The organism is Priestia veravalensis (assembly GCF_001457055.1).
Lineage (GTDB): Bacteria > Bacillota > Bacilli > Bacillales > Bacillaceae_H > Priestia > Priestia flexa.
In genome coordinates, this window is the sequence record NZ_KQ758645.1 from 1 (window position 1) to 57,145 (window position 57,145).

Annotated in this window: 53 protein-coding genes and 2 other annotated features; of the genes, 14 read left to right on the top strand and 39 right to left on the bottom strand. The window is 37.8% G+C overall.

The features are described from left to right. Nucleotides 1-69: 69 nt before the first annotated feature. The gene (locus AS180_RS22490) at nt 70-231 is read left to right on the top strand and encodes a hypothetical protein (RefSeq protein ID WP_156413469.1); all 162 of its coding nucleotides are present in this window, start codon (nt 70-72) and stop codon (nt 229-231) included. 48 nt (nt 232-279) lie between these two features. On the opposite strand, the gene AS180_RS09610 is transcribed toward AS180_RS22490, so the two are convergent. From AS180_RS09610 to AS180_RS09625, 4 genes are all read right to left on the bottom strand, one after another. Continuing rightward, nucleotides 280-1,875, bottom strand: a complete 1,596-nt coding sequence (locus AS180_RS09610; RefSeq protein WP_025909461.1) for an amidohydrolase — start codon at nt 1,873-1,875, stop codon at nt 280-282. Nucleotides 1,876-2,010: 135 nt separating this feature from the next. Then, nucleotides 2,011-2,205 carry an alpha/beta-type small acid-soluble spore protein gene (locus AS180_RS09615; protein ID WP_025909462.1) on the bottom strand — a complete coding sequence of 65 codons (195 nt, stop codon included), beginning with the start codon at nt 2,203-2,205 and terminating at the stop codon, nt 2,011-2,013. 95 nt (nt 2,206-2,300) lie between these two features. Next, nucleotides 2,301-3,512, bottom strand: coding sequence for a tRNA uracil 4-sulfurtransferase ThiI (thiI, locus tag AS180_RS09620; protein WP_025909463.1), 1,212 nt, complete (start codon nt 3,510-3,512; stop codon nt 2,301-2,303). A gap of 6 nt (nt 3,513-3,518) precedes the next feature. Continuing rightward, complete coding sequence (locus tag AS180_RS09625) at nt 3,519-4,661, bottom strand: cysteine desulfurase family protein (RefSeq protein ID WP_062686747.1); 1,143 nt, start codon at nt 4,659-4,661, stop codon at nt 3,519-3,521. A gap of 265 nt (nt 4,662-4,926) precedes the next feature. Here AS180_RS09625 and brnQ point away from each other — a divergent pair, with 265 nt between their 5' ends. Beyond that, the gene (gene brnQ, locus AS180_RS09630) at nt 4,927-6,288 is read left to right on the top strand and encodes a branched-chain amino acid transport system II carrier protein (RefSeq protein ID WP_062686748.1); all 1,362 of its coding nucleotides are present in this window, start codon (nt 4,927-4,929) and stop codon (nt 6,286-6,288) included. A 53-nt stretch (nt 6,289-6,341) separates the two neighbouring features. Here the strand turns inward: brnQ and ezrA are convergent, their stop codons facing one another. Then, nucleotides 6,342-8,033: a septation ring formation regulator EzrA gene (ezrA, locus tag AS180_RS09635; RefSeq protein ID WP_025909466.1), complete on the bottom strand. Its 1,692-nt coding sequence runs from the start codon at nt 8,031-8,033 to the stop codon at nt 6,342-6,344. A 314-nt stretch (nt 8,034-8,347) separates the two neighbouring features. Here ezrA and hisJ point away from each other — a divergent pair, with 314 nt between their 5' ends. Next, entirely contained in the window at nt 8,348-9,142 is a 795-nt protein-coding gene (gene hisJ / locus AS180_RS09640) for a histidinol-phosphatase HisJ (RefSeq protein ID WP_025909467.1), read from the top strand. On the opposite strand, the gene refZ is transcribed toward hisJ, so the two are convergent. Further along, nucleotides 9,128-9,781, bottom strand: a complete 654-nt coding sequence (gene refZ, locus AS180_RS09645; protein WP_025909468.1) for a forespore capture DNA-binding protein RefZ — start codon at nt 9,779-9,781, stop codon at nt 9,128-9,130. The genes hisJ and refZ overlap by 15 nt on opposite strands. Nucleotides 9,782-10,026: 245 nt before the next feature. Here refZ and AS180_RS09650 point away from each other — a divergent pair, with 245 nt between their 5' ends. Further along, a complete protein-coding gene (locus tag AS180_RS09650; RefSeq protein ID WP_025909469.1) occupies nt 10,027-10,506 on the top strand; it encodes a GAF domain-containing protein in 480 nt (159 codons plus the stop codon). 35 nt (nt 10,507-10,541) lie between these two features. Here AS180_RS09650 and AS180_RS09655 read toward each other — a convergent pair whose 3' ends face one another. Beyond that, a complete protein-coding gene (locus AS180_RS09655; protein ID WP_025909470.1) occupies nt 10,542-12,374 on the bottom strand; it encodes a sensor domain-containing diguanylate cyclase in 1,833 nt (610 codons plus the stop codon). Nucleotides 12,375-12,698: 324 nt separating this feature from the next. Here AS180_RS09655 and rpsD point away from each other — a divergent pair, with 324 nt between their 5' ends. After that, nucleotides 12,699-13,301 (top strand): 30S ribosomal protein S4, encoded by a 603-nt coding sequence (gene rpsD, locus AS180_RS09660; RefSeq protein ID WP_062686749.1) that lies wholly within the window; start codon nt 12,699-12,701, stop codon nt 13,299-13,301. A gap of 81 nt (nt 13,302-13,382) precedes the next feature. On the opposite strand, the gene tyrS is transcribed toward rpsD, so the two are convergent. The 3 genes from tyrS to acsA form a co-directional block, all read right to left on the bottom strand. Continuing rightward, complete coding sequence (gene tyrS, locus AS180_RS09665) at nt 13,383-14,639, bottom strand: tyrosine--tRNA ligase (RefSeq protein WP_025909472.1); 1,257 nt, start codon at nt 14,637-14,639, stop codon at nt 13,383-13,385. Nucleotides 14,640-14,698: 59 nt separating this feature from the next. After that, nucleotides 14,699-14,914, bottom strand: a binding site (T-box leader). A gap of 141 nt (nt 14,915-15,055) precedes the next feature. Beyond that, nucleotides 15,056-15,199 carry a hypothetical protein gene (locus tag AS180_RS22495; protein ID WP_156413470.1) on the bottom strand — a complete coding sequence of 48 codons (144 nt, stop codon included), beginning with the start codon at nt 15,197-15,199 and terminating at the stop codon, nt 15,056-15,058. Nucleotides 15,200-15,318: 119 nt separating this feature from the next. Then, on the bottom strand, nt 15,319-17,034 hold the full coding sequence (acsA, locus tag AS180_RS09670; RefSeq protein WP_025909473.1) for an acetate--CoA ligase: 1,716 nt from the start codon (nt 17,032-17,034) through the stop codon (nt 15,319-15,321). A 222-nt stretch (nt 17,035-17,256) separates the two neighbouring features. Between acsA and AS180_RS09675 the strand changes: the two genes are divergently transcribed. From AS180_RS09675 to AS180_RS09685, 3 genes are read left to right on the top strand one after another with little or no spacing between them, the layout of a single operon-like run. Further along, nucleotides 17,257-17,889, top strand: coding sequence for a GNAT family N-acetyltransferase (locus AS180_RS09675; protein ID WP_025909474.1), 633 nt, complete (start codon nt 17,257-17,259; stop codon nt 17,887-17,889). 16 nt (nt 17,890-17,905) lie between these two features. Beyond that, nucleotides 17,906-18,550 (top strand): acetoin utilization AcuB family protein, encoded by a 645-nt coding sequence (locus AS180_RS09680; RefSeq protein WP_025909475.1) that lies wholly within the window; start codon nt 17,906-17,908, stop codon nt 18,548-18,550. Next, complete coding sequence (locus tag AS180_RS09685) at nt 18,547-19,725, top strand: acetoin utilization protein AcuC (RefSeq protein WP_025909476.1); 1,179 nt, start codon at nt 18,547-18,549, stop codon at nt 19,723-19,725. Before AS180_RS09680 ends, AS180_RS09685 begins: the two co-directional genes overlap by 4 nt. A 49-nt stretch (nt 19,726-19,774) precedes the next feature. Here AS180_RS09685 and motS read toward each other — a convergent pair whose 3' ends face one another. The 7 genes from motS to AS180_RS09720 form a co-directional block, all read right to left on the bottom strand. After that, nucleotides 19,775-20,443, bottom strand: a complete 669-nt coding sequence (motS, locus tag AS180_RS09690) for a flagellar motor protein MotS (RefSeq protein ID WP_035320529.1) — start codon at nt 20,441-20,443, stop codon at nt 19,775-19,777. Between the two features lie 37 nt (nt 20,444-20,480). Then, a complete protein-coding gene (motP, locus tag AS180_RS09695; protein ID WP_025909478.1) occupies nt 20,481-21,290 on the bottom strand; it encodes a flagellar motor protein MotP in 810 nt (269 codons plus the stop codon). A 78-nt stretch (nt 21,291-21,368) separates the two neighbouring features. Then, nucleotides 21,369-22,367 carry a catabolite control protein A gene (gene ccpA / locus AS180_RS09700; RefSeq protein WP_025909479.1) on the bottom strand — a complete coding sequence of 333 codons (999 nt, stop codon included), beginning with the start codon at nt 22,365-22,367 and terminating at the stop codon, nt 21,369-21,371. 464 nt (nt 22,368-22,831) lie between these two features. Then, the gene (locus AS180_RS09705) at nt 22,832-23,908 is read right to left on the bottom strand and encodes a bifunctional 3-deoxy-7-phosphoheptulonate synthase/chorismate mutase (protein WP_025909480.1); all 1,077 of its coding nucleotides are present in this window, start codon (nt 23,906-23,908) and stop codon (nt 22,832-22,834) included. A 221-nt stretch (nt 23,909-24,129) separates the two neighbouring features. Further along, complete coding sequence (gene ytxJ, locus AS180_RS09710; protein ID WP_025909481.1) at nt 24,130-24,453, bottom strand: bacillithiol system redox-active protein YtxJ; 324 nt, start codon at nt 24,451-24,453, stop codon at nt 24,130-24,132. 122 nt (nt 24,454-24,575) lie between these two features. Then, a complete protein-coding gene (locus tag AS180_RS09715; RefSeq protein WP_025909482.1) occupies nt 24,576-25,016 on the bottom strand; it encodes a YtxH domain-containing protein in 441 nt (146 codons plus the stop codon). Between the two features lie 22 nt (nt 25,017-25,038). After that, nucleotides 25,039-25,530, bottom strand: coding sequence for a DUF948 domain-containing protein (locus AS180_RS09720; protein ID WP_025909483.1), 492 nt, complete (start codon nt 25,528-25,530; stop codon nt 25,039-25,041). Nucleotides 25,531-25,784: 254 nt separating this feature from the next. Here AS180_RS09720 and AS180_RS09725 point away from each other — a divergent pair, with 254 nt between their 5' ends. Further along, nucleotides 25,785-26,900, top strand: a complete 1,116-nt coding sequence (locus tag AS180_RS09725) for an aminopeptidase (RefSeq protein ID WP_062686750.1) — start codon at nt 25,785-25,787, stop codon at nt 26,898-26,900. Nucleotides 26,901-26,953: 53 nt separating this feature from the next. On the opposite strand, the gene murC is transcribed toward AS180_RS09725, so the two are convergent. The 8 genes from murC to AS180_RS09765 form a co-directional block, all read right to left on the bottom strand. Further along, a complete protein-coding gene (murC, locus tag AS180_RS09730) occupies nt 26,954-28,252 on the bottom strand; it encodes a UDP-N-acetylmuramate--L-alanine ligase (protein WP_062686751.1) in 1,299 nt (432 codons plus the stop codon). A 169-nt stretch (nt 28,253-28,421) separates the two neighbouring features. After that, entirely contained in the window at nt 28,422-29,084 is a 663-nt protein-coding gene (locus AS180_RS09735) for a hypothetical protein (RefSeq protein ID WP_025909486.1), read from the bottom strand. Between the two features lie 255 nt (nt 29,085-29,339). After that, nucleotides 29,340-32,024, bottom strand: coding sequence for a DNA translocase FtsK (locus AS180_RS09740; RefSeq protein WP_025909487.1), 2,685 nt, complete (start codon nt 32,022-32,024; stop codon nt 29,340-29,342). A 297-nt stretch (nt 32,025-32,321) separates the two neighbouring features. Beyond that, entirely contained in the window at nt 32,322-32,927 is a 606-nt protein-coding gene (ytpR, locus tag AS180_RS09745) for a YtpR family tRNA-binding protein (protein WP_025909488.1), read from the bottom strand. Between the two features lie 3 nt (nt 32,928-32,930). Beyond that, complete coding sequence (locus tag AS180_RS09750) at nt 32,931-33,734, bottom strand: DUF1444 domain-containing protein (protein WP_025909489.1); 804 nt, start codon at nt 33,732-33,734, stop codon at nt 32,931-32,933. Nucleotides 33,735-33,814: 80 nt separating this feature from the next. Further along, nucleotides 33,815-34,132: a thioredoxin family protein gene (locus tag AS180_RS09755; protein WP_062686752.1), complete on the bottom strand. Its 318-nt coding sequence runs from the start codon at nt 34,130-34,132 to the stop codon at nt 33,815-33,817. Nucleotides 34,133-34,306: 174 nt separating this feature from the next. Beyond that, nucleotides 34,307-34,819 (bottom strand): DUF84 family protein, encoded by a 513-nt coding sequence (locus AS180_RS09760; RefSeq protein ID WP_025909491.1) that lies wholly within the window; start codon nt 34,817-34,819, stop codon nt 34,307-34,309. Between the two features lie 71 nt (nt 34,820-34,890). Further along, on the bottom strand, nt 34,891-35,964 hold the full coding sequence (locus AS180_RS09765) for a M42 family metallopeptidase (RefSeq protein WP_062686753.1): 1,074 nt from the start codon (nt 35,962-35,964) through the stop codon (nt 34,891-34,893). A 167-nt stretch (nt 35,965-36,131) separates the two neighbouring features. Here AS180_RS09765 and AS180_RS09770 point away from each other — a divergent pair, with 167 nt between their 5' ends. Further along, on the top strand, nt 36,132-36,437 hold the full coding sequence (locus AS180_RS09770; protein WP_025909493.1) for a PepSY domain-containing protein: 306 nt from the start codon (nt 36,132-36,134) through the stop codon (nt 36,435-36,437). On the opposite strand, the gene AS180_RS09775 is transcribed toward AS180_RS09770, so the two are convergent. Together AS180_RS09775 and trmB are read right to left on the bottom strand one after the other, a co-directional pair. Then, a complete protein-coding gene (locus AS180_RS09775) occupies nt 36,412-37,269 on the bottom strand; it encodes a YtnP family quorum-quenching lactonase (protein WP_025909494.1) in 858 nt (285 codons plus the stop codon). The genes AS180_RS09770 and AS180_RS09775 overlap by 26 nt on opposite strands. Nucleotides 37,270-37,564: 295 nt before the next feature. Next, nucleotides 37,565-38,212: a tRNA (guanosine(46)-N7)-methyltransferase TrmB gene (trmB, locus tag AS180_RS09780; protein ID WP_025909495.1), complete on the bottom strand. Its 648-nt coding sequence runs from the start codon at nt 38,210-38,212 to the stop codon at nt 37,565-37,567. A gap of 146 nt (nt 38,213-38,358) precedes the next feature. Here trmB and AS180_RS09785 point away from each other — a divergent pair, with 146 nt between their 5' ends. Further along, entirely contained in the window at nt 38,359-38,637 is a 279-nt protein-coding gene (locus AS180_RS09785) for a YtzH-like family protein (RefSeq protein ID WP_025909496.1), read from the top strand. A gap of 14 nt (nt 38,638-38,651) precedes the next feature. Here AS180_RS09785 and AS180_RS09790 read toward each other — a convergent pair whose 3' ends face one another. The 3 genes from AS180_RS09790 to AS180_RS09800 form a co-directional block, all read right to left on the bottom strand. Further along, the gene (locus tag AS180_RS09790) at nt 38,652-39,458 is read right to left on the bottom strand and encodes a phosphotransferase (RefSeq protein WP_374699989.1); all 807 of its coding nucleotides are present in this window, start codon (nt 39,456-39,458) and stop codon (nt 38,652-38,654) included. A 171-nt stretch (nt 39,459-39,629) separates the two neighbouring features. Continuing rightward, entirely contained in the window at nt 39,630-41,774 is a 2,145-nt protein-coding gene (gene pulA / locus AS180_RS09795; RefSeq protein WP_025909498.1) for a type I pullulanase, read from the bottom strand. Nucleotides 41,775-41,872: 98 nt separating this feature from the next. Continuing rightward, nucleotides 41,873-42,820, bottom strand: coding sequence for an NERD domain-containing protein (locus tag AS180_RS09800; RefSeq protein ID WP_025909499.1), 948 nt, complete (start codon nt 42,818-42,820; stop codon nt 41,873-41,875). A gap of 262 nt (nt 42,821-43,082) precedes the next feature. Between AS180_RS09800 and cysK the strand changes: the two genes are divergently transcribed. Further along, a complete protein-coding gene (gene cysK, locus AS180_RS09805; RefSeq protein ID WP_025909500.1) occupies nt 43,083-44,018 on the top strand; it encodes a cysteine synthase A in 936 nt (311 codons plus the stop codon). 42 nt (nt 44,019-44,060) lie between these two features. Here cysK and pepV read toward each other — a convergent pair whose 3' ends face one another. Next, nucleotides 44,061-45,464, bottom strand: coding sequence for a dipeptidase PepV (gene pepV / locus AS180_RS09810; RefSeq protein ID WP_025909501.1), 1,404 nt, complete (start codon nt 45,462-45,464; stop codon nt 44,061-44,063). A gap of 389 nt (nt 45,465-45,853) precedes the next feature. On the opposite strand from pepV, the gene AS180_RS09815 reads away from it, so the two are divergent. Then, complete coding sequence (locus AS180_RS09815) at nt 45,854-46,075, top strand: DeoR family transcriptional regulator (protein ID WP_025909502.1); 222 nt, start codon at nt 45,854-45,856, stop codon at nt 46,073-46,075. Nucleotides 46,076-46,257: 182 nt separating this feature from the next. Here the strand turns inward: AS180_RS09815 and AS180_RS09820 are convergent, their stop codons facing one another. Together AS180_RS09820 and AS180_RS09825 are read right to left on the bottom strand one after the other, a co-directional pair. Beyond that, nucleotides 46,258-46,974, bottom strand: coding sequence for a pseudouridine synthase (locus AS180_RS09820; RefSeq protein WP_025909503.1), 717 nt, complete (start codon nt 46,972-46,974; stop codon nt 46,258-46,260). Nucleotides 46,975-47,034: 60 nt separating this feature from the next. Further along, complete coding sequence (locus tag AS180_RS09825; RefSeq protein WP_025909504.1) at nt 47,035-48,681, bottom strand: putative polysaccharide biosynthesis protein; 1,647 nt, start codon at nt 48,679-48,681, stop codon at nt 47,035-47,037. A 206-nt stretch (nt 48,682-48,887) separates the two neighbouring features. Here AS180_RS09825 and AS180_RS09830 point away from each other — a divergent pair, with 206 nt between their 5' ends. Next, nucleotides 48,888-50,162, top strand: coding sequence for a BaiN/RdsA family NAD(P)/FAD-dependent oxidoreductase (locus tag AS180_RS09830; RefSeq protein WP_025909505.1), 1,275 nt, complete (start codon nt 48,888-48,890; stop codon nt 50,160-50,162). A gap of 4 nt (nt 50,163-50,166) precedes the next feature. On the opposite strand, the gene AS180_RS09835 is transcribed toward AS180_RS09830, so the two are convergent. The 6 genes from AS180_RS09835 to AS180_RS22500 all read right to left on the bottom strand — a co-directional run bounded on the left by AS180_RS09835 (nt 50,167) and on the right by AS180_RS22500 (nt 57,068). Next, a complete protein-coding gene (locus AS180_RS09835) occupies nt 50,167-50,346 on the bottom strand; it encodes a sporulation protein Cse60 (RefSeq protein WP_025909506.1) in 180 nt (59 codons plus the stop codon). 350 nt (nt 50,347-50,696) lie between these two features. Then, nucleotides 50,697-51,008 (bottom strand): rhodanese-like domain-containing protein, encoded by a 312-nt coding sequence (locus AS180_RS09840; protein ID WP_025909507.1) that lies wholly within the window; start codon nt 51,006-51,008, stop codon nt 50,697-50,699. A 115-nt stretch (nt 51,009-51,123) separates the two neighbouring features. Further along, entirely contained in the window at nt 51,124-53,538 is a 2,415-nt protein-coding gene (leuS, locus tag AS180_RS09845) for a leucine--tRNA ligase (protein WP_062686754.1), read from the bottom strand. Between the two features lie 64 nt (nt 53,539-53,602). After that, nucleotides 53,603-53,824 (bottom strand) — a binding site (T-box leader). 191 nt (nt 53,825-54,015) lie between these two features. Then, the gene (locus tag AS180_RS09850) at nt 54,016-55,338 is read right to left on the bottom strand and encodes a GntP family permease (protein ID WP_025909509.1); all 1,323 of its coding nucleotides are present in this window, start codon (nt 55,336-55,338) and stop codon (nt 54,016-54,018) included. A gap of 160 nt (nt 55,339-55,498) precedes the next feature. Beyond that, entirely contained in the window at nt 55,499-56,695 is a 1,197-nt protein-coding gene (locus tag AS180_RS09855; protein ID WP_062686755.1) for an MDR family MFS transporter, read from the bottom strand. 94 nt (nt 56,696-56,789) lie between these two features. Next, a complete protein-coding gene (locus AS180_RS22500; protein ID WP_139109185.1) occupies nt 56,790-57,068 on the bottom strand; it encodes a hypothetical protein in 279 nt (92 codons plus the stop codon). Between the last annotated feature and the right edge of the window lie 77 nt (nt 57,069-57,145).

Sequence of the window (57,145 nt, forward strand, 5' to 3'; positions counted from 1 at the left end):
CGATTGAGAGTTTCTCACTTTTAATCGTTCAGGTTTTTTGTTGATTGTGAAAACAATGTTGGAAACAGGGTGGAATGGAGCGTAGGACACTCGACTCCTGCGGGAAAGAGAGGGAAAACGGAGATCCCGCAGCGCAGCGAGGAAGCTCAGGTTCCTCCCCGCGGAAAGCGAGTGGCCGTAGCGCAATGGAACGAACGTGTTCAGACAAACCAAAAAGATTGGAACAGCTAGTGTTCGTCTCTTAGAAGCAATCATTTTGTTATGTCCCAAACTCTTTCTTTATGAACACTGATAAACAATCTCACCATTTATAATGGTGAAATGTACTTGCACTTCAAGTAGCTCATCCACGTTTATCTCAAATAAGTCCTTTTTAAACACCGTAAAGTCGCCAATGTATCCTTTTTTAATCTTTCCTTTTATATGTTCTTGGCTAGTTGCTTGGGCACTTCCTAATGTAAATAGCTGAATGGCTTGAAACATCGTTAACTTTTCTTTTGGCATATATTCAGGTAAGTCGCCTACCCCTACTTTGCGCGTTACGGCTGCGTGTATTCCTAGCAGTGGGTTAATTGGCTCTATAGGTGCATCCGAGCCTCCCGCACACATAATGCTGTTATCTAATAGAGTCTTCCATGCATAGCAATATTTTAAGTTTTCCTCACCTATCCTATCAATTACCCACGGAAAGTCACTTGCTAAAAAGCGCGGTTGAATGTCTAATACAACAGGTAAACGCTTCGTTCTTTCAATCAAATCTTTCCTTAAGATTTGTGCATGAATAATACGATCTCGAACCTTTTCACTAGGTGGATATTGCTCAATGCTATCTAATACGTATTCAAAAGCTAAATCACCGATAGCATGAATAGCTACAGGTCTGCTAAGCTCTCTCGCCTTTCGAACAAGCTGTTTAAGCTCTGGTAGGCTCTGAATAGCTAGCCCGTTTGTTGATGGATCACTTTTATATGGAAAGCTAAGCAGGGCAGATTGACTACCTAATGAACCATCAGCAAAAATTTTCATCGCACCAAATTCTAAAAATGCAGAGTGGGTAGACTGCTGTTTCACATATTCGTCCATTGATTCTACAACCCCATGATGAACAAGTAAGTTACAGCGAAATAAATTTCTTTGATCCTCTATTACTTTTTTAAACGCTTGGTATGTTCGTGTAAAACCACCATAATAATTTAAATCTTCCGTATGTACGCCCGTTAGTCCGTATTGAACACAATCTTTAATTGAAACCTGTAAAGCTTTTTCTAAATAAGCTTCTGATACAACTGGAATATGCTTGGTTACCAGTTCCTGTGCTTGATCTGCTAAAAAGCCCGTTGGCATTCCCAGCTCATCAACTTGAATGGCGCCTCCCTCTGGTGATTCAGTGCCTTTAGAGATTTTTGCTATCGTTAACGCTTTGCCATTAGCAAGCAACCCATGTCTACAAACACGTTTAAGAACAATTGGATGTTGGTCCGTAAGAGAATCTAAATCTCGATAATGAAGCAGTTCTCGATCATCCCACTGATTCTCATCCCATCCTTCTCCAATAATCCATTCCCCTGGTGGCGTTTGCTTAACCTTTTCCTGAACTAATTTCAATACCTCACTGGCAGAAGATGCTTGGGATAAGTCTAAACGAAGCAGTTTTTCTCCGTGTCCAATTAAATGTAAATGACTATCAACAAAACCGGGATACATGACGCTGCCATCTAAGTTTACTTCGTTTTGAGTATTTTTTTGTTGTGCATTTCTGACGTCACGTTCGAAACCAAGGTCTTCAATCATCCCATTTTCTACAAAAACACTCTCTACCCATTCTCCTTCTTGAGCCATTGTATAAATTTTTCCACCGTAAAACAATGTTCCCATCTCTCTCTCCCTTTCCCAAACGTACTTTACATTTAGTATAAAGCTTTGCCACAAATGGTGAAAGAAAATCACCAAAACGAAAAGAGTGAGGTTTCCCTCACTCTTCTTTAGCCATCATTATTCAGTTAATATGACTTATTTGTAGCTACCACCAAGTTGTTGTTCAGCCATTTGAACTAAACGTTTAGTGATTTCGCCACCAACAGAACCGTTAGCGCGAGATGTTGCTTCTGGTCCAAGGTTTACACCGAATTCAGAAGCGATTTCGTATTTCATTTGGTCGATAGCAGCTGCTGAACCAGGAGCTACTAATTTGCTTGTGTTTGGCATGTGTTTTCACCTCCTCGTTGCTTGTTGAATATAGAGTGTGTCAAAACACATGGCTCCATACGTTTTTTTTTTGGTAATTTTTATCTTTTTATTTTTTAAAATAAATCGTCGTCATTTCCAAGTAGATTTTGTGGCTCCAACGCCTTTATTTCAAGGGTTTCTGTATTTTGAACTGCTTCTTTTATAAGCGTATCAAAATCATAAAATTCTTCGTATCGATTTACTTTTTCACGTTTCGGCTTTGTTTTTGGTGCGCTTGGCGTAAAAATTGTACAACAGTCTTCATAAGGACGATTCGAAATCTCATGCGTATCAATTCGCTGAGCAATTTTAATAATATCCGTTTTGTCCATTGTGACAAGTGGTCGTAAGATTGGCGTGTTTGTCACTTCATTAATTGCATACATACTTTCAACCGTTTGGCTAGCAACCTGTCCCAAACTATCTCCTGTTACAATCGCTAAAGATTCTCTCTGAGCACGCAATAAATCCGTAATACGAAGCATCATTCTTCTTGTAGATGTCATCGTATAGTTTTCTGGAATCTGTTTTTGAATAGCTTGCTGAACAGCTGTAAACGGCACGATATGAAGTTTAATATTGGCATGATATTTCGTAAGCTTTTGAGCAAGATCAATTACTTTTTGCTTAGAGCGTTCGCTTGTAAACGGTGGGCTATAGAAATGAACTGCTTCAATCTCCAGACCTCTTTTCATCGCTAGGTAACCTGCAACAGGGCTATCAATTCCACCTGATAGCATAAGCATTGCGCGTCCGCTTGTACCTACTGGAAGCCCTCCAGCTCCTTGATAGTCAAAACACGTAATGTACGTTGCTTCACGACGAACTTCTACCCTGACATTTACATCAGGATTACGCACATCTACTTTCAAATTTGTTGTATTTCGCAAAATGTGACTACCAACTGCATAGTTAAGCTCACTGGTATCAAGTGGAAATTCTTTATACGCACGACGTGTTGATACTTTGAATGTTCTATTCTCTACATCAAACTCTTGCATCGCTTTTAACGCAGCTTCTTGAATGGCTTCTAGTTCATTTTCTACTTTTAAAGCTAAGCTAAAGCTCTGAATACCAAAAACTTCTTGAAGAAGTTCTACAATCGGCTCATGATTTTCTCCATTTAAATGAATGTACATACGATCTCTTGTATATTTAATATCCACGTTAGAAAATTGAGCTAAGGCATGAGCAATATTTTGGCGTAGCTGAGCAACAAATTTCTTTCGGTTTTGTCCTTTAGTTGAGATTTCTCCGTAGCGAATTAATATATGGTTATAAATCATTTATTTTTACCCCATTACTTTTTTTAGTTCTTCAATTACTGTGAAGATTGCATTAACTGTTGGCGTTATTTCATTAAAATCATTAAAATGAGACAGGCTAATACGAATTGACTGATCAGCTTCTTCGTAACTTTTCCCCATTCCTAATAATGTTTTACTAGGCTTTTGACGCTTAGAAGAACACGCTGATGTCGTAGATACAAAAACACCCTTTTCCTCTAGAGCATGAACGAACACTTCACCTTTGATTCCTTTTACTGTAAAATTTAAGATGTGAGGAGCGGCTCCTTCAGCTGGAGTGTTCATGATAATGCGCTCATGCTTTTCCAATTGGGACTTCAGTTCACTCTGCATCTTTTTCATTTTATTACTATTTTTCGACGCATGTTCCATGGTTAAACGCATTGCTTTTGCGAACGAGACAACTCCCGGCACATTTTCAGTTCCAGAGCGTTTCTGAAACTCTTGAGCCCCTCCACTAATTAATGGTGAAAGCTCAACCCCTTGGCTTATATACAAAATACCTGTTCCTTTTAAACCATGAATTTTATGACCTGATATTGTGCATAAATCAATATGAGCACCTCGCAATGAAAGAGGGACTTTTCCAATCCCTTGAACGTGATCTACGTGATATAAAACGGTTGGATACTCCTTCAGTATTTTTCCAATTTCCTCAATAGGTTGAATTGTTCCAATTTCATTATTAACATGCATGATTGAAACTAAAATAGTTTCAGCTGTAATTGCATCTTTAAGATCATGAGGATCCACAAACCCTTCTCTAGAAACAGGTAAATATGTTACATCAAAACCAAGCTCTTGTAATTGTTTAAAAGGTTCATGAACGGAGTCATGTTCAATAGCCGTTGTGATAATATGGCGGCCTCTATTTCTATATTTCATGGCTGTACCTTTTATCGCCATGTTATTTCCTTCCGTACCTCCAGATGTAAAAATAATTTCTTTAGGTGATACATGTAGTAATTGCCCTACTTGCTCTCTTGACTTTGTCATAAGATTTTCAGCTTGTACACCAAACTGATGGAGTGAAGAAGGATTTCCATAATATGTCGTAGCAACCTTTGTAAAAGATTGAATAACTTCATCGTAAGGCTTAGTAGTAGCACTATTATCTAAGTAAATCAATGTGCACGCCCCTTTAAGAATATTTAGAAACAACTTTTTATCTTAGCATACCTTCATTATTTTTTAAATGATGTTGTTTATTTATCCAAATGAAACAAATAATACTCTTAATTACTTTTCTAAAAGGAAAGCCTAAATAATATAATAACTGTCCGAAATATTAAACTGAATATTTAGATTTTTAAAATTTTCGACATTTTTTTTATGAAGTATGATAGTATGTATCAGAAACTTTATACTATTTCTATAAAACATAGGAGGCATTATGAAAAAAGAAGCATTGACTCGCAAAGAGACATTAGCTATTGGTTTAATGCTTTTTGCCCTATTTTTTGGTGCAGGTAATATGATTTTCCCTCCCTCGTTAGGACAACAAGCAGGGGTAAATACATGGAGCGCAACAGTTGGCTTTTTGATAACGGGTGTTGGATTGCCGTTACTAGGAATCATCGCCACATCTAAAACCAATGGAGATTTTACAAAAATAGCAAACAGAGTACATCCTATTTTCGGAATATTTTTTACAATTGTTTTATATCTAGCAATTGGACCTTTTTTTGGTATTCCAAGAACAGATACCGTAGCGTTTGAAATTGGTGTTACACCTTTCTTATCTGATAGCGCGTTAGCTAGTAATGTACCTTTAATGATCTATACAATTATTTTCTTTGGTATTACGTTATTTTTGTCATTGAACCCAACAAAAATTGTAGATCGCATTGGTAAGGTTTTAACACCGCTGTTGTTAACAGTTTTAGCTATACTTGTTCTAAAAAGTTTACTGACACCAATGGGAGAATTTCAACTTCCACAACCAAGGTACGAATCAGCTTCATTTGTAGCAGGGTTTGTTGATGGTTATTTAACAATGGACGCTATTGCAGCTCTTGTGTTTGGAATTGTTGTCATTTCAAGTATTCGAGAAAAAGGGATTGTAAATAGTCAGAAACTTTCGGCTATTTGTATTAAAGCAGGTTTTATTGCTGCTATTGGATTGATTTTAGTATATGTATCACTAGCTTATATTGGTGCATCTAGCGTAGAGTCTATTGGCATGCAAGCCAACGGAGGAGCAATTTTAACAGCTGTTGCTCGCGAGCTATTTGGCGGCTTTGGAACGATTATTTTAGGACTAGCAATTACATTTGCATGTTTAACTACATCAATTGGCTTAATTTCTGCTTGTAGTTCTTTTTTTAATCGAATCTTTCCAAAACTTTCTTATAAAGGTTTTGTAGTAGTGCTCACGATATTTAGTGCAGTTATTGCAAATGTAGGGCTAACACAGTTAATTTCTATTTCCGTACCAATCCTTACATTTATCTATCCAATTGCAATTAGCTTAATTGTCCTTTCTCTAGTTGCATCAGTACTGCGATTTGGCCGTGAAGTATATGTATTAGCAGTCGTTACAAGTTCTTTCTTTAGCCTCTTTGACGGGTTAAATGCTGCTAATTTAAAAATTGCAAGTATTGACAAGCTGTTTACAAATCACCTCCCGCTTTATAGCGATGGAATGGGCTGGCTAATTCCAACCCTTATCGCTTGTATCATTGGCTATATGATTAGTAAAATCCATGGAAGCTACGTCGAAGATTTGGAATCTTCTTCTCGCAAAGCTTCATAATTTCATATCAATTATAAAAAAACGCCAGCTGACTAAGCTGACGTTTTTTTATTCTATCTATTTGTGATCATAAACTGCTGGATTTTTTCTACCGCACCAGGGTCGACCTGTTCAATCGCACTAGCTACTTCGTTTAGAGCTTCTTTATATTCATATTTACGAAATAGCTCTTCTGCATCTCGTAGCGCTTGAGCTACCGATCCATACTGACTGCGGTAACGATTTCCATATTGAATCATCTTCTCCACAAGCTGCGCTTCTTCTAGAATTGCTTCCGTTTCTTCAAATGTCTCTTTTACAGCCTCTACAGCTTCACTAAGAAGAGCTTGGACTGCTTGGATGTTAAGAGGTTTTTCTTGAAGCTTTAACGTTGCGTCTTTCAAGAGGTGCATCGTCTTTTCTAACTGTACCTTATAGTATTCAGGTACACCTGGTAAATTACTTTTCTGAATCAACCTTTTTGCCTCAATAAGCTGAGACTTTAAATCCTCAATTTGCTCTTTAGCCGTTAGTTCGTCTTTTCTCAACGCTTGAAGCATATCGCTATAAGATTCTTGAGACTGTTGAAGCTGTTTTAGTTGCTTAGACACATCTTCAAGTTCTTCTTGAATAACGCTATAAGCTAAGTTATGTTCCGCTACTTTATCTGAGATATTATAATAAAGGTTCGTTAAACGCTTTAATTCACGATCCATTTTGTAATACAGCTCTAAGTCTTTCTCTTTAAAGTGATAGCTTTGTTGTACGAACAGTGTTTCATCTCGCAGTTCTCGGTTCTTATCTTGTAAAATCTTCAAGAAATGTGAAACCGTTTGAGATTCTTGATTCATCTTATGATATGAATACACTTCGTGCTCTAAAGCATCGTATAGTTGCTCTAAGCGTTCATTTACATCATCGAGCTTTGCCATTGCTTCTTCTACATAAAGCTCTTCGATTTGTTGAATAATCGTGTCTGTTTCATGTCTTAAAAATTCAATCGTTTCTTCAACTTGCAAATGATCTAACACGTAGCCGTCTCTGGTCATACCCATAAATCCATCAATTAGCTCTGAAAACTGAGCTGGAAGCGTAGTTTGACATTCTACTAACACTTTTGGAATTTGTTCTAAGCATGTATCAATTGTCGTTAAATCCGTTTTTAATTGCAGAACCGTTTCTCGCGCTTGTAAATAGTTTCCATTTACTGTTTCTTCTTCAAAAACAGCAAACTGTTTCTTTGCATGATCAATCGCTGCTTCCAGCGTTTTTTCCGCTTTTCCATACGAATAGCGATGCGCTAGCAACTTTTTCTTTACATGACGGTGCAACTGGTTAAGCTCTTCAATGTCATGACGATTATTTTGTTCGCTGCCAATGAGATTTTGTAATTCTGTTAATATATTCTCAATCTCAGCCTTTGTTTTATCTAACAGTTCATTAATATGTATAGATAGTTGCTTCGCTTTTTTAAAGCGGTATTTATCTGCACATTCTTCCGTTTCAAAAAGTAATTCATCAACTTTTGGAAGCTCAGTTGCTACGATTTCATCCCACTGTTCACGCCAGCGTTCAAATAGCTCTTCAGTTTGACCTGTCATGTTTAGTTCTTTTACTTTTGAAATTTCCTCTGCCACCGGCATATTCTCTAACTCCATCTTACGGGATTCAAGCCGGTCAATTTCCTGATAAATTTTTTTTCGTGAAAACATTCCGTACACAACTAATCCAATAATTAGTATGATTAGTGCAATAATAAATTCCATACTAAGCCCCCTTACAATACGTTCTACATGACAAGTTTCCTATTTATAAAAAGGGTTATTGTAATCCTTTAAATGTTTAAGCGTCAATGTTTTTATGATACCATGTAAAGCCTTGCTTTTGAGCAAAAATTTTAATTTTTTCACACAAAATATTGGAAATTTGTCGACTGTGTCTCCTTTTATCATTTCTTTCAAAGAAAAACCTTTTGCTTTTCTAAATTCATCGACAAAATTGCTGAAATTTTGAGTTCTACAGTTGAAGTTTTAGCCTACAACGTTACAATTAAAGAAAATGAAAGGAGTGATGCAAGTTGATGAAGGTAGACCGACATATCCACACACCATTTTGTCCACATGGCTCACAGGATTCATTACAAGCTTATGTAGAGAAAGCCATCCAATTAGGCTTCCAGGAAATTTCATTTACAGAGCATGCCCCGATTCCTGAGAATTTTGTTGACCCAACTCCGGAACAAGATAGCGGCATGTCGATGACACAGCTTGAAAATTATTTAAAAGATGTCCATCACATAAAAGAGCAGTATGCCAACGATTTAAAAATCAACGTTGGACTTGAAGTGGATTATATTGATGGATTTGAAACGAAAACTACGCAATTTTTAAATGAATACGGCCCTCACTTAGACGACAGCATACTGTCTGTTCACTTTTTAAGATTTGACCGTCAGTACTTTTGTTTAGATTATAGCCCCGAAGCATTTGCTCATATTGTACAGAAATTTGGGAGTGTAAGCAAAACATATGATAAGTACTACGAAACGCTGTTGAAGTCTGTAAACTATGACCTAGGACTTTTTAAGCCGAAGCGAATTGGACATATTACACTTGTTCACAAATTCAAAAAGCAATTTCCGTGTCCAAATCGATTTACTGAAAAAATTAATACGATTTTATTAGCTATTCAGCAACAAAACTTGGAGCTTGATTATAATGCAGCTGGACTCTTTAAACCTCTTTGTCAAGAAGCATACCCTGCTCCTGATGTGCTTGAATTAGCACGCAAAAAAAAGATCCCTCTTGTCTATGGATCAGATGCCCATTGTGCGAAGGACCTCGGTCAAGGTTACGAAACGCTATTTTCTTGTTAAACGCACGTACACTTGCTTTTTCGGTTCACGCTGTTCATATAGCATCGTTCGAATCCAAGCAGTTAGTTCGCCATTGTATTGCTCTAAAAAGTAGGTTTCTTGAGGCATAATATATAATACCTCTGTTAAATATTGTGGATGAAGGTAGGGCATCGAAAGCAGTGCTTTCAGCTGAATAATGATAAATGAAGGGTTAACCTTTCGAAATTCCCTATCTTCCATTCCTTTTTCTAAAACGGTTTTAAGGTAGTACTTTTCTTTTGTTAAGTATGTTGTCATAACTTCTCTTATGAACGTTGTGTCTAGTGAAATCTCGCGATATACAAGCCGCGCAATTGTACGGTTTTCGTGCTGATAATTCAGTACAGCAGAGACCATCCCCTGTAAACACTCCTTAGCATCTTTATATCCCCTGAGCTCAAATTCATTTTCAAGTTCTGCTATATAGCCTTCAAAGTAAGTTGTAACAAGCGTTTCTAATAGCCCTTCTTTACCTTCAAAGTAATATGAAATATTCGCTACGTTCACCTTTGCTTTTGTAGCAATCTCGCGTACTGAAGTTCCATCAAAACCTTTCGCGTTAAATAATGAAACCGCAGCGTCAATAATTCGTTCCTTCGTTTTAGCTTGAGCAACCATTTTTACCACCTCATCTTTTTTCAATCAAGTGATATTTAAGCAGGAATCACGTCTTCTTATACACAATCAAAGTCATTGCAAAATCCGAGAGAAATCGTTACATTATTTAAAAGGGTTTTATGGGCTTATCTACATAATTCGTGATAAGCTTCTAAGTTCCTGTAATCTTTTATCGACAAAGTCATGAACAGAACGACGCGCTTTGATACATTTTATACGTTTTATGTTGAATGGGGGAGAATAACATGTTTCATGTCGAAAACTATAGCGAATCAAGAGAAAAAAATTATGAACTTGTTTTAAAGCAACTTCGTGCATTAATTGACGGAGAAAATAATCTGATCGCAAACCTTTCTAATGCTTCAGCACTTTTAAACCAGTTTTTAGAAGATGTAAACTGGGTTGGATTTTATTTAACGGAAGGAAATCAGCTAGTGCTTGGCCCTTTCCAGGGCTTACCAGCATGCGTAAGAATTCCATTTGGAAGAGGTGTTTGTGGAACTGCCGCTGAAACACAACAAACGCAGCTTGTTGCTGATGTACATCAGTTTCCCGGTCATATCGCTTGCGATGCTGCATCTCAATCAGAGATTGTTGTCCCTATTGTAAAAGACGATAAATTAATTGGTGTGTTGGACATCGATAGCCCAATTAAAAACCGTTTTGATGAACTAGACCAAGCTTATTTAGAGAAGTTTGTTGAAGCTTTGCTAGAAGCAATGTAATAAATAATAAAGAGGATGCTTAAGCATCCTCTTTATTATTTATACTCTTGAATAACGGCTTGGTTTTTTCCTCTTTTTTTCGCTTCATACAATGCTAGGTCAGCCCGCTTAAATAGTTTCTCAGTTGAATCTTGTTGTTCTTGAGACCAAAAAGAAATACCAGAGGAAATTGTTGTCTTTGGGATTGTTTCTTCTTCTACACGCTTAACAAGCCGATTCGCTATGCGCTTTGCGATACTTAATGTAGTGCAGGGCAAGTAAACAGCTAATTCTTCCCCGCCCCACCTTGCTGCTACATCATTTAACCTAATATTCCTTTTAATAATATTTGATATTTGAATGATAATATCATCTCCTACTTGATGACCATATGTATCGTTTATTCTCTTAAAATTATCAATATCTAATAAAATAAATGAGCCGCCCGAATCTTTTCTCATAGACTCTTCAATACACTGATCCAAGTGTTTCCTCGAATAAAGCTTACTCAAATGATCTGTCACGACTAACTTTTCTAATTCATCTCGCAGCATCGCGTTCACAAATGCAAGCGTTGAATGATGAACAATCTCCTGAACGAGCTTAAATGTATCAAAAGAGAAGAAATAAGGTTGCTTATGAAGAACCATTACCATACCTTTTAACTGTTGGTCTTGAACCATCGGTACAGCAATTAGTGATTGAAATGTAACAAGTTCATCATTCAGCTCTCCAACTATATTGTTTATAAACAACGATTCATTCTCCTGAGTAATCCTTTTATATGCATACTCAATATAGTATCTCGCACCAGGGGTGTCAAAAAATGCAGTGTTTCCTTTTAATGGGGCATAATAATCATCCTCAAAGAAGATTACGCCAACCTCTTGAGCATCAAATGATGTCATAATTCGATTCGACACATAATGAATACCGTCGTGTAGATTTAATTTTTCGTTTAAATGACGTGATGTTTCATTAATGAGCTTTAAATCGGTAAGGTTCTTTTGCGAACGTACATAAAGCTGTACCTTCTCCAATGCCCCTGCTGTGACGCTGATTAATTGCTTAATAAAGGGGATTTCTGAATGTGAAAAAAAAGATGGTGTACTCTTTTCCATAATAAGCACACCATAAGTTCCCTGCGAACCTACAAGAGGTGCATAAACTTTGAAGCCTGTACTATCTGTTGAAACTACGTCAACCTCACCTGTCACATAAATATTCATTAGCTCTTGATCATCGTATGATAGGGGCAAGATTTTATCGATATACCGCCCACGATAATCATGGGCAACATAAATTTTATGTTGATACGTTGGATACATACCTTCCAATACGCTTATCACTTTTTCTAATATGTAATCCATGTTCATGGAACGGTTAAATGCTTCTGTTAATTCGTATAGCTCCTTATATCGCGCCTTATCAATGGATGTTTGATAATGGGCATATACTTTCTTTAGAAATGCAATACACTGCTTGCTAAGCTCTGTTAAAAAGCTATTACTATTTCCCTTTACTAAATTCGTTCTTTCTATACCAAACAAACAATGATAATGCTCAATTGTTAGCGCCATTACAATATACGAATCTGTCACATAATAGCTTTGTTGAGTATGTAACGGTAAAGAGTTAAGAAGGTCTAATACCTCTTTTTCACCCTTATCATTGCTTTGATTACCTTTTTTATTTACAGATGCTATTAATTTATAGCCATAGAGTTCTCCTGCTTTTAACGCAATAAAACCACTGCTAGATTCCAATATAGAAATGATGCTCTGCACCATTTTATCTAATGTTTGTCGTAATGATTCAGCATTGTCATTAACGTGCGTTAATTCAAATAAACGTCCTTTTAATTCTCTCAAAACTTCTTGTTGATTCATTTCATTATCACCTACACCATTAATTCCTCTTCTAAACCATTCTTTTATTATAATAAAAAATCCTGTTTTTTCCTATCATAACCTTTTAAATTAACAGGCTTGACAATCTGATGTAGAAAACATATAATACTCGTTGTGTAAAATATTGCAGCTTATACAGTCTTCTTTATGTTTTTTCATTTTGTTCCTCAGCATGAGCTGATGGTGTATCGTGTAACTCTCTGCTGCTAGAGCGATGGTACATGAAAACAAAATGAGCATATCGTTAGAATGTGTCTGTTTTTGTTTTGCATAAAATAAAAACACAAACAAGGAGGAGTCATCATGGCTCGTTATACAGGTCCAAGTTGGAAAATTTCTCGTCGTTTAGGTCTTTCTCTAAGCGGTACAGGTAAAGAATTAGAAAAACGCCCTTACGCTCCAGGTCCACATGGCCCAGGACAACGTAAGAAAATTTCTGAGTACGGTTTACAATTACAAGAAAAGCAAAAATTACGTCACATGTATGGCGTAAACGAGCGTCAATTCCGTAACTTATTCGTTGCTGCTGGTAAATTAACTGGTAAGCACGGTGAGAACTTCATGATTCTTTTAGAATCTCGTCTTGATAACTTAGTATACCGTATGGGTCTTGCACGCACTCGTCGTCAAGCTCGTCAATTAGTTAACCACGGTCACATCTTAGTTGATGGTAAACGCGTTGACATTCCCTCTTACCGTGTACAACCTGGTCAAGTGATTGGTGTTCGCGAAAAATCTCGCAACCTTTCAATTATTAAAGAATCTGTAGAAGCTACAAACTTCGTACCAGACTACTTAACTGTAGATGCAGAAAAATTAGAAGGTACTTTCACTCGCTTACCTGAGCGTACTGAATTATCTCCTGAAATCAACGAAGCACTAATCGTAGAGTTCTACTCTCGTTAATAGTAAAAAAAGATTCCCTCTATTGGGAGTCTTTTTTTGTTTACTCATGAAAAAAGACGCTCAAACTTGAGCGTCTTTTCATTAATATTGAATTAACGTATATTTTTTCTTACCGCGTCGAATAACTGTGAACTGCCCTTCAATACGGTCTGCTTCCGTCATTACTTTTTGAAGATCTTGAATACGTTCTCCATTAATATAAATTGCCCCGTTTGTTACATCTTCACGTGCTTGACGTTTAGACGGAGAAATTTTACTTTCAACAAGTAAATCGATAAGTCCTACTTCTTCACCACTATGATTGTAAGAAGGTACATCTTTAAATCCTTCTTTAATTTCTCCTGCAGTTAACTCAGCAATGTTACCATTAAATAACGCTTGTGAAATACGAATTGCTTGCTCTAGAGCTGCCTTCCCATGAACAAGTTCTGTCATTTCACCCGCTAACGCTTTTTGAGCTTCACGTTTTTCAGGCGCTTCATTGGCAGATGCTTCAAGCGCCGTAATCTCTTCATGAGATAAGAACGTAAAATATTTTAAGTATTTTACAACATCGCGGTCATCTGTGTTGATCCAGAACTGATAGAACTCATAAGGGCTTGTCTTTTCAGCATCTAACCAAACTGCTCCACCTTCTGTTTTACCGAACTTTGTACCGTCAGCTTTTGTTACAAGCGGAACTGTTAAACCAAATGCCTTTGCATCTTCTTCAGATTTACGAATTAGTTCAAGGCCAGCTGTAATGTTCCCCCACTGGTCGCTTCCCCCAATTTGCAGCTTACAGTTATACGTTTTGTATAAGTTTAAGAAGTCATAAGACTGTAAAATCATGTAGCTAAATTCTGTGAAAGAAATTCCTGACTCAATGCGTGATTGAACAGAATCTTTTGCCATCATATAATTAATACCAAAGTTTTTGCCGATATCACGTAAGAATGTAATCACATCTAGAGATCCAATCCAGTCATAGTTATTTGCAATAACCGCTTGATTATCCCCGTTTTCAAAATCTAAGAAGCGAGATAGCTGACCTTTAATACGATCACTAAACATCGCTACCGTTTCTTTTTCATTTAACGTACGTTCTGCTTTTTTCCCACTTGGATCTCCAATAAGACCTGTACCTCCACCAACTAGTGCAATTGGTTGATGACCAGCTTGCTGGAAGCGACGTAAAATTAACACGGGTAATAAATGACCAATGTGTAAGCTATCAGCCGTTGGGTCGAATCCACAGTATAAGCGAACTGATTCAGAATTTAATAACTCACTTAATCCTTTTTCATCCGTTTGTTGATTAATAAGACCACGGAATTCAAGATCTTGTAAAATGTTCATCTAAGTTTCTCTCCTTTAATATATCTTTCAAAACAACACAAAAACGCCCCTTCTATAAAAGAAGGGACGAAAATATCGCGGTACCACCCTATTTGAAAATAACAACGGTTATTTTCCACTTAAACGATGTAACGGTCTTCCCGTCTTTTGCTACTAACACGTTCACAAAAGATGCTCAAGGATGTACTTCATATCTGTCTATGGCTGATTTACACCGACCACCAGCTCTCTTTAACAGGGAGACAGCTACTACTTTTTCCTATCTCTGCATTTTATATTAAAAAAATCTATACAGCATTATTATGAATGATTTCATTTTAAAATTCAAGTAGCAATCTATGTGATAAAAACTAAAAGAGAGTGAGACATAACAAAACAAATTTCCAAAAAGACGAACACTCCCTTTTCTCACCTCTTTACGTTGTCAGAACACGTTCGTTCCATTGCACTACGGCCGCTCGCTTTCCGCATGGAGGAACCTGAGCTTCCTCGTTGCGCTGCAGGATCTCAGGTTTCCCTCTATTTCCCGCAGGAGTCGAGTGTCCTACACTCCGTTCCACCCTGTTTCCAACATTGTTTTCACAATCAACAAAAAACCTGAACAATTAAAAGTGAGGAACTCTCAACCGTTCAGGTTTATCATTGGCTGAATTACTTAGGTCCCAGCCTCTTTTTTCGATTAATCTTCCATAGTTGATAAATCACCTGTTGGAAGATCTAACTCCCATGCTTTTAAAACACGTCGCATAATCTTACCGCTTCTTGTTTTTGGAAGCTTGTCTCTAAATTCAATTTCACGCGGTGCTGCATGAGCAGCCAACCCTTTTTTCACGAACTGACGTATTTCCTCAATCAGCTCATCTGAAGGCTCGTGCCCATCTCTCAATGCGATAAATGCTTTGATAATCTCACCACGAACCGGATCTGGTTTTCCGATAACGCCCGCTTCAGCAATTGCTGGATGTTCCACAAGCTTACTTTCGACTTCAAACGGTCCTACTCGCTCACCAGCCGTCATAATAACATCATCAATTCGCCCTTGGAACCAGAAATAACCGTCTTCATCCATATAAGCTGAATCTCCTGATACATACCAATCACCTGGCATAAAATAAGATTCATATTTTGCTTGGTTATTCCAAATTGTATGCATCATAGAAGGCCAACCTTTTTTAATCGCTAAATTCCCCATTCGATACGGTGGAAGTTCTTGGCCCTGATCATCCACAATAGCCGCTGTTACGCCTGGAATCGGCTTGCCCATTGATCCTGGCTTAATCTTCATGCACGGGTAGTTACAAATCGTTTGAGCACCTGTTTCTGTCATCCACCACGTATCATGGATACGCTTTTGAAACACTTTCATTCCCCATCGCACAACTTCAGGATTTAGCGGTTCACCTACACTTAAAACATGACGAAGCTGAGACAGATTATAGCGTTTTATAAGTTCATCTCCTGCTCCCATTAGCATACGAAAAGCAGTAGGCGCACTATACCATACGGTAATACCGTATTCTTCAAGAGCCTGATACCATGAGTCTGGACTAAAGCGCCCACCAATAATGACATTTGTTGAACCAGTTAGCCACGGGCCAAAAATACCGTAAGATGTGCCTGTAACCCAACCGGGATCAGCCGTACACCAATAAACATCTTCATCTTTTAAGTCCAACACCCATTTAGCAGTTTGATAGTGTTGTAGCATCGCATTATGAACATGTAAAACACCTTTTGGCTTACCAGTTGAACCTGATGTGTAGTGCAACAGCATACCATCAGTTCGATCAACCCATTCAATTTCAACTTCTTTACTTGCTTGTGCAATACGCTGATTAAAATCTAAAAATGGTCCATGCTCTTCTACTTCTTCACCTACAAGAAGAACATGCTTTAAAGCGGGTAGTTCCTGAACGGGTACACGTTGGAGTAATTCTGGAGTTGTAATTAATACTTTCGCTTCACTATCTTCAAGTCGATCTTTTACAGCACCTTCCATAAATGCTTCAAACAATGGACCAACAATAGCACCTAGTTTAATAGCACCTAAAAGAGCAAAATACAATTCCGGGGATCTCGGCATAAAAATAAAAACGCGATCTCCTTTTTCAACATCTGCCTGCTTTAAAACGTTCGCTGCTTTATTCGACCAATCTTTCATTTCACGATACGTATACTTTTCATTACGATTCGCATCCCTGTAATAAAGCGCTACTTTGTTTTTACGCGTAGAGTTTGCGTGCCTATCGATTGCTTCATAAGCAGCATTTAGTTTACCTGTTTCATGCCAAGAAAATTCTTTTTCCACCTGCGACCAATCAAATTCTGTATACATTTGATCATAGTCCTGTAAATTATACTCACCGTTAATTACAGGAAGCGCTTCCACTTTCAACACAAACTCCCCCTTATGTAAATATTCTCATTCCTATTATATAACAGAGCTTTAATTTTCTCAATTTTAAAAATATTTATTGGGATGATGCTCTGTTCTCGATAGAATAATTCGACTAATTTTACCAATTTCCTTTTTTTCTTGATAAATTTATTGAAAACGCTTCATTTATCTCGATTTTATGTATAATACAGATAAGACCGAATAAAGGTGGTGACCTTGTTGAATCACATCAAAACATACAATATGAAAGAAGTTAAAACTCCTGTTGGGACGTTAGTTATTGAAGGTCCCGTTTCCTCTACAACATTAGCACAGCTAGATTTCCATCAAGAATTAACAGCTTTTAGACCCGCTGAACAGCAAAAGCAAGCTCTAGTTGAAATTGCCGACTTGCCCGAAGGTAGAATTATTGTTGCACGCATCAACCATACGGTTGTTGGCTATGTCACCTTCTTATATCCAGACCCCTTAGAAAGGTGGTCTGAAGGGAAAATGGATAATTTAATTGAACTGGGTGCCATTGAAGTAGCAGCTCCATTTAGAAGCTACTCGATTGGCAAAAGCTTATTAAAAGTTTCAATGATGGATGATGCCATGGAAGATTATATTATTATTACAACAGAATATTATTGGCATTGGGATTTAAAAGGAACAGGCTTAAACGTGTGGGAATATCGTAAAATCATGGAAAAAATGATGAACACGGGTGGATTAACCTGGTATGCAACAGATGACCCGGAAATCAGCTCACATCCAGCCAACTGTTTAATGGCTCGAATAGGAAAAAGAGTCAATTTAGATAGCGTTCAATCGTTTGATCATCTGCGTTTTCAAAATCGCTTTATGTATTGATAAGGAGGCGTTTTATATGCTTGTTGAAGAGATTATGATTCAAGATGTTATTACTCTAGCACCGACTGATACCATTGCTGAAGCACTTCATTTGCTAGATACATATAAAATTCGTCATATTCCAATTGTGAATCATGCACATCATATTGTTGGTATCATCTCTGATCGTGATATACGAGATGCTAGTCCATCAATTTTAAATCCATCTTCAAAGTCCACTGAATTATCAGAACCTATTCATCGCATCATGCAAAAGAATGTTATTACTGCACACCCTCTTGATTTTGTAGAAGATATCGCAAACGTCTTCTATGAAAACCAAATTGGATGCATACCTGTTACACAAGAGAACCGTCTAATCGGTGTCGTTACCGAACGAGACTTATTGCGTAGCTTTATTCAGCTAACTGGGTCACATAAGCCTGGGTCACATATTGAAGTGAAAGTTAAAAACCAAGCTGGTGTTTTAAGTGATGTGACAGCTATTTTTGGTCAACACCGTACGAACATCTTGAGCGTCCTAGTATATCCTCATAAAGATGATCGATATAAAGTACTCGTTTTTAGGGTTCAAACATTTAACCCGCTTAGCATTATTAATGATTTACGTGATCACGGCTACGAAGTTATTTGGCCAAAACCACTGGAGAGTACGTTATGAAAAAACAAGATGCCGTCTTTATTTACTCTGAAGATTTATTAACCTATAAATTTAACCACCATCACCCTTTTAACCAGCTCCGAGTAAAGCTAACTTATGAACTATTGCTGGAATCTGGAATGCTAACAGATAAACAAATTGTCTTACCCAGAATGGCTACTGACGAAGAACTAGCGCTCGTTCATGACCCTGCTTATATACAAGCTGTTAAAGATGCTGGATTAGGAAATTTATCGACAACAAAAGGTGAAAGCTATGGACTGGGAACGGAAGATACGCCTATTTTTCATAACATGCACGAAGCTAGTGCATTTCTCGTTGGTGGTACACTTACTGCCGTAGATCAAGTAATGACAGGAAAAGCTAACCATGCACTAAATCTTGGTGGTGGACTTCACCATGGCTTTCGAGGAAAAGCATCCGGCTTTTGCATCTATAATGATAGTGCGGTAGCTATTCGCTATATGCAAGAAAAATACAGTGCCCGCATTTTATATGTCGATACAGATGCTCATCACGGTGATGGCGTGCAGTGGACTTTTTACGACGATCCTTCTGTATGTACTTTATCTATTCACGAAACGGGTAGATACCTATTCCCTGGAACTGGCGATGTAAACGAGCGCGGACATAATAAAGGATACGGATATTCATTTAATATACCAGTTGATGCCTATACAGAAGACGATTCATGGTTACAAGCCTATAAAACATCGCTTGAAGCGGTTGCTGCGTTCTTTAAGCCTGACGTTATCTTAACTCAAAACGGTGCTGATTCTCATTACTATGATCCTCTTACTCACCTCTGCGGCACGACTAAAATGTATCGAGAAATCCCAAAAGTTGCGCATGAAATCGCTCATAAATACTGCAATGGAAAGTGGATTGGAGTAGGTGGTGGAGGGTATGATATTTGGCGGGTGGTTCCACGTGCTTGGTCCTTTATTTGGCTGGAGATGTTAGAAAAGCAATCGATTACAGGAAACTTACCGACCACTTGGATTCAAAAGTGGGAAAGAGAAGCGCCCATCCCAATTTGTACAAAATGGGATGATGAAGATGGAATTTATGATCCTATTCCAAGAAGGCAAGAAATTGAAGAAAAGAATGCTCATACTGTCTCTCGAGCGCTCTTTCCTATTCGCTCGCATCAGAAAGAAGCTTCGTCTCACTAAAAAGCATGGCCTCTTCTCATATCATAAGAAGAGGCCATGCTCTGAATAACTACTCATTGGTCGGGTCAGAAATAATAATCTCAACGCGTCGATTCTTTTGCATATTGGCTTCTGACGTATTTTCAACAACAGGCTTTGCTTCCCCGTAGCCGATAGCGATAAATTGCTCAGACTTTAAATCATAATGAGCTATAAAATAACGAATGACGCTGCTCGCTCTTGCAGTAGATAACTCCCAGTTCGATGGATAACGGTACGTTTTAATCGGTCGATTATCGGTATAGCCTTCAATTTTTATCTGATTAGGTATCGTCGTAAAAAGTGCGCCCAACTTATTTAGGAACGGGTAGCCTTTTTTTAAAATCTCCGCTTCTCCTGTCTCAAATAATACCTGTTCTTGTAATACCAAAACGACTCCTCGCTCATCACGATTCGCAGTTATCACTTCCTGAAGGTTATTTTCCTCAAGATATTGTTGTACCTGTAAAAGAATACGATCAAGCTCTTCTGACTTGTTACTAAGGACTTTTTTATTATTTCCCTCTTGCGACTGTGAAGAGGATTCAAATTCAATAATAGAAGCATCTGCTCCGTTAGACTCTGATAATCCTAAAGAATTTACTAATTGCTTAAACTTAATATTATCGATATTAGACATAGAGAAAAGTAAAATAAAAAACACTAATATTAACGTAACAAGGTCTGCAAACGTCACCATCCATTTGTTCGACTGTGAAGAGTGCTGAACTTTTTTTCTACGCTTCACGGACGCTAGCCCTCTCTTTAAGCAGAGATTGTCTTGCTTTTTTAGCGGGTATAAATGCTTTTAGCTTTTCTTGCAATAATCTCGGGTTTTGACCGCTTTGCAAACCGACAACTGCTTCAATTACTACTTCTTTCATAAATACTTCCTGCTCTGTTTTCACTGCTAGCTTGGCTGCAATTGGTTGAAATAATAAATTTGAAAGAAGAGAACCATATAGTGTCGTCAAAAGTGCAATAGCCATATTCGGGCCAAGCGTAGAAGGGGTATTCAAGTTTCTTAACATTAAAACAAGTCCAATTAATGTTCCTACCATTCCCCAAGCTGGAGCATAATCGCCAGCTTTTTCAAACACGCTTCTTCCCTTAGAATGACGCTCTTCAATTCCAATAATTTCTGCTTCTAACATTTCTTTAATTACTTCAGGCTCTACGCCGTCAATTGCTAATAGCAGCCCTTTCCGCACGAATGGATCATGAACCTTGTCCATTTCTGCTTCCAGTGCCAATAACCCTTCACGCCTTGCTAATTCTGATAGCTGTACAAATTTTTCTATTAGTTCATCAACATTTGATTCCTTTGATTGAAAAGCTTGTAAACCAACTCTCCACATATTACGAAGCTGCCTAATCGGAAAGCTGACGCATAGAGCTCCGAAAACTCCCCCCAAGACAATAAGCATGGACGGGAAATCAATAAAAATTAAAAAACCTTGTACTCCGCCGCTAGAAATAACGCCAAACGCAACCATAGAGATACCAATCAGTATCCCTATAGGCGTTAATAGATCAAATTTCTTCATACCCTCTCTCCCCACTAATGGCAACTTCAATGTGTTCCTGCATAACTAAGCACATTAGCTACTTATGGAAATTTCTATTTATTTCGTTGACTGTCTGTATTCAATACGGTGTGGAAGCTGAACAATGCTACTATCCACTGTTTCTTTATTCATATACTTCGTTAATAATCTCATAGCTACTGCACCAATATCATACATTGGTTGAACAACAGAAGTTAACTGCGGACGTACCATCGTAGCCAAACGCGTATTGTCAAATCCAATAACCTCAAGATCATTTGGCACGTTATATCCACGATCTTGTGCGCCATGAATAACACCTAGAGCCATCTCATCAGTAGCTACAAAGATAGCCGTTGGTTTTTCATTTTCTTCAAATAGCTTTTCAACTGCTTCAATACCTGAATCGTATGTGTAATCGCCTTCCACGATATAAGAATCCAGAACGTCTATTTGATGATCTGTTAATGCTCTTTCATAACCTTTTAATTTTTGGGCATGATTAATAGGCTCTTCTAGAGTACCTGCTAAGAATGCAATTTTACTGTGGCCATTGTCAATTAAAGACTTAACCGCATCATATGCTGCTTGTTCATAATCGATTGTGACAGATGGAATTTGGTTTGTAGATTCAATAGACGCTGCTAATACAATCGGAACTGGTGACTTCTTTAACTCTTCTACATGCTCTTCCGTTAAATTCCCACTCATGAAAATAATTCCGTCTACTTGTTTACCTAGCATTGTATTTAATAGATGAAGTTCTTTATCTTGGTTTTGATCGGAGTTACTTAGAATAATGTTGTATTTATACATTGTTGCGATATCTTCAATACCACGTGCAAGTTCTGCGTAAAAGATACTTGAAATATCTGGGATAATAACCCCTACTGTTGTTGTTTTTTTACTTGCTAACCCTCTTGCTACTGCGTTAGGACGATAGCCCAAACGCTCAATTGTTTCCAGTACTTTTTTTCTTGTCGAAGGCTTCACGTTAGGGTTTCCGTTCACAACGCGCGAAACCGTTGCCATTGATACACTCGCTTCTCTTGCTACATCATAAATTGTTACGTTCATAACGACACACTCCTTTTTTATTACTTGTTCACTTATTTTGCCCTTAAATGATAACTTGTAATTACGTATATAAACCCTTCTTGCATATAACGAAATAGTTGTAAGATTTTCATTCATGATTTTTATATACCAATTAAATACCCATTCTATATAACGTCTATTCATAAATCATCAAAAGTTCTTATGTATATACACGTACATACAGGGACTTGAATAAAAAAATAATTGACAGAATTATAGCGAATATCTGTAACTACTATACGACACTATGTGCTGAACCGCAACGCCTTTAGTGCCTTTTTCCGACAAATTTCACCAGATTTTCAAAAAATGATTCTGCCTTTTTATCATTTCCTATTTTTAGCAAACTTATTGTAAAGATGCAACATTATTGCTTTTTTTCTATCTATGACAGCACAGTTTTTCGTAAAAGAAGCCCGAAACATGAGTTTCAGGCTTCTCATTTATAAATTTCGGTTACAAAGTGGCTTTAACTTACTCATAAATTCATTAAATTGAGGGATATTCATCTGCTGCGCAGAATCCGATAGTGCAACAGCAGGGTCTGGATGAACTTCTGCCATTACTCCATCAGCTCCAATTGCGAGCGCTGCTTTGGCAGTTGGGAGCAGTAAATCTCTTCGACCTGTGGAATGCGTAACATCTACAAGAACTGGTAAATGAGTTTCTTTTTTCAAGATTGGAACAGCTGAAATATCTAATGTGTTGCGAGTTGCTCGCTCATATGTCCGAATCCCGCGTTCACATAAGATAATTTGACCATTTCCTTTTGACATAATGTATTCAGCAGCATTAATAAATTCATCGATTGTAGCAGCTAAACCCCTTTTTAGTAATACAGGCTTATTCACGCTTCCTGCTGCTTTTAGTAATTCAAAGTTTTGCATGTTTCGTGCGCCAATTTGAATAACGTCTACATAATCAAGTGCTGTTTCAATATCACCAGGGGTCACAATTTCACTAATAACGGCTAAATCGTACTCATCAGCAGCTTGCTTTAAAATCTTCAGACCTTCTAACCCCAACCCTTGAAAGTCATATGGTGATGTTCTAGGCTTATAAGCTCCACCTCGAAGAAGCTTAATTCCTTGCTGCTTAACTACTTTTGCCACCTCAGCAACTTGTTCATAGCTTTCCACTGCACAAGGGCCCGCAATAAACCGCTGACTACCATCGCCAATTGCTTCTCCTTTTACCATGACAATTGTATTATCTGGCTTTTTCTTTCTTGAGACAAGAAGCGCTTTTCTATGGTCATCTTCTTGAAGCTCAAGGTTCGCTTTAAAAATTTCTTTGAAAATATGCTGCAAGGTAGATGTTTCAAATGGCCCTTCATTTTTCTCAACGATTAAATCAAGCATTACCCTTTCACGAACGGGATCAAAACGATTCGTTCCTTGTACCCCTTTTAGCTTACCAACTTCCTGAACGAGCATTCCTCTTTCATTAATAACTTTTAGTAGCTGTAGGTTCAGTTCATCGATTTGAGAACGTAGTTGCTGTAAATCTTGTTTCGCCATTTGGTTCCACCCTTCCACCTTTACGGTAATCAATATTCACTTGTTTATCTCTCTGCCAGAAATAGCAAAGACACAGAAGTCCTTTGAAGAATCTGTTGATCTAGGAGGATATAGATAGAGGAGAAAGACTAAGTTACTATTCATTTTATACGAAAATAAGCTGAAGCACAATAAACGAAAGCTTGCGCAAATAATCATCACGCAAGCTTTTTCCACTTCTTTTATTTACTTACTCTTTTACTTAGTTCTTCTTCAGTAATCTTCCAATGTGAAATGTCCCACTTCACTTTACCATCTTCAAAGAAAAGTGCTTGTGGTGATTCATGTTTAACACCATATGTCTCAGCAATATAGTTTGATAGCGGGCGTGCTTCTTGCACGTGTAAATAGTATGCTTTCACTGAGTTTTGATTGTTTACATAATTTGAGAATGCTTCATGACCGGCGCCACTAATCGGACAAGTTGTACTATGCTTTAAAAATAGAAAAGATTCATTTTCATTGACTACTTCATTAAACTCTTCTACGCTTATAATTTTCTTCATTTCCATCATCCTTTTAAGTTTTTTTCTTTATTTTACCTTCTCAATTACTCATTCACAATAAATTGGCACATTGGATAGTCACAAAAAAAAGCGTTCAATGAGATGAACGCTTACTAGCACATTTAAGGACGGTTGATATTGCTTTCGACGTCATCTAACGCTTCTTGGGCTTCCGTTAGTTTTTGCTGAAAGTCTTCATTACTTTGAGACTCTACTTCATCAGCGAGTACCTCAAGGCTTGTTGGGGGTAAATTATCTTCATGCTGATCAGCTTTTCTGAAGTTTTTCACTTTATCTACGACTTGTGATGATTGCTCTGAAATAGTTTGGGACAAGTCCGCTGTTTTTACTTTAGCAGTTTGAGCGAATTCTTGTCCTTTTTCAACAGCATTATTTTTTACTTGCTCTGTTTTTAAACGAACATAAGCCGCTTGTTCATTTAAATCCGCTCTTAGTTCTTTACCTGCTTTCGGAGCTAACAATAAAGCAGTCGCTGCTCCTACTACTCCTCCAATAATCGTTCCTAATAAAAAGTCTTTATTTGTTGATTGATTATTTGCCATTGCTTTCTCCTCCAGTATACTTTTAAGAATAAGATCTTGAGCGCTTTTGTGATGGTTTAGCTAACTCAGTAGCAGTCGAATCAACAGTAGATTGTTGAACAGGCTTTCTTCTTGCTTTCAGTCGTTCCCATACATCCATTGCTACATTGCTCCATTGAACAACTTGCGCAACGGTCTCTTTATTTTCTTCCACCTTTTGCGAGACGCTAGTAGAGACGTTCTTTAAAGATTTGTTTAAATCATGAATTGAGTCCCCAACACCTTTTACCGAGTCAACTACGGTATTTAAAGCTTCTGATTTCCGTTGGATATCTTCTGCTAATAAATTAGTTTTATGTAAGAGTGCGGTTGTTTCCGTTGTAATACCTGTCATTTGTTTTTCCAGACCATCGAGCGTTCCTGCCACAGAAGTAAGCGTTTGTTGTACAGAACGAAGCGTCTTTGATACTGAAACAACAAGATAGAAAATCGCAATAGCGACTACTGCAGCGCTTAAATATAAAATAAGAATCATATTTAATCCCCTCCTCGTTCATATTGTTGATATAAATACATTCCCAATTTTAAGACAGTTTAAACATCCGATTAGAAATTGGAATTGTTTATCCTTATCATACACTATCTTCCTCATTTTCTTAAACTTTTATTATTTATCGCCTTATCTTTTGGAAAGTATAACTAAAATACCCTTTATTCATCAACAAAAAATAAATAATCGGTTACAATAAGGAAGTGGCATTTGTCGCTTATTTTAAAGGAGGGATACATATGAAAGATCCTAGAATTCAAACTTTAGCCCATAATTTAATTAATTACTCCGTTCGTCTTCAAAAAGGCGAAAAGGTTTTAATTGAAAACTTTGGCTTGCAGCGTGAACTTGTAACTGCACTGGTAGCAGAGGCATATGCTGCAGGTGGGTACCCATTTGTTTCATTAAAAGATCATACGGTAGACCGTGCTCTCCTTCAAGGTGCACAAGAAGAACAATATAGCATGATGGCTAACTTTGAAGCAAACGTGATGAAGGAAATGGACGCTTATATTGGATTACGTTCAGGTTCCAATATCTTTGAACAATCTGATGTGCCAGGAGATAAAATGCGTATTCATGGAAATACAATCGGTAAAAAGGTTCACCGTGATATTCGTGTACCAAAAACGAAATGGGTCGTCTTACGCTACCCAAATGATGCAATGGCTCAGCTAGCTAAAATGAGCACAGAAGCATTTGAAGACTTTTACTTTGATGTATGTAACTTAGATTACAGCAAAATGAGTAAAGCAATGGATTCACTTGTTGACCTAATGAATCGTACGGACAAGGTTCGTTTAACAGGAAAAGGGACTGATTTAACCTTCTCTATTAAAGATATTCCTGCCGTAAAATGTGCTGGTGAAATGAACATTCCAGATGGAGAAGTCTACACAGCTCCCGTCCGTGATTCAGTAAACGGAACAATTGCCTATAATACCCCTTCACCATATCAAGGATTTACGTTTGAAAACGTAACGCTGACGTTTGAAAATGGAAAAATTGTTGAAGCAACAGCAAACGATACAGAGCGTATCAATGAGATTTTTAATACAGATGAGGGTGCTCGCTTTGTAGGAGAGTTTGCTATTGGTGTAAACCCATATATCCAACGCCCGATGCAAGATATTTTATTTGATGAAAAAATTGATGGAAGCTTCCACTTTACACCGGGTGAATGTTATGAAGATGCGTACAACGGAAATAAGTCAAACATTCACTGGGATATGGTTATGATACAACGCCCTGAATACGGCGGTGGAGAAATTTACTTTGATGATGTGTTAATTCGTAAGGACGGTCTTTTTGTATTAGAAGAATTAAAAGGATTAAATCCAGAGAATTTAAAATAATCAAGTATTTAAGCAATCAAAAAAGCTCAGATTAGCTAATCTGAGCTTTTTTATTATGAAACTGTTTTTTGATATAGTTCTTCAAACTTTTGAATATCTCCAGCTCCCATAAATACAAGAACTGCTTCATTGTGACCTTTTAATGTTTCAATCGTTTGTTCATCAATAAGCTCTGCTCCATTAATTTTGCTACGCAAATCTTCAATTGAAAGCTTGCCTTGCTGTTCACGAGCTGAGCCAAAGATATCGCATAAATATACCTTATCTGCATGCTGTAAACTTGTAGCAAAATCCTCTAAAAACGTTTGTGTTCTTGTGAATGTATGAGGTTGGAATACAGCAACTACTTCTCGATTTGGATACTTCTGACGAGCTGCTGAAATTGTTGCGTTAATCTCAGTTGGATGGTGCGCGTAATCGTCAATTAATACTTGCTTTCCAACACTTTTTTCACTAAAGCGTCGCTTTACACCTTGGTATGTCTTAAACCGCTCTTGTAACACAGCTACCGGGATATCTTCATAATGACATAGTGCAATTACTGATAGAGCATTCAAAATATTATGGTCTCCGTATCCAGGAATTTCAAATGATGCAAAGAACGTATTGCGTACAAACACATCAAATGCTGTTCCAGCTGTACTTTTCACGATATTGCGAGCTTGAAAATCGTTTTCTTCACCTAATCCATAATATAAAACTGGTACTTTTGCTTGGATTTGCTGAAGATGCTCGTCATCGCCACAGGCAATAATACCTTTTTTCACCTGTAAGCCCATTTCTTGAAACGCACTGAATACATCTTCAATGTTCGCAAAATAATCTGGGTGATCAAAATCAATATTCGTCATGATTGCATAATCTGGCGTATATGATAAAAAGTGACGGCGGTATTCACAAGCTTCAAATGCAAAGTATTTGCTATCTTTTACACCTTTTCCTGTACCATCTCCAATTAAATATGAAGTTGGTTCAGCGCCTTGAATAACATGGGCTAGCATACCAGTGGTCGATGTTTTACCATGAGCACCTGTAACAGCGATACTTGTAAACTGTTTCATATAATCACCTAAAAAACGGTGATAACGTACAACAGGTAGATCGCGCTTCATCGCTTCTGCAATTTCCTCATGCGTATCAGGAAACGCATTTCCAGCAATTACAATCATACCTTCTTTAATGTTTTCTTTATTAAAAGTTAGAACAGGAATCCCCTGCTCTTCTAATGCTTTCTGTGTAAAGATTTCTTTTTCAATATCCGAACCTTGAACTTGAAAGCCCGTATCATTTAAAATTTGTGCCAACGCACTCATCCCTGTTCCTTTAATACCTACAAAATGGTAAACTGTCATATAAAGAACCTCCAACATTCGTCTATCTGTAAGACAGTATATGACGGTTATCAATAATTGCTCTTACAAACATGTCATTCTTCGCATTTGTTTGTGTAAAATGACAACAGCTGCATATTATATCACTTCTGCAAATTTCTCAACAGGCTTTGAGAGCCTTGACTTTTGGCTATTTTTGAAAGACTCGGACCTCAGTCAAATAGGCAACCGCATATCTTTTTAAAAATTGTCTCCAAGTGAGTTTTTCATTTTGATTCAGTGATTGATGTAGCTTCTCCATACTAGCTTCTGCTTGTATAAAGTAAGAGCCTACTAATACGTCATAACCGAGTGACTTTATTTTCCGAACCCATAATACTTTTTCAACATCTGTGTTCTTAAACCTTCCTTTTACATCTTTGATGATAACCTGCTTGTTTGTCAATGGACTATATCCTTTTACGTAAAAAGACTCACATACTTTTGATACAATAATCGGCTCTAATACACTTGTTAAAAACAAAGCACTTTGAATTAAAAATGTTTCATTTCGTGTAGCTGCTTTTTCACTTATAAACTGCTGCAACAATGTTCGGCCTTGAATTGTAACATAATCAAATGCAAACCAATGTTGAAATAAATACTCTTTGTCGCTTAGCTGCATTTGTTCCTGCGAAAGTCCTGTACGCTCACGAAAAAGGTGAGCCGCTCTCACTTTTTCTCGAATATTTGTATACCGCATCACAAACAAAACATATTCATCATAAAAGGATTGAATAGCATCATCCGTTTGGGATTGTTTTTCTTTCCGAATTTCAATTAAATCGATAATGTCTTGATGGTTATTCGCCATTGCCTCTCACACTCATTATCGAGGAGCCGTATCATATCGCTTGTGAGCTGACGTCCTCATTACTAGTTATGCTTTCCAAATCAAACTGGAAAAAACAATGAAATGTTACCCCTACATATACTAAATCATTTTTTGTAATCTGACAAACCTTTATCTCTGTTCTCGCACTTCCAAAATAACCTAATCTTGTTACATACATAAAGACCTCGCTTAAGCTACTTTGCTAAAATAGCCGTAGCAAGCCAGGTCTTTACTTTAATAGCTGGCCGTTTTATTTTCAAGTTCATGCAGTTCATCTTCTGTAATCAGCACGTCTCTTGGCTTACTTCCTTTTGCCTCTGAGATAATTCCTTGCTGCTCCATCATATCAATTAATCTTGCAGCGCGGTTATAACCAATACGGAAGCGGCGTTGCAGGCTTGATGCTGAAGCACCGTCCTGGTTTAGAGCAAACTCACACGCCTCATAGAATAATTCATCATCTTCCTGTGTTGAAAACGTCTGCTGTTTTTTTAACAGCTCCTGCTGATCGAATAAATAGGTTGGCTTCATTTGCGATTTTACATGATCTACGACACGATCAATCTCTTCATCTGATACAAAATTACCTTGAACTCGAACCGTTTTAGACGAACCGTTTTCTAGTAATAACATGTCTCCTTTACCAAGTAGCTTCTCCGCTCCACCTGTATCAATGATGGTGCGAGAATCCACTTGAGAAGAGACTGAAAAGGCTACGCGAGTTGGGACATTCGCTTTAATAAGACCCGTGATAACGTCAACAGAAGGTCTTTGCGTTGCTAGAAGCAAATGAATACCGCATGCTCTTGCTTTTTGAGCTATACGACAAATCGCTTCTTCTACTTCACCAGGGGATACCATCATTAAGTCTGCCAGCTCATCAATAATAATGACGAGATATGGAAGCTTACCGCTTTTTTCACTATGCTCTTCTACTTTTTCATTATAGCGTGTAATATCACGCACACCTGTATGCGCAAACAGCTCATAGCGACGCTCCATTTCTTCTACAGCCCATTTTAAAGCTGATGTTGCAGCTTTAGCATCCGTAATAACAGGGCTTACTAAGTGTGGAATGCCGTTATAAGGAGCTAACTCAACCATCTTTGGGTCGATAAGCATCAGCTTTACCTCGTGAGGGGCTGCTTTATAGAGCAAGCTTACAATAATTGTGTTAATGCATACGCTTTTTCCTGAGCCTGTGGCCCCTGCAATTAGTCCGTGGGGCATTTTATTCAAGTCTGTTACGACAGGAGCACCTGAAATATCTAAGCCCAGTGCAACTGTTAACGGTGATTTATTTTGTGTAAACGCTGGGTCAGTTACTATTTCGCTAAGTAAAACCGGCTTACTTTGTTGATTGGGCACTTCAATACCAATTGTATTTTTACCTGGTATTGGCGCCTCAATCCGAATATCTCTTGCTGCTAAACTCAGTTTGATATCATCTGTTAAATTTGTTATTTTATTTACCTTAACGCCTGGCTCTGGCTGAACTTCAAATCGTGTAACGGTTGGACCTTTCGTCACATTTACTACTTTAGCACGAACGTTGAAATTATTTAGCGTCATATCAAGCAGGTCACTTTGCTCTTGTACCCAATCATGATCTTCTTCCATTTCAATTAAGGGTGCATCTAATATTGACATAGAAGGAAATTGATACGACAACTCTGCTTGAGAATCCATTGGCGGCATTTCTTCTTTAAGTAGCGCAGGAATTGGTTCTTCATCATGTACTTCTTGCTTTTCCTCCATTTTCAAACGCTCTATAGATGACGATTTAGTGGCTTTTTCACGATCCTTTTTTAACATCATGACATTAAAAGGAACTAACCTGCGCCCTCCATTTGATGAACTTGTACTTGACGATACGGTCTTTTGGTTAGTTGCTTCTGACTCATCTGCGAATGCTTGCGGCTCTTCTTCAATTGAAGGGTGATACCCTTTTGTCTCCTCAAATTCGCCACCATTAGTCTCTTCCCGCTCTTCCTGTTTTGGAACACTTTCCACTATTGATTCCGGCTTCTCTACTACTTCAGACTCTACAACATCCACATGGTCTTCAAAGTGAGTTGATGGTTCCTCTACTTCTTCCACTGATAAGTCTTCAATATGTAAGGAAGGGACTGGTTGAGGTTCGACATAAGCATCTTTTACCTGTTCACTAAACGATTCTGCCTTTTCTATTTCCTTGCTTTCCTCTTGCTGTTCTTTGCGCACCAAAGGCTCTACATATGTTCTTTCGTTACGTATTTCCTTTCGAAGAGACTCATAAGTAGGCGTCGGCTTTACGCCAGCTGGGCTCGAAAGCTCAAATTCCACCACTTCTGAATTTTGTTGAGAAAGATGATGGTTAGCTGGACGCTTATTAAACCCATATACGGGTGACGGGATTTCAGTCGGACGAAACGGCTTTTTCACTTGTGAAGTCGGCTTAGAAGCGACCGGTGCCTTTTTTTCTTGTACTGGCTTCACATATTCTGGACGTTGAAAAGAAGTTGGTTCTTCTTTAGTCAACTGATAACTTTTCAGTATAGGCTCTCGTTCATTTTTCAATTTCTCAGCAGGCCTTTCTCTTCGACGAACCTCACGCCTTGGTGAATCATCTGAACGATTAAATTGATTGTCATCTATAAGCGGAAAGCGAAATTGACCTTTTGGATAGTGATAAGCTACTTTTGCCTCTAATTCTTGATGGGTTGTCCCTTTTTCTTGTCTCGGTAAGCGGGCTGGCGTTTTCTTCTTTGGAGTAGCTGCTTTTTCATTGACCGTGTCTTGAACTGGCCTTTGCTTCATTTCTGTTTCTTTCTTAGGTTCATCTAATGGAATCTCTGTTTCTCGACCTTTTTCATCTACTATAATTTCTTTTACTTCATAACCTAATAGATAATCCATCATTTTTCGCATAAAACCCATTTTTATCACTCTTTCTTCCTTAACAGTCGTATTTCTATTTATAAAAAACTGTATGCTTCTTGTAAAATTTTCAATTTTTATACACTCTCATTCATTTTACCATGTATCCAATAGGGTTCCTATAAAATCTATTAACTAGATACCCGATATATTGTGAAATATGCAAAAAAGCCACTAGAACTACTAGTAGCTTTTAATTTTATCAAATTTATAAAACCATTGACAATTGCTTTTCACAAACTGTAATCCTTTGAAACATAGGTGTAAAGCAACATCCGACTTTGGCATCATATAGAGTTAGGCTGAGAACTCTTCTCCTACTTTTGCGCTTTCTTCCAACACTAAAATACCTTTTTCTTGAGGAGCATTTGGTAAAGCCAATTCTTTTGCAGAACAGATCATACCAGAAGAAGGTACGCCACGAAGTTCTGCATCTTTAATAACAAGACCACTTGGCATAACAGCGCCTACTTTTGCCACTACAACTTTTTGTCCTGCCTCAACATTTGGAGCGCCACACACAATTTGTAACGTCTCTGTCCCAACATCTACTTTACAAATATTCAATTTATCAGCATTTGGATGCTTCTCTTTTTCTTGAACGTAGCCCACAACAAATTTTGGAGACAAGTCTACTTCAATCGATTCAGAAAATCCGCTTTCCTGAATAACTCGGTTTACTTCCGCTACTAGCTCTTCTGTTAACTTAATAGGTCCATGCCCTGAAAAAGATAAAACAGTAGATGCTTCAAAAATATTATAGCCAGCAGTAATATTTGATTTTTCATCAAAGATTCGCGTTACATTCTTTTTTGTTTCAAACGTTCGGTTTGAAAGTTCAATGTCTCGAAGAGATACGATTAACGTATCACCGATACCTTCTTTGTTGTAAAAAATATTCATTCCTTAACTCCGTCCTTTACTACGATTTTTTCCTAAAATGAAAATCGGTTCTAAACGCCCGTTTTCATACAAGAAAGAGAGTGCTGTAATGGGTACTCTTCCACTAGCAAAAAAGCTCATATTCATCTGTGCTAATATATCATAGCCTGTTTCATTTTGAACATCTGCTAAAATTAAAACATCCTGATGAGGCACAGCAATTGTGAGCGTTCCTTTTACTTTATCTTGAAACTCTTGTAAGAAAGATTCATTTAAAATCCGGCTCGCATCGTACCCGTCATTGGCATTAACAAAATAAAAATCATTGCCTGCAACTGTATCTTTTTTATATGTAATTGGCAATGAACGAAGATTAAACTTTGCCATTTCCCTTATAGATGTTACATCAAGCTTTTCTTTTTGCAGAAGCTTTTCATCTATTAATCGATACGTATTACCTAAATCTAAGGCATAATAAACTCTTGTTTCTGCCGTATGATCATCATATACGAGCGGAACATCTTCGTTTGTTTTCGTTGGAAAAGAGGTAGACCGAATAACTGGAAGAACCTTCTTTTCTTTTGAGTCTAATTGTTGTTCATCATTCATTACGCGCACAGCTTCTCTTATATAATATATCATTTCGTCTACTGCTGCGTCTTTTTTTTCTTCCCATTTCGCAATGAGCCCTGGTAGTGAAACCGTTAATCCTTTTTTTGTTTCAGAATGCTCAATTCTTAGCGTATCGTTTTTTTGATCAAATTGAAAACGTAGATTTTCATCTTTCAAACGATCTTGAACTAACTTTTTCATTTTAACACTTGTCATCTTCACTGAAAAACCCCTCCTTTTCACCAAAAGAAGCTTAAAATAAGGCCTCTTGTTAAAACAACAGGCCTAGCGATAGCTTATCCTTTTAAACTTTCAATAAATTGTTCAATTTCTTCCTGCGTTTTACGATCTTTGCTTACAAAACGTCCGCTTTCTTCACCGTTGTTATATCCTACAAAGCTTGGAATACCAAAAATATTCAGTTCAATGCACAAATCAATAAACTGATCTCGATCGATATAATGAAACGTATACTCACTATACTTTTGCTCTATTTCAGGTAGAATCGGTTCAATTACACGACAATCTGGGCACCAGTCTGCTGAAAACATCATGATGTGCTTTCCTTCTTTAATAACCTCATTATATTGTCCAATACTTTCCATTTTCTTCATTTTTATTTCCTCCTTTATGTTTTATGTCTCGTTTCTATTCAAAAAGACATTGGGTTTATGCTTCATTTAATTTTACATTCACTCATATGAAACCATAGTCAAACAGATGGTGCAAGTATCTTACTTTCAAGTATGTAGAACATTTTACTATTATAAGACGTTAGTATATCCTATTTAGCGGTTTTGATGAAATAGATATTGACCATACAGCATACGAACAACCTGCTCAAACATAGCCGTTCTGGTAAGGATTTCTGATGTGAAGATACCGATTGCTCCTTCATTTGAACGTACATCTTCTTTTTTTGTAAAGCGTTCCATAGCTTCTGCTAACTCAATTTTTTCTTCTTTTAACACCCTTGCAATTTCCTCAGGCAATAAAATTCTTGCACCACCCGCAATGATTGGCTTTTCAAGAGACCGACTACTTAAAGCTCCCCAGTTGCACAAAAATAAGCCGTAATCCGTTTCTGTTACGCCCCCTTCTAATCCAATCCCTAAGTCTATCTCATCTTTACATACTTTCTCTGAACGATTAATAGCTCCTTGAATGGTTTCTTCATCTGAAAACGGTTGGCTAGATACACCTGAAGGCACATCAAATGAATAGTATGTCATCTCTTGTCCAAATACATTTTTAACAGCATTTACTTTAGTTGGATTTTTCGTTCCGATTGCAATGTTCATTCCGTTGCTCCTTTGCGTGTTTTTTAATTAACACAAAAAACAATCGCTTTTTACAAGCGACTGTTTTAAGACTACACCTGCTCTTTAAGAGTAGCTACTGTTGTTTCGTCTGTTGCCCGCACGAGCTTCACCAATAGTTCTTTTGCAGCAGCATAATCGTCTACGTGAATCATGGAAGCATGTGTGTGAATATATCTTGAACAAATACCAATTACAGCTGATGGAACACCGCTGTTAGACGTGTGAACGCGCCCAGCATCTGTCCCACCTGGTGACACAAAATACTGATATGGAATACGGTTGGTCTCAGCTGTATCTAGAATAAACTCTCGAATACCTCGATGCGTTACCATCGTACGATCAAAAATGCGAAGCAGTACACCTTTTCCAAGCTGACCAAATGCACTTTTATCTCCTGACATATCATTCGCTGGGCTGGCATCTAGCGCATAAAAGACATCCGGCTTAATCATATTTGCAGCAGATTGAGCACCTCGTAAACCTACTTCTTCTTGCACAGTTGCTCCAGCATATAGAATGTTTGGAATCTTATCATCCTTTACCTCTTTCAATAACTCAACTGCTAATCCACAACCGTATCGATTATCCCACGCTTTTGCTAAGATTTTTTTCTCGTTAGCCATTGGTGTAAATGGACAAATGGGTACAATCTGATCTCCAGGACGAATCCCCATATCAGCAACTTCTTGCTTGGAATCGGCTCCAACGTCAATCATCATGTTTTTAATAGCCATCGGCTTATTACGCTGCGCATCCTCTAACAGATGTGGAGGAATCGATGCAATAACGCCTGTAATCTTCTTCGTTCTTGTAATAACCTCGACGCGCTGAGCTAATAATACTTGACTCCACCATCCGCCTAATGTTTGGAAACGAAGCATTCCTTTATCGGTCACACCGGTCACCATAAATCCAACTTCGTCCATATGCCCAGCTACCATTACTTTTGGACCTGAAGAATTGCTTTTTTTCACTCCAAAAATACTTCCAAGTCCATCTTGAATAATTTCATCAGTTAAAGGCTCCATTTGTGATTTCATAAAAGACCTTACCGCATGCTCATGCCCTGGAGCACCCGGAAGTTCTGTTAATGTTTTAAATAATGATAAAGTTTCTGAATTCATCTTTCGTCTCCTTTATGTATGTCATTACTTTTCATTGTAGCGAAAAGTCAAAATACTTTCCATTTTTCTTCCTTAACCAAGAGGATTGCTTAACAATCAAAGTATGTTTTTGTATAATGGACTATAGTAAGAACTTTTGTTTTTATTAAAAAAAGAAGGTGATTATTATGAAGTATACGCAGCTCATAACTGGCATTGCTGTTGGTTTTGCAAGCGCTTATCTATATCAAAAGAAAAAGTCGTCTCTTTCATCCATGGAAGCATTGCATATTGCAAAGCAAGCATTTAAAAGAAATGGTCCCATTAACGGCTCTTGGATTCAGACGACGACCAAGGTTATAAACAGGTACGGCCTCGCTTTTGAAGGTTACTCTGGTGGTATTACTCGTTCTGTCAATGGAAATCAGGAACAATATGAATTCTTCATTGATAAAAGTAGCGGTAACATTATTGACTTAGTAAAGATTGATTAAACTTTACTGCATTTATGATGTGACCTTTAGTATCCCACTTAATCGCTCGGTAATAAGCATCGTGGTAAAAACTAAGCCATGCATTTTGATTATATGCATACTGAAGCCATTTTTCTTTTTGAGAAATAGATGTCATTGGAAAATCGTCATAGGCCATAACCCACAACACATTATGATGAGCATGAGTTGGTAATAGATCTCCCATATGCACAAGCTGCTCGCCTTGACTACTAATGACAATGACAGAATGTCCATCACTATGCCCACCTGTGTGATGCATCGTAAATTCTGGGAGCAATTGAAGAGAATCATGAAACGGCACAACTTGAGATTCAATAGCTTCCCAATTTTGCTTCCAATACGTATTTTTTGAACGCATATTAGGGTTTTGCATTTCGTTCCATTCAACGTCGCTTACATAAATAACTGCGTTTGGAAATGTAGACTCCAATTTCCCTTGACTTCTCGTTGTTAGTCCCGCTACATGATCAAAGTGCATATGTGTCATCGCTACTTTTGTTACATCATGTCGCGTTAATCCCAGCTTCATTAAATCCGTTTCTACGTTAGATTCTTCCGTAATGCCAAAATGTTTTTTTTGCTTACCTTCAATCATTCCGTTTCCTATGCCTGCATCAATTAAGATAACTTCATTACCAGTTTGAACTAGCAATGGATCTGTTCTCATTGGGATACGATTGTCATAAGCAGTAGGGTATTTTTTAGACCAAAGCTCTTTTGGTACAACACCAAACATAGCTCCCCCGTCAAGATGATTATCTCCACCATTTAACCAAGAAACTCTCACATCTCCTATTGTTAACGTTTCCATTTTTACACCTCCCATATATTCCTATTTATTGTATCACTCCCTATTTACGTTTTTATAGTCTTTTTTAAACAAAAAAGAGTTTGGGACATAACAAAATGATTGCTTCTAAAAGACGAACACTAGCTGTTCCCATCTCTTTCCCGCAGGAGTCGAGTATCCTACGTTCCATTCCACCCTGTTTCCAACATTGTTTTCACAATCAACCAAAAAACCTGAACGATTAAAAGTTATGAACTCTCAATCGTTCAGGTATATCATTGGCTGAATTACTTATGTCCCAGCCTCCTTATAGATATTATTTTTCATTCATGTATTTAACTTCTGAACGATAAATACGACTTCCCTTTTGAGAAAACTTTTCTTCATACTCCGTCATAATATTTCCTTCGAAGTCACTAGCATGTAAATCTAAACTTACGTACTTTAATAACAAGCCATATTCAGAAAAGCTCATTAAAGAGTATTCAAACAATCCTTGATTATCTGTTTTAAAATGAATCTCTCCACCATCGATTAAAATTTGTTCATAGATATTTAAAAATGTTTTGTACGTTAAGCGTCTTTTAGCATGACGAACTTTTGGCCAAGGATCTGAAAAGTTTAAGTATACTCGCTCAACATCACCTTTAGCAAAATATTCCGTTAGGTCTTTTGCGTCAACGCTTAGCAGTTTAAAATTCGGTACTTCTGCTTCAATTATGCGATCTAGCGCACTAACAATTACACTTTCATATAACTCAATGCCAAGGTAGTTAATGTTTGGATTTTGCTTAGCCATCCCAAGTAGGAATTGACCTTTTCCAGTTCCAACTTCAATATGAATTGGGTTATCGTTTCCAAATACCTCGTTCCATTTGCCCTTATGTTCTGCAGGATTTCCAACGGCATATTGTGGATACTGTGCCAATTTCTCTTTTGCCCAAGGCTTATTTCTTAGTCTCATACTGCACACCTCATCTATATTATCAAAAATTATCAAAATTGAACCACACGGAAAATGTCGGTTATTTTGTACAACCGACATTCGTATGAATAATTGTATTCATAAAGAAAAAAATAAAAGCATCATACGAGAAAGGATGGTGCACTATGCCTTTAAACGCTCAACATCAAATGGCTATCTTAAAGGACATCTTATCAAATCACCAAACTGACTGCTGTGGAACAGTCTCTGAATGCGAACAAGTTGAACGTTTAGCTCAAGCAATGCTAGCAAATGGAACTGCTAATGAACAAGTGTATCGCACGCTTCAAAACATTTGCGAGTATACACAGACTGCCAAAAGCGCGGCGCATCTCGATCAACATATTGAAACAAATAAACAAAATTTATCCCAATGGGTTGAAGAACTATCTAGTCTATCTTAACTAAACTTACTGGCTTAACTCTCATTTTCAAGCAATACTTTTAAGTAGTTAAGCCAGTAGTTCATTTCTGGTAATTCTTGCTTTGTACGATGCCATTGTACAAATAAAATACTTTGACTCACAACATACCACTTCATTCGCTTTTGCAAGCTATCTGTTAAAGCAATACCGTACTTTTCTAGCCAACCCTTCCATTCTGCTGGATCAATGTACCAGTACAGCAGAAGGCCTAAGTCAATAGCTGGATCAGCAATCATCGCTCCGTCCCAATCGATTAAATATAGCTGTTCATTCTCACCTAGCAACCAATTATTATGATTGACATCGCAATGACAAACAACATATTCCTCTGGCTGAACGAAATCCACTTCTCGCTCTAAATACAGAATCCCTTGCTCAACAACTGGTTCTTTCTGCAAGTCCAAATCTACATTTGCTCGAATATCGAGTAGAACGTCTTGTGGTAATAACGACTCTTTCCCTAATCTTTTTAACATATCCAACAACTCTTTAGAGTGATGAATTTTACTCAGCAGTTCTGTTACTCTATCCGAGTTCATATCTTGAGGTTTTAACTCTCGACCATCTAGCCAGTGTTGAGCTGTAATTACATCTCCATTTTCCATTCGTTTGGTCCAAACTAACTTTGGAACAATCCCTTCTGCTGACAAAACAGCTAGGAAAGGAGATGAATTGCGCTTCAGAAATAGCTTTCGGTCTTGAAACCTCGCGAAATAAGCATCTCCAGTTGCACCGCCAGCAGGAGTCACTTCCCATTCGCTTCCTAATATATGTTCCAACCAATTCACCTTCAATTTCAACACACACATTTCATTAAAAATTTAAAGTTATGTTTACTTCTATTTATATCATCAACAACGTGTATTTGTTTTATTAAATAAAAAAGACAGCTATTGCGGACATATACCAATAGCTATCCTTCATAAATTTTATCCTCTTCCCGCTTTTCTCGTCAAGTAGCAGAATAGCACTTATGTTTTAAATAATGCTAAAACGCCAACCGCAGGAACCGCTGCTTCGCCTGAAAGGGCTTTTGGAAATGGATACTGATAAGCGCTTTCTCCATCGATTACGACGTTCCAACTCCCCTGTGGCAAGTTAATATAATGAGTTGATGTGTCTTGGTTAAACGCGACAATGATATCCTTCCATGGTCCGTATTTTTCTACATTGGCAAGAGCATACGCAACTATTTCTGGCACCGATTCTAAGAACTTCATATGCTTACGAATTCGCTCGGTTGTATGAAAGCGAAATGCGCCGTGCGCTTTTCTTAGCTGAATCACTGCTTGTAGCCACTTTATATCCTTGTTATAGATTTTCCGCTGCTCCCAATCAAATTGATTGATGCTATCCGGTGAGCGATAGCTATTTTCAACACCTTGTTTTGTTCGATAAAATTCTTGTCCTGCATGTAGAAAAGGAATGCCTTGAGCTAATAACACCATTGCACTTGCAAGCTTTTGCCTTTTTTGCAAAATTTGTTTCTCCTCATGTGAATTACACTTACTCAATTTATCCCACAGCGTGTGATTATCGTGTGATTCTACATAGTTTATCGAAGAGGTAGGCTGAACAAATAAATACTTCTCTCCTTTTTGATAAGAAACACTGCCAGCCATTACTTGCTTTACTTCGTCAACTCGATGGGTGTTGCCACAAATAAAACCTTTATCATAGATGTTAAAAGTACTTCCCTTGATAAAATCTCGAAAACGATCATTAAAGAACCCAATATGTGGGACTTTATCAGAGTTATAGATTGTTGCTTTTTGCTCTGAAGATAAAGGGGTATTTAGATCCCACCCTTCACCAAACAGCAAAATGGATGAATCATATTCAAACAGCTTTTGTCGAATCGTATTCATCGTTTCAATATCTAAAATTCCCATTAAATCAAAACGAAAGCCATCAACATCATATTCTTTGACCCAAAACAAGACGGAGTCAACGATAAATTTACGCGCCATCTTACGCTCAGAAGCAAAATCATTTCCTACACCTGTTCCATTGGACGGCATTCCAAATTGATCATGCCGGAAGTAATATCCTGGAACAATCTTTTCAAAAGAAGAGTCTTCCCTTACATATACATGGTTATAGACAACATCGAGTATAACACGTAGATCATTCTCATGAACCGCTCGAATAAGTTGCTTTAGCTCTAGAATACGAGCTATAGGATTTGTTGGCTCCAAAGAATAGCTGCCTTCCGGCACATTAAATAGGAGTGGGTTGTAGCCCCAATTATAGGTATCTAAAGGCTTCAGTTCATCTACGCCATCAAAGTCATAAACGGGTAGGAGCTCCAAATGCGTAATACCAAGTTCCTTTAAGTAAGCTAACCCTGTTGTTACACCGCTTTCTGTTGACGACTCAGTGAATCCTGCATATGTTCCTTTATTGGACACGTTACTGGAAGGATGAATGGTAAAATCACGAATATGGACTTCATAAATAATAGCATCCGTGGGCTTTTGAAGCGGAGCCTTTTTCACAGGCGGCTGCTTAGTTTTGTGTAAATTCACCAACACACCGTATTCACTGTTTGCTGATGCTGCTATTGCATACGGATCAACAGCTTCTCTCGTAACACCGTTGACCGTTACCTCATAGCTATAGTGATGCCCTTCTTTTTCAAGGCCACAAATCGCTGTCCACACTCCCTTTTTCATACGAGCCATGCCAATATATTCTTTATTTAACGTTTTAGGATTGATAAGCTTTACCTTCACATCTGTAGCAGTCGGTGCCCATAATTTCAGCTGAATATGTTGCTTGGTAAAAACCACACCCAAGTCCGATTCATTGTAAAAAAAAGCATCATCGAATTCAGGAGTGCGAATGACAGCTCCTATCTTTAAATCTGCTTTGGCACCACGTTCTTCTACCACTTGATACTCTTCACCAATCTCTATTTTTATTTGACAGTAGCATTCATATTTTATAGCCTCATGTAATACTTTTCTATCCTTTAGCTTTAAAGAAAGCGATTGGCCATCTCTCATTAAACAAAGCGAATTCACTTCTCCATCGTAGTAAGATTTAGGAACAAGAACGGTAACCATATCCATCTTATCTAAATATGCTTCAAATTTTTGATCATCATAAGCCATCTGTTCTCCTCCTACATAACTTATTATGAGCATTATATGTTCAAATCGGAGAAATGAAAGCACTTTCTATTAGATAAATACTAAATTTCACATCAAAATTATTCATTCTCACTTCGATCAAAATAAATGCTTTGACTATGCTTTAAAAGTGCCTCTGCTGCCTGAAGCTGATTGAATTTTAAGGGTGCTGATAAACGCCTTAAATTATAGAACCATTCTTCATAGTTCCGCTTATCAATAAAATCAATTTGATACGGTTCTGTTGGAGAGTCAAAGAAACCATTGCGACTCAGTAATATTTTACGAATAGGTCGGTCAATATTATGAGATTGATAAAGGCTTTTGACGAGTTGCTCTGTTCTATTCAACCCAAGCACGGGATTTAACACTTTCTTTTTATCTTTCCCTATTAACTCTGTCCAAAAATTTTCTTTTGAATACTGAAAAACAGAGCCATTTTTCCCTTCAACCATTGCAATACAAATTGTTTCAGTAGGCGTAATTAAAATAACCTCTGCTTCAACAGGCGCTTTTTTCACTAAAAAGACAGGCTTATACATAAGTAGAAAAGTATCAGGAAAGCTTTTTAAAAAGTATTGAAGCTTTTCATCATAAAAGTATCGCTTATCTGCATTTGAAAGCTCAAATAAGGTCGACGTCGCCCACCTCATTTGCATTTGAAAAACATTTTCTAAAAACAATACCTTTAGGTCTTGTAGGCTTTTAGGTTCTGTCACAAACGCAGTGAGATTTTCGGCATCAAAGTTTTCTTCTGCTTCTTTTTCTATTTCTACCTCCATGTATTCTTTATCTGTTTCGGCTACTTCATCTTTTTTAAAAAAGGATTTTACCTTTCGAAAAAGCGATGGTTCTGAAGTCGGCGATTCGTCTATATCATCTAACTGAACCTCTTCCTCTCCGTTATAGAAATAATCCTTTGCTTTCTCCCAATTGTGTTGTTTCACGCGTGTAAATTGAGAGGAATAGTGATACAAATCTCGCTCATAGCGTGAAAGATAGTCTTGTATCTTAATAAGTTGCGCCATATCAAATCATTCTCCTCGTTAAAAAATACCAGATTGTTTTTATTGTTCAATTTTACTAACATTAAAAGAAAGATACCACTAGTAATTAAAGCTTTTTAGTGAAACCGTAAGCTTAAGCCCTTTTATCCTACTAATGCGATAGATTATGTTATGATAGAAAAAACACTTCTTTTTACGGCGATAAAAGTGTAGTTGTACGCTATTATTGTCTATACTAGGATAAAAAAGATCATTAATTCTATCGATGCAAAGGATGGTTAAAATGAAAGTTGTTAACAACATGGCAGATTTAATAGGAGATACTCCACTTGTTAAATTGAATCGTCTTCAGCCAGCTGACGGTGCATCCGTTTATTTAAAGCTAGAATTCTTCAACCCCAGCAGAAGCGTAAAAGATCGCGCTGCTTTTAATATGATTGTTAAAGCTGAAGAAGCAGGCCTTTTAAAACCAAATTCAACTATAATTGAGCCAACGAGTGGCAACACTGGAATTGGCTTAGCTATGAATGCTGCTGCAAGAGGATATCGCTCAATTCTTGTTATGCCAGATACTATGACGCAAGAACGTATTAACTTATTAAAAGCTTACGGGGCTGAAGTTGTGCTAACACCAGGAGATGAAAAAATGCCAGGTGCTATTCGTAAAGCTGAAGAATTAACAAAAGAAATTCCAAATGCTTTTATGCCAATGCAGTTTAAAAACGAAGCTAATCCAGACGCACACCGCCACACCACGGCAAAAGAAATTATTGAAGCAATGGATGATTTAAATAAAGAATTGGCTGCATTTGTTGCTACAGCCGGAACTGGTGGCACAATTACAGGGACTGGTGAAGTACTAAAAGAGCGCTATCCAAACATGAGTGTTCATGTAGTAGAACCTGCTGGCTCTCCTGTTTTATCAGGTGGAAAACCAGGAAAGCATAAACTTGTAGGAACAAGCCCTGGCTTTATCCCTGATACGTTAAATGTGAATGTGTATGATGAAATTTTAAAGATTAAAGATGAAGAAGCATATGATATTACGCGTAGACTTGCAGCTGAAGAAGGGATTTTAGTTGGTCCATCCTCTGGTGCAGCTTGCTATGCTGCCATTGAAGTAGCTAAAAAGCTAAGCCCCGACCAAGTCGTTGTGTGCATCGCCTGTGATACAGGTGAACGCTACTTATCAAGCGATTTATTCTCTTTTGATTCCTAATAAACCAAAAAAGGCGCTCATGCTGCTGAGCGTCTTTTTCGTTTACTTAGCTAACTCATAAATAGCTTGTGCATAAATGGCTGTTGCTTTCAATAGATCTTCGACCACCATATATTCATCTTTTTCATGAGCTACTTCTTCTCTTCCAGGGAATAGTGGACCAAATGCTACTCCGGCCTCTAGCGCTCGTGCATACGTACCTCCGCCAATGGAAATAAGCGTTGGTTCCTCTCCCGTTTGTTCTTGGTAGACTTGCTGTAACGTTTGGATGAGCTTATGCTTTTGATCGACATGATGCGGTTTTGAATCTGAAAAATGCTTAACAGAAATTTGATATGTCTCACTTTGCTTCTTAATTGTAGAAATAATAGTATCAATACTAGCGGCAACTGGGTACCGAATGTTTAAACCAATTTGTCCAGCCTTCTCATGAGTGTAAGATAAAATACCAACGTTTACAGTCAAATCACCTGTTACATCGTCTCGAATATGCAAACCGATTCTTTCACCAATTGTATCCTCTACAAAATAGTGATTAACATATGTAACGAACTGTCTTGCTTGTTCATTTAATGCTAATTCATGTAGAAAGCTTGCTAACAACACCCCGGCATTTTTCCCTTTTTGAGGAACACTTCCGTGGGCCGATACCCCTTCTAAGGTAAGGGTATATTTGTTGCTGTTGACTTCAACTGTACCTTTTACATGATGTTTATTTAAGAACTTCTCATACGTTTTTTCGAGGTTTGCTTCTTCTTTTACAGTAAGAACTGCTTTTGCATAGTCAGGTACCATATTATAACGACGACCAGATTCAAACGATGTTAGTACATAGTCGCCATCTGTTCCTTGAATCGGCTGTTGGTGTAACTCTACATCCGTAATCCCTTTTTCTGCGTAAATGATAGGAAAGTCAGCATCTGGAGCAAAGCCCATCGTTGGCATTTCTTCATGTTTAAAGTAGTGATCTACACATCTCCAATCGCTTTCTTCATCTGTTCCGATAATCATACGTACGCGTTTAGAAAGCGGCAATCCTAGCTCTTTAACAATTTTCATAGCGTAATAAGCAGCTATTGTTGGTCCCTTATCATCAATCGCTCCGCGAGCAAAGATTTTTCCGTCCTTAATTTCCGCACCGTATGGATCAACAGACCAACCATCACCTTCAGGTACGACATCAACGTGACATAAAATTCCTATTAATTCTTTTCCTTCTCCCAATTCAATATGTCCTGCATAACCATCTACGTTCTTAGTCGTAAAACCATCATCATTTCCTTTATCTAATAAAAAATGAAGAGCTTTAGCTACTCCTTCTCCAAATGGCTCATCTTCTTTTACAGATTCTTCAAGGACGCTTTTAATTTGTAAAAAGCGCTTCGTTTCTTCCAAGATATTGCTTTCTCTTTTTTTAACTTCTTCCATCCAATTGATAGCTTCCATAGTTATCCTCCATTATTGTAGAAGTATTCAATTTGTACTATTTCCACTTTATCACACCTATTTTCAAAAAGCTTCTAAGGTGTTTAATTAGCTAGAAAAAGGGTAAAGGGTTGTAACCTTTTCTCTAAATTTATGCTTGAATAGGTCTATTTTGTTATATTTCGCATACATTAAAAAATAATGTATAACTTAGGAAAGGAGACCTGCCAAAAAAGTACATATTTATCTCATTTATCACAATTTTTGTAAATTTATTATTAAATTAAGCTTTATCCTTTTATTTTTTATGATTTTTTGTGTACAATATAACTGAGGACTTAAATAGTGCTTGACATCTCAAAGTTATAAAGAAGTTGTGCCTTACGAAAAACGAATAAGGAAGTGGTTTTTTGAAACCTTCAACTAATCGAATGCTAACGCGTATCAAATCCGTTTATATGTTCATTAGTAAAAAGGGAACTGTCACTACTCAAGAGCTTGTTGATGAGTTTGGTATCACCCCTAGAACTATTCAGCGTGATTTAAATGTATTAGCATACAATGATTTAGTTCATAGTCCAAGTCGTGGTACGTGGACGACGACAGAGAAGAAGGTCAAGATTTCATCCTAGTAAGTTTCAAAGGTAAGTATTTATATACAGAGATAAAGATTCCTCATACTTTTTCGCCTTGTGTGTTGAGTATCTTTAAGTGCCTGATTTTACCTCAGTGCATTTAAACGTGAATTGTTTCACTTGCGTAGAGTGAACAAAAAGGAACCAATTTATGTACAGGTTCCTTTTTCTTTCGCCTCTTATTCTTTTTTATCTTTTAATGCGCTTAATTCTTCTTCTGTTAGCTCTCGGTATTCCCCCAGTTCTAACTCTTCATCTAGCGGCAAAGCTCCCATGGAAATTCGTTTTAAATACGTGACTTTCTTTCCTCTTGATTCAAACATACGCTTCACCTGATGAAATTTCCCTTCAACAATGGTTAGCTCAATTTCAGATGATTCACCGCTTTTTAAAATGGTTAACTCTGCGGGTTTCGTGACATATCCGTCATCTAATGTAACCCCTTTTCTGAATGCTTCGACATCTTCCTCAGTTACTTTCATATTAATAGTCGCAAAATAGGTTTTTGGAACATGCTTTTTGGGTGAGAGCAGCTGATGAGCAAGCTGTCCATCGTTTGTTAATAGCAGTAATCCTTCCGTATCTTTATCTAGTCTTCCGACTGGAAAAGGATTATAAATGGCGTCGTCAATTTCTAATAAATCAACAACTGTTTCATGTTGATGATCTTCTGTAGCAGAAATCACCCCTTGAGGCTTATTCATCATCAAATAAATAAATTCTTTGTATTCAATGATTTCTCCGTGAACGGACACTTCGTCAGTTTCCGGATTCACGTGTAGCTTAGCATCTTTAACCGCTTTACCATTCACTTTTATTGCTCCTGTTTTTAATAACCCTTTTACTTCTTTTCGACTACCATATCCCATATTAGCTAATAACTTATCTAATCTCATAAAATCCTCCTCAGTTTATATCCGAAAAGAAAGTGACTCATTGAATGAGTCACTTTCTCATTAACCGTTTGCTGGACGACGGCGCAAAATTTTTCGTTCAATTATGTTTATAATTCGTTTGCCCATTACTCGCTCTAGTAATGTCGAACGGTACGTTGCTACACCGTATACAATCCCTCCGACCCCTGCTCCAATAAAGGTGATCACCACAGCAGCGATGCGGCTTTGATCATACGCTAAGAAGAAGCCTAAAATAAAGGAAAGCAACTTAACGCTTAACCCCATAATTGCAACGAAGATAAAGATTAACACTGTACGTTTGATAAACGCATGGTAATCATAATTCGCATGCTTTTTAATGAGATAAAATGTATACGCAATAGATACAAGATAACCAAGAGCCGTTGCTAAAATTGAACCTAGCTCATGAAATAGATAAATAAATGGTACGTTACAAATAATTTTCACAATTAGACCAAATGCTAAACTGATTACCGCGTATTTTTGTTTATTCACACCTTGTAAAATCGCAGCATTCACAGTGAAAAATGAAAACAATAACGCAACCGGCGCATAAGCTAATAGAACTGTTCCACCAGCTTTAATATCTTCTATACCAAAGAATGTTCCATAGGCTGGACCCGCTAAAGCCATCAACCCAACTGATGCCGGTAATACTAAAAACATAATCGTTTGATACGTTTGGTCAATCTGTTTTTGAAGAGCCGTGTAATCTTGATTCACAAATGAACGTGTAATGGTTGGAACGAGTGTTAATCCAAACGCTGTCGCTAATGAAACAGGAATCATTACAAGCTTTGGTACATACGACTGCACAATCCCATTCATCGTTTCTGCAATTTCTTTTTGACCAGCAGCAACCATTGTACGGTTAAATGTAAATTGATCAACATACTGATAAAGGGGAATTGCAAGCCCTACAAATACATAAGGAATAGAATACGTAAACAACTCTTTAAAAATAGAAACCGTTGAAATACGCGTTGGCGTAACTTTTTGCTCTTGTACCATTTTGTCTAAATGAGGTTTTCGTTTTTTCCAATACCATAACAAGACAGCTAGTCCACCAAGCGCCCCTACAAATGCACCCATTGTTGCAAATCCAACCGCTAAGGCTAAACTTCCTCCGACAACTTTTAACACGATGTACGTAGAAGCGAGTAAGAAGACAACGCGGACAAACTGTTCAATAACTTGTGAAACAGCAGTTGGCCCCATAGACTGGTGTCCTTGGAAAAATCCTCGCATTAAACTCATAATAGGTACGACAAGAAGCGCCACGCTCACCATGCGCATAACCATGACAACGTCTTCTAACGAGTTATCTAAATCGGCTCCTCCTAGTGTTAAATCCGCAATAAAAGGAGATAAAGAATAAAGTAAGAGAAAAGATAAAACCCCTGTGACAAGCATAAGCTTAAGACCTGCACGATACATTCTCCTACTCGTATAGTAATCACCCATTGCGTTATATTTAGATACGAATTTTGAAACAGCCATCGGCATCCCTGCCGTTGCAATACTTAGGTAAATGGCATATTGGTTATATCCATATCCAAACAGCGCTCCACCTACAGCTCCAACGAGCGTTGCAAATGGAAAAATATAAATCATTCCTAATATGCGAGAAATATAGGTTCCTAACGTTAACACAAATGTTCCTCGTAATAGCTTTGAATCAGACATAAGCTTCCTCCGATACGTAATGTTACACTTTGATAATAGTGATAGAATAAAAAGGAATCAAGTTGCAGTTTTATTTCAGACATGCTTTAATGTTAACTGCTGCTAGCAGCTAGAAAAAAACAAGACTATAGCCCATTTTATCCAAAGTTTCTTCATTTGTCAGTGAACAAACTCAAATTTTATAAAATAGACAGGTTGGTGGAGATATGATTTATGATGTAATCGTAATCGGAGGAGGACCTTCTGGTTTGATGGCATCGATTGCAGCCGGTGAAAAAGGCGCAAAGGTACTATTAGTAGATAAAGGAACAAAGCTCGGTCGAAAGTTAGCTATTTCGGGTGGTGGACGCTGTAATGTTACGAACCGACTCCCAATCGATGAAATTATTAAGCACATTCCAGGAAACGGACGCTTTTTATATAGTGCATTTTCGATTTTTAATAATGAAGATATCATCAGATTTTTTGAAAACCTCGGGATTGCTTTAAAGGAAGAGGATCACGGACGCATGTTTCCCGTGTCAAATAAAGCACAATCAGTCGTTGATGCACTCATTGGTGAATTAAAGCGTTTAAACGTTCATGTACGCACAAATACGCCTGTAAGAAAAGTCGCATATGAGAACAATGCAGTAAAAGAAGTGCAGCTAGAGACGGGTGAAGTAATCCAAGCCAAGGCAGTCATTTTAGCTGTTGGAGGAAAGTCTGTTCCTCATACCGGTTCTACAGGCGATGGCTATGCTTGGGCGGAAGCAGCGGGACATACCATTACAGAACTTTATCCCACCGAAGTTCCCGTCACTTCAAGTGAATCATTTATTCGAGACAAGACATTGCAAGGTTTATCTTTACGTAGCGTTGGATTAAGCGTACTAAACAAGAAAGGCAAGCCTGTGATTACTCATCGAATGGATATGATTTTTACACACTTTGGAATTTCTGGACCCGCGGTATTGCGCTGCAGTCAATATGTTGTCAAAGAACTTAAAAAACAAAAAACAAAGACTGTTCAAATGATGATTGATTCGTTTCCAGACATAAATGAAGAAAATCTCTTTCAAAAAGTCGTAGCTCTTTTAAAAGAAGAACCAAAAAAAGCAATTAAAAATGTGTTAAAAGGGTTTGTGCCCGAGCGCTATTTATTATTTTTGTTTCAAGCTTCGCATATTGAAGAACAAGAACTTGCTGGACAAATTTCACATGATCGACTTCGCGAATTTGTTAGTCTTCTGAAACAATTTACGTTTTCTGTAAATGGAACGTTATCTCTTGAAAAAGCCTTTGTAACAGGTGGAGGCGTATCGGTAAAAGAGGTGCATCCAAAAGAAATGTCTTCAAAATTCATGAGTGGCCTCTACTTTTGCGGTGAAATTCTAGATATTCATGGATATACAGGTGGTTATAATATTACGTCAGCTTTAGTAACTGGAAGACTTGCTGGAGCAAATGCTGGAGAGTATGCCAAAAGCCTAGCGCATTAATGCGCTAGGCTTTATATATGACCATTGCTGAAAAACAGTATACTTGTTCATCTCGGTCCACATCTACTGTAACTTGATACTTAATGTCCACAATATCCTCATCATCAATTTTTTTCAAAAAGCGATTTAGAGCTACTTCTAAATCTTTTTCATGCTCTTTATCAAACACTTTTACCTGAACCACACCGCGACACCACTTTCATCCCATGATTATCACTGCTTGGACATTTCTATTAACATATGTATCAATCACTATAGACATTCTTATAAAATTTATACGTTGAATAAAAAAGAGTCTGGAATAAAAACAAATGATTCTTTCTCAAAGATGAATTATACCTTTTCTAAAGTAGTCAGGCTGGAACCACCAGTTCGTTCTATTGCGCCGCAGATGCGTGTCCTCCGCTCCGTTCCACTAAGTTTTTTAACTTATTTTAGGAATGAAGAAAAAGATACCCAAACTATCAAAAGTCGTTACCTTCCAATAGTTCGGATATCTCGTTAGCTAAAATACTTATGTCTCATCTTTTTTATTTACTTTTTAGTTGTTTCGCCTTCCCACTCAAGCATACCGCCAACCATGTTGCGTACTTTATACCCTTGCTCTTGTAAGTAGTAGCATACGTTCTCGCTACGACGTCCTGAGCGACAGATAAAGATATATTCTTTATCCTTATCAAAGGCATCAATATGTGCAGGAATATCATTCATACGAATATGTTTTGCTCCTGGAATAATGCCTTCTTCTACTTCTTCATCTTCGCGAACATCTATTAGTTCAAGTTCTTCATTTTGCTCCAAACGTTTCTTTAGCTCTTCTGTTGTAATTTCTTTTACTTGTTCCACCTTTTTCAACCCTCTCATTATGTATTCGTTCCCATGTTATTATTGTAACAAAAGTGATAAATGAAATTCTACTTACATGAAAAAAGCCTGAGGCTCTTGCCTCAGACTTCTATCATTAGTTCGCTACAATGTTTACTAATTTCCCTGGTACAGCAATCACTTTTCGGACAGTCTTGCCTTCGATTTGCTCTTGCACGTTTTCATTTGCCATTGCGATATCTTGAAGCTGTTCACGTGATGCTTCAGCTGGAACGTTTAGCTTTGCACGTACTTTACCGTTCACTTGAACAACAATTTCAACTTCATCATCTACTAATTTTGCTTCATCAAAAGCAGGCCAAGCCTCATACGAGATTGTTTCTTCGTAGCCAAGCTTATTCCACAGCTCTTCTGTAACGTGTGGACAAATTGGTGCAAGTAATTTCACGATGCCTTCCACGTATTGTTTTGGAAGAACATCGACTTTATATGCGTCGTTGATAAACACCATTAATTGTGAGATTGCTGTATTAAAACGAAGAGCTTCATAATCTTCTGTTACCTTCTTCACCGTTTGGTGATATACACGCTCTAATGTTTTATCATCGCTTTCCTGTACTTTATTGCTTAGCTCACCGTTGTCATCCATTAGCAAACGCCATACGCGATCGATGAAACGTCTTGCTCCGTCTAATCCTTTTGTTGACCATGCAATAGACGCATCTAAAGGTCCCATGAACATTTCATATAGACGAAGCGTATCTGCACCGTGACTCTCAACAATCTCATCAGGGTTAACAACGTTACCTTTTGACTTACTCATCTTCTCATTGTTTTCGCCAAGAATCATTCCTTGGTTAAATAACTTTTGGAAAGGTTCTTTTGTCGGTACTACTCCAATATCATATAAGAACTTGTGCCAGAAGCGAGCATATAATAAATGAAGAACGGCATGCTCTGCACCACCAATGTAAATATCAACCGGTAACCATTCTTTTAGCTTTTCTGCGTCAGCCAATGCATCTTCATTCTTTGGATCGATGTAGCGTAAGTAGTACCAGCAGCTTCCAGCCCATTGTGGCATCGTGTTTGTTTCACGACGACCTTTTTTACCTGTTTCTGGGTCTACTACGTTTACAAATTCATCAATGTTTGCTAATGGTGATTCACCAGTACCTGACGGCTTAATTTCCGTTGTTTTCGGAAGTACTAATGGAAGCTCACTTTCTGGAACAGGCGTTGTTGTACCATCTTCCCAATGAATTACTGGAATTGGTTCTCCCCAATAGCGCTGACGGCTAAACAACCAGTCGCGTAAACGATACGTAACTTGTTTTTCACCTTTTTTGTTTGTTTCTAGCCAAGCAATCATATTCTCAATTGCTTCTTCTTTATTTAAGCCGTTTAAGAAGTCAGAGTTAACGTGTTCGCCACCTCCTGTGTACGCTTCTTTCGAAACGTCTCCTCCCGCTACAACTTCCTTAATTGGAAGTTCAAATTTAACAGCAAATTCATAGTCACGCTCATCGTGAGCTGGAACTGCCATGATTGCACCTGTTCCGTAACTCATTAATACGTAATCTGCAATCCAGATTGGCATTTTTTCGCCATTTACTGGGTTAATCGCATAAGCTCCCGTAAATACACCTGTTTTATCTTTCGCTAAATCTGTACGCTCTAAATCACTTTTGCTTTTAATTTTCTCAATATAAGCATCTACTGCTGCTTTTTGCTCAGCTGTTGTGATTTTATCAACAAATGGATGCTCTGGTGCTAACACGGCATACGTTGCGCCAAAAAGCGTATCTGGACGCGTAGTGAACACCGTAAACGTTTCATCATGCCCATCAATTGTAAAGTGAACATGCGCCCCTTCAGAGCGACCAATCCAATTGCGCTGCATTTCTTTAATACTCTCTGGCCAATCTAATTCTTCTAAATCCTCTAGTAATCGATCTGCATAAGCAGTAATTTTTAACATCCACTGCTTCATTGGACGTCGTTCTACTGGGTGACCTCCACGTTCACTTTTACCATCAATAACTTCTTCATTTGCTAATACTGTTCCAAGAGCTGGACACCAGTTTACCGCAACTTCATCAATATACGCTAATCCTTTTTCATATAACTTTAAGAAAATCCACTGCGTCCATTTATAGTAGCTTGGATCTGTTGTATTAATCTCACGCTCCCAGTCATATGAGAAACCTAGAGATTTAATTTGGCGACGGAAGTTGTTAATGTTTTGCTCTGTGAATTGCGCTGGGTCATTTCCTGTATCTAACGCATACTGCTCTGCTGGTAAACCGAACGCGTCCCATCCCATTGGATGAAGTACGTTATATCCCTGCATACGCTTCATACGAGATAAAATATCTGTTGCTGTATACCCTTCTGGATGCCCTACATGTAGGCCAGCTCCAGATGGATATGGAAACATATCTAGCGCATAAAATTTACGCTTTCCTTTATCTTCAGTCGTTTTAAATGTCTGATTTTCTTCCCAAACCTGTTGCCACTTCTTCTCAATTTGCTTATGGTTAAAGGCCATGAATACTCCTCCTTCTATTTTAAGACAATGGTGTTAGAACTATAAAAAACCCCTCATCCCTTAAGAAAGGGACGAGAGGTTGAATAAACTTCCCGCGGTACCACCCACATTAGCACAAATTATGTATGTACTCACTCATTTTCCTTAACGCGGATGACGATAAATGCTACTTCGTTCACATTTACAGCTCAAAGGTGAGTTCATGAACGGTCGTTTGTTGACTCCCACCAACCGTCAACTCTCTTTGCTCGTATCGCTCACTACTATTCCTTCTCAATGCTTTTCATATAGTAACTACCTTGTATTGTAAATAATATGTGATTAAACTGCAAGTTGTTCACACCATTTTATCAAAGTTTCTCTTCTTATTTATAAACAAATCTCTTAAAAACATACATAATGCCCATTTTTTTAAGAAATATCCAAACATTCAGCACACAAACGGCTAAAATGTCCATGTGCTGAACAGCTTACTCTTTAAATACCCACTCCAAACGTAAAGAGTGCAATAGCTATCGCTAACCCTACGAGCGGAACAACGACAGTCATAGCTGCCACGGAGCCATAGGCATCTTTATGTGTTTCACCACAAATAGAGTTAATTGTAGTTACAACATATCCATTATGGGGAAGTGAGTCCAACACGCCAGATGAAATGGCCACAACTCGATGAAGTGCTTCAGGATTAACACCTGCGTCCATATAATGTGGTGCTAAGAGCGGTAAAGCAATCGCTTGGCCACCGGATGCCGATCCGGTCATCCCTGCGATAACGCTTACTGCAATGGCGCCTCCAATTAACGGACTGCCCGGAATACTGGTCATCGCTTCAACAGCGACATTAAAAGCAGGAGCTGCCTTTGCTACTCCGCCAAATCCAACAACAGCTGCCGTATTTCCAATTGCAATTAAAGCACCAAGTGTTCCTTCAGATAGCGCTCCCCAGAAGTCTTTAAAGTAACGACGGTTTAATACATACGTAGCAATGATTCCACTTAATAGCGCAATGATAAGAGCTGATTGCATCAATGAATTATGGAATACAAATGAACAAATAAGAACGACAACTAAAGGAATTAAACTAAGCAATGGATGAGGTAACTCTCTTCCTTTCTCCATTTTTGGGTCCGTCTCTCTCTCAACAAAGTGCTCACCATTTTGCACTGCTTTTGTAATAATTTTCTTCAACCACCAATAGCCAAACACTGCCATTAATACCGCCACAATTAAACTTACTTCCCAACCTGCATAAGGCGATGTATTCAAATAATCAATTGGAATCCAGTTTTGAATTTCAGGTGAACCAGCTGAAGTCATTGTAAACGTAACAGAGCCAAAAGCAAGAGCAGCTGGAATAAAGCGTCGTGGTAGGTTAGCTTGCTTAAACAAACTTACCGCCATGGGATACACAGAAAAAGCTACGACAAACAAGCTGACTCCACCATAAGTTAATACAGCACAGGCTAAAACAATGGCTAATACAGCTCTTTTCATACCGAGCTTTTCAACAATCCATTTTGAAACGCTATCAGCAGCACCGCTATCTTCCATCACTTTTCCAAAGATTGCTCCAAGTAAGAACATTAAATACCAAGACGTCACAAAGCCCGTAAATCCTGACATATAGTTACCAACAAAGTTCACTTCACCTTCTTTAACAAGCTGCGGAAACAAAGGCATTCCACTTGTTAAAGCTACTACTAAAGCACTTAAAGGTCCTGCTATTAATAAGTTCATTCCTCTCATAGTAAGCACAATAAGCAAGACTAAACCACCGATTAACCCAATCATACTAAGCACGTTTTCTTCCCCCTTTATATTAGAAAGCGTTTACAATCAAGTGGAAAACAACCTCCTCCCTGCTGACTTCTACTATCTTATTAGACAAACCATTGAGACATACCAGGTTTTATGGAACAAAAAAGCGACGCCGTCTGGCATCGCTTTTCAGCTTTTTAATTTATTTTGAAACCGTTACTTGATAACGCTTTGTAGATTGTTCTTTTATTCTCAAATCATAAAACCATGTTGTGAAAAATGTTAAGAATAGAAAAGCAATTAAGCTATACACGAGCACAGAAACATCAAAATGATCCACCATCATCCCACCGAAAACAGGACCAATCATTCTGCCACCCGTAGCCGTACTATTTACAATGCCTTGATAGAATCCTTCTCTACCTTTTGGCGCTAATTCGTTTGCTACTGCTGGAACTGCAGGCCAAACAAACATTTCTCCAATCGTTAAGACAATCATCGCAATTAAAAAGTCTACAAATGTAGTTGCCTGCAAAACAATAATAAAAGATGCAATAAAGATTGCCGTACCAATCATAATTTGCACTTTTAACGTCTTCGCAAACTTTTGTACGACTGGTACAATAAACGGCTGTGCTGCAACGATTAAAATACCATTAATTGTCCAAAGCATACTGTACTGAGATAATGGGATATTAAGCTCTAATGTATGCGTAGCAATTGTTGTTTGCCACTGTACATACGCCATCCAGCACAGCAAATAGCCCACACATAAAGTTAATAAAGCAATCAGCTTATAGTGATTTTTAATCCCCTTAGCTTCTTGCAATACACTCGTTTGGGCTGAACCCGTAACTGAAATGTTCTTGTACGTGAAAAGTGCAATCAATAAAAAAACCACGTACAGTAACGTGTTTGCTAAGAAGATATAGGTAAATGAATAAGAAGCTACAATTCCTCCAAGAGCTGCACCAATTGCTACCCCTGCATTTTGAGCTACGTAAATGGCATTAAAGGACTTACGTCCACCTTCTGGCCAAACCGTTCCAGCCATTGCGTACATAGATGGAAATACAATTCCCGAGCCAAAACCAACGATGACAAGTAATACAACGTATGTAGGCCAATCGTGAAAAAACACTAACCCAACCAATGCTATCAAGGTGATAACAATACCTGATAAAATGGATTTATACCCTCCTATTTTATCAAACAAGGTACCTCCAATAAGATTACCAATTACGCTAGCACCAGCATTTAACATTAAAACAAAGCCTGCTACGGATAATGATTTACCGAGATGATCATGTATATAAATTGTATTTAAAGGCCATAAAAACGAAGCGCCCGTAACGTTTACTAACATTCCAATGATTAAAAACCATAATGACTTTGGCATATCTATTTCTCCTTTCAACTGTTGAGAACGTTTAAAGCCAACGTACATTCTAGTCCTTTCTACTTTATTTCGCAATGAGTTAGCATATAGAAAGTTAATTAAAAATGTTTTCAATTAACTTTCTATTAAAAAAGAGAGTTTGGGACATAACAAAATGATTGCTTCTAAGAGACGAACAATAGCTGTTCCAATCTCTTTGGTTTGTCTGAACACGTTCGTTCCATTGCGCTACGGCCACTCGCTTTCCGCGGGGAGGAACCTGAGCTTCCTCGCTGCGCTGCGGGATCTCCGTTTTCCCTCTCTTTCCCGCAGGAGTCGAGTGTCCAACGCTCCATTCCCCCCTGTTTCCAACATTGTTTTCACAATCAACCAAAAAACCTGAACGATTAAAAGTGAGAAACTCTCAATCGTTCAGGTTTATCATTGGCTGAATTACTTATGTCCCAGCCT

Coding starts and splice junctions, on each gene's coding strand:
- ccpA (WP_025909479.1), bottom strand. CDS start 22,367: ATGAACGTAACAATTTATGATGTAGCAAGAGAAGCGAGTGTATCAATG.
- pulA (WP_025909498.1), bottom strand. CDS start 41,774: ATGGCTTATGATGATCAAAAATTTGAAGCATATTTAGATAAGATGGAT.
- AS180_RS09655 (WP_025909470.1), bottom strand. CDS start 12,374: ATGAATCAACAAGAAGTTTTGAGAGAATTAAAAGGACGTTTATTTGAA.
- brnQ (WP_062686748.1), top strand. CDS start 4,927: ATGAAAAAAGAAGCATTGACTCGCAAAGAGACATTAGCTATTGGTTTA.
- AS180_RS09750 (WP_025909489.1), bottom strand. CDS start 33,734: ATGACAAGTGTTAAAATGAAAAAGTTAGTTCAAGATCGTTTGAAAGAT.
- cysK (WP_025909500.1), top strand. CDS start 43,083: ATGAAAGTTGTTAACAACATGGCAGATTTAATAGGAGATACTCCACTT.
- AS180_RS09735 (WP_025909486.1), bottom strand. CDS start 29,084: ATGGCGAATAACCATCAAGACATTATCGATTTAATTGAAATTCGGAAA.
- rpsD (WP_062686749.1), top strand. CDS start 12,699: ATGGCTCGTTATACAGGTCCAAGTTGGAAAATTTCTCGTCGTTTAGGT.
- AS180_RS09775 (WP_025909494.1), bottom strand. CDS start 37,269: ATGGAAACGTTAACAATAGGAGATGTGAGAGTTTCTTGGTTAAATGGT.
- tyrS (WP_025909472.1), bottom strand. CDS start 14,639: ATGAACATTTTACAAGATCTTGAATTCCGTGGTCTTATTAATCAACAA.
- AS180_RS09650 (WP_025909469.1), top strand. CDS start 10,027: ATGTTTCATGTCGAAAACTATAGCGAATCAAGAGAAAAAAATTATGAA.
- trmB (WP_025909495.1), bottom strand. CDS start 38,212: ATGAGACTAAGAAATAAGCCTTGGGCAAAAGAGAAATTGGCACAGTAT.
- AS180_RS09740 (WP_025909487.1), bottom strand. CDS start 32,024: ATGGGTTTTATGCGAAAAATGATGGATTATCTATTAGGTTATGAAGTA.
- AS180_RS09720 (WP_025909483.1), bottom strand. CDS start 25,530: ATGATTCTTATTTTATATTTAAGCGCTGCAGTAGTCGCTATTGCGATT.
- murC (WP_062686751.1), bottom strand. CDS start 28,252: ATGACAGTTTACCATTTTGTAGGTATTAAAGGAACAGGGATGAGTGCG.
- refZ (WP_025909468.1), bottom strand. CDS start 9,781: ATGGTTGCTCAAGCTAAAACGAAGGAACGAATTATTGACGCTGCGGTT.
- AS180_RS09725 (WP_062686750.1), top strand. CDS start 25,785: ATGAAAGATCCTAGAATTCAAACTTTAGCCCATAATTTAATTAATTAC.
- AS180_RS09855 (WP_062686755.1), bottom strand. CDS start 56,695: ATGCCAAAGTCATTATGGTTTTTAATCATTGGAATGTTAGTAAACGTT.
- hisJ (WP_025909467.1), top strand. CDS start 8,348: ATGAAGGTAGACCGACATATCCACACACCATTTTGTCCACATGGCTCA.
- AS180_RS09785 (WP_025909496.1), top strand. CDS start 38,359: ATGCCTTTAAACGCTCAACATCAAATGGCTATCTTAAAGGACATCTTA.
- AS180_RS09825 (WP_025909504.1), bottom strand. CDS start 48,681: ATGTCTGATTCAAAGCTATTACGAGGAACATTTGTGTTAACGTTAGGA.
- AS180_RS09680 (WP_025909475.1), top strand. CDS start 17,906: ATGCTTGTTGAAGAGATTATGATTCAAGATGTTATTACTCTAGCACCG.
- AS180_RS09705 (WP_025909480.1), bottom strand. CDS start 23,908: ATGGCGAAACAAGATTTACAGCAACTACGTTCTCAAATCGATGAACTG.
- leuS (WP_062686754.1), bottom strand. CDS start 53,538: ATGGCCTTTAACCATAAGCAAATTGAGAAGAAGTGGCAACAGGTTTGG.
- AS180_RS09765 (WP_062686753.1), bottom strand. CDS start 35,964: ATGAATTCAGAAACTTTATCATTATTTAAAACATTAACAGAACTTCCG.
- AS180_RS09760 (WP_025909491.1), bottom strand. CDS start 34,819: ATGAACATTGCAATCGGAACGAAAAATCCAACTAAAGTAAATGCTGTT.
- AS180_RS09820 (WP_025909503.1), bottom strand. CDS start 46,974: ATGAGATTAGATAAGTTATTAGCTAATATGGGATATGGTAGTCGAAAA.
- AS180_RS09685 (WP_025909476.1), top strand. CDS start 18,547: ATGAAAAAACAAGATGCCGTCTTTATTTACTCTGAAGATTTATTAACC.
- pepV (WP_025909501.1), bottom strand. CDS start 45,464: ATGGAAGCTATCAATTGGATGGAAGAAGTTAAAAAAAGAGAAAGCAAT.
- AS180_RS09770 (WP_025909493.1), top strand. CDS start 36,132: ATGAAGTATACGCAGCTCATAACTGGCATTGCTGTTGGTTTTGCAAGC.
- thiI (WP_025909463.1), bottom strand. CDS start 3,512: ATGATTTATAACCATATATTAATTCGCTACGGAGAAATCTCAACTAAA.
- AS180_RS09830 (WP_025909505.1), top strand. CDS start 48,888: ATGATTTATGATGTAATCGTAATCGGAGGAGGACCTTCTGGTTTGATG.
- ezrA (WP_025909466.1), bottom strand. CDS start 8,033: ATGGAATTTATTATTGCACTAATCATACTAATTATTGGATTAGTTGTG.
- AS180_RS09610 (WP_025909461.1), bottom strand. CDS start 1,875: ATGGGAACATTGTTTTACGGTGGAAAAATTTATACAATGGCTCAAGAA.
- AS180_RS09800 (WP_025909499.1), bottom strand. CDS start 42,820: ATGGCGCAACTTATTAAGATACAAGACTATCTTTCACGCTATGAGCGA.
- ytpR (WP_025909488.1), bottom strand. CDS start 32,927: ATGAATATTTTTTACAACAAAGAAGGTATCGGTGATACGTTAATCGTA.
- AS180_RS09715 (WP_025909482.1), bottom strand. CDS start 25,016: ATGGCAAATAATCAATCAACAAATAAAGACTTTTTATTAGGAACGATT.
- motP (WP_025909478.1), bottom strand. CDS start 21,290: ATGAAGAAATTTGATCTATTAACGCCTATAGGGATACTGATTGGTATC.
- ytxJ (WP_025909481.1), bottom strand. CDS start 24,453: ATGAAGAAAATTATAAGCGTAGAAGAGTTTAATGAAGTAGTCAATGAA.
- motS (WP_035320529.1), bottom strand. CDS start 20,443: ATGGTGACGTTTGCAGACCTTGTTACGTTAATATTAGTGTTTTTTATT.
- AS180_RS09755 (WP_062686752.1), bottom strand. CDS start 34,132: ATGAAGAAAATGGAAAGTATTGGACAATATAATGAGGTTATTAAAGAA.
- AS180_RS09615 (WP_025909462.1), bottom strand. CDS start 2,205: ATGCCAAACACAAGCAAATTAGTAGCTCCTGGTTCAGCAGCTGCTATC.